The 57,671-nt window shown below is 37.1% G+C and carries 37 protein-coding genes, 14 tRNA genes and 8 rRNA genes (1 of these 59 running past the window's edge); 33 read left to right on the top strand and 26 right to left on the bottom strand.

Annotation, left to right across the window (positions count from 1 at the left end; genetic code table 11):
• From asnB to ACQY29_RS00255, 9 genes are all read left to right on the top strand, one after another.
• Positions 1–1,684, top strand: partial view of an asparagine synthase (glutamine-hydrolyzing) gene (gene asnB, locus ACQY29_RS00295; protein WP_428223297.1) — the 3' portion only. The gene continues 209 nt to the left of window position 1, outside the view; 1,684 of the gene's 1,893 nt are visible here — the last part of the coding sequence; its start codon lies beyond the left edge, outside the window; the stop codon is at positions 1,682–1,684.
• The gene (locus ACQY29_RS00290; protein ID WP_428223296.1) at positions 1,674–2,825 is read left to right on the top strand and encodes a hypothetical protein; all 1,152 of its coding nucleotides are present in this window, start codon (positions 1,674–1,676) and stop codon (positions 2,823–2,825) included. Before asnB ends, ACQY29_RS00290 begins: the two co-directional genes overlap by 11 nt.
• Positions 2,803–3,954: a glycosyltransferase family 4 protein gene (locus ACQY29_RS00285; RefSeq protein WP_428223295.1), complete on the top strand. Its 1,152-nt coding sequence runs from the start codon at positions 2,803–2,805 to the stop codon at positions 3,952–3,954. The genes ACQY29_RS00290 and ACQY29_RS00285 overlap by 23 nt, the downstream gene beginning before the upstream one ends.
• Positions 3,947–4,549, top strand: a complete 603-nt coding sequence (locus tag ACQY29_RS00280; RefSeq protein WP_428223294.1) for a sugar transferase — start codon at positions 3,947–3,949, stop codon at positions 4,547–4,549. The genes ACQY29_RS00285 and ACQY29_RS00280 overlap by 8 nt, the downstream gene beginning before the upstream one ends.
• A 15-nt stretch (positions 4,550–4,564) precedes the next feature.
• A complete protein-coding gene (locus ACQY29_RS00275) occupies positions 4,565–5,221 on the top strand; it encodes an acetyltransferase (RefSeq protein ID WP_428223293.1) in 657 nt (218 codons plus the stop codon).
• The gene (locus ACQY29_RS00270) at positions 5,208–6,332 is read left to right on the top strand and encodes a DegT/DnrJ/EryC1/StrS family aminotransferase (RefSeq protein WP_428223292.1); all 1,125 of its coding nucleotides are present in this window, start codon (positions 5,208–5,210) and stop codon (positions 6,330–6,332) included. The genes ACQY29_RS00275 and ACQY29_RS00270 overlap by 14 nt, the downstream gene beginning before the upstream one ends.
• Positions 6,333–6,405: 73 nt before the next feature.
• On the top strand, positions 6,406–8,373 hold the full coding sequence (locus ACQY29_RS00265) for a polysaccharide biosynthesis protein (protein WP_428223291.1): 1,968 nt from the start codon (positions 6,406–6,408) through the stop codon (positions 8,371–8,373).
• On the top strand, positions 8,373–9,149 hold the full coding sequence (locus ACQY29_RS00260) for a polysaccharide biosynthesis/export family protein (protein ID WP_428223290.1): 777 nt from the start codon (positions 8,373–8,375) through the stop codon (positions 9,147–9,149). The genes ACQY29_RS00265 and ACQY29_RS00260 overlap by 1 nt, the downstream gene beginning before the upstream one ends.
• Before the next feature lie 6 nt (positions 9,150–9,155).
• Positions 9,156–11,531 carry a GumC family protein gene (locus ACQY29_RS00255; protein WP_428223289.1) on the top strand — a complete coding sequence of 792 codons (2,376 nt, stop codon included), beginning with the start codon at positions 9,156–9,158 and terminating at the stop codon, positions 11,529–11,531.
• Positions 11,532–12,451: 920 nt separating this feature from the next.
• On the opposite strand, the gene ACQY29_RS00250 is transcribed toward ACQY29_RS00255, so the two are convergent.
• The 8 genes from ACQY29_RS00250 to ACQY29_RS00215 all read right to left on the bottom strand — a co-directional run bounded on the left by ACQY29_RS00250 (position 12,452) and on the right by ACQY29_RS00215 (position 13,218).
• Positions 12,452–12,525, bottom strand: a tRNA-Met gene (locus ACQY29_RS00250).
• Between the two features lie 10 nt (positions 12,526–12,535).
• Positions 12,536–12,608 (bottom strand) — tRNA-Lys (locus ACQY29_RS00245).
• Positions 12,609–12,628: 20 nt separating this feature from the next.
• Positions 12,629–12,710, bottom strand: a tRNA-Leu gene (locus tag ACQY29_RS00240).
• A gap of 29 nt (positions 12,711–12,739) precedes the next feature.
• Positions 12,740–12,812, bottom strand: a tRNA-Lys gene (locus ACQY29_RS00235).
• 28 nt (positions 12,813–12,840) lie between these two features.
• A tRNA-Lys gene (locus tag ACQY29_RS00230) sits at positions 12,841–12,913 on the bottom strand.
• A gap of 29 nt (positions 12,914–12,942) precedes the next feature.
• Positions 12,943–13,015: transfer RNA gene (locus tag ACQY29_RS00225), tRNA-Lys, on the bottom strand.
• A 29-nt stretch (positions 13,016–13,044) separates the two neighbouring features.
• Positions 13,045–13,117 (bottom strand) — tRNA-Lys (locus ACQY29_RS00220).
• Positions 13,118–13,145: 28 nt separating this feature from the next.
• Positions 13,146–13,218: transfer RNA gene (locus ACQY29_RS00215), tRNA-Lys, on the bottom strand.
• A 124-nt stretch (positions 13,219–13,342) separates the two neighbouring features.
• Here ACQY29_RS00215 and ACQY29_RS00210 point away from each other — a divergent pair.
• A complete protein-coding gene (locus ACQY29_RS00210; RefSeq protein WP_428223288.1) occupies positions 13,343–13,864 on the top strand; it encodes a shikimate kinase in 522 nt (173 codons plus the stop codon).
• On the opposite strand, the gene ACQY29_RS00205 is transcribed toward ACQY29_RS00210, so the two are convergent.
• Genes ACQY29_RS00205 through ACQY29_RS00195 form a run of 3 tightly spaced genes read right to left on the bottom strand, consistent with a single transcriptional unit; the run spans position 13,852 to position 15,319 of the window.
• Positions 13,852–14,349, bottom strand: a complete 498-nt coding sequence (locus ACQY29_RS00205) for a phosphoribosyltransferase domain-containing protein (protein ID WP_428223287.1) — start codon at positions 14,347–14,349, stop codon at positions 13,852–13,854. The genes ACQY29_RS00210 and ACQY29_RS00205 overlap by 13 nt on opposite strands.
• A 6-nt stretch (positions 14,350–14,355) precedes the next feature.
• Positions 14,356–14,937, bottom strand: coding sequence for a methyltransferase domain-containing protein (locus ACQY29_RS00200; protein ID WP_428223286.1), 582 nt, complete (start codon positions 14,935–14,937; stop codon positions 14,356–14,358).
• Positions 14,924–15,319, bottom strand: coding sequence for an RNA-binding S4 domain-containing protein (locus ACQY29_RS00195; RefSeq protein ID WP_428225852.1), 396 nt, complete (start codon positions 15,317–15,319; stop codon positions 14,924–14,926). Before ACQY29_RS00195 ends, ACQY29_RS00200 begins: the two co-directional genes overlap by 14 nt.
• Positions 15,320–15,395: 76 nt before the next feature.
• Between ACQY29_RS00195 and ACQY29_RS00190 the strand changes: the two genes are divergently transcribed.
• Positions 15,396–16,370: an FKBP-type peptidyl-prolyl cis-trans isomerase gene (locus ACQY29_RS00190; RefSeq protein WP_428223285.1), complete on the top strand. Its 975-nt coding sequence runs from the start codon at positions 15,396–15,398 to the stop codon at positions 16,368–16,370.
• Between the two features lie 70 nt (positions 16,371–16,440).
• Here the strand turns inward: ACQY29_RS00190 and ACQY29_RS00185 are convergent, their stop codons facing one another.
• Complete coding sequence (locus tag ACQY29_RS00185; RefSeq protein WP_428223284.1) at positions 16,441–17,394, bottom strand: transketolase family protein; 954 nt, start codon at positions 17,392–17,394, stop codon at positions 16,441–16,443.
• A 110-nt stretch (positions 17,395–17,504) separates the two neighbouring features.
• On the bottom strand, positions 17,505–18,350 hold the full coding sequence (locus ACQY29_RS00180; RefSeq protein ID WP_428223283.1) for a transketolase: 846 nt from the start codon (positions 18,348–18,350) through the stop codon (positions 17,505–17,507).
• A gap of 211 nt (positions 18,351–18,561) precedes the next feature.
• Here ACQY29_RS00180 and tgt point away from each other — a divergent pair, with 211 nt between their 5' ends.
• The 7 genes from tgt to dnaB all read left to right on the top strand — a co-directional run bounded on the left by tgt (position 18,562) and on the right by dnaB (position 26,635).
• Entirely contained in the window at positions 18,562–19,692 is a 1,131-nt protein-coding gene (gene tgt, locus ACQY29_RS00175; protein ID WP_428223282.1) for a tRNA guanosine(34) transglycosylase Tgt, read from the top strand.
• Positions 19,693–19,694: 2 nt separating this feature from the next.
• Positions 19,695–20,801, top strand: a complete 1,107-nt coding sequence (locus ACQY29_RS00170) for an LptF/LptG family permease (protein WP_428223281.1) — start codon at positions 19,695–19,697, stop codon at positions 20,799–20,801.
• On the top strand, positions 20,788–21,675 hold the full coding sequence (locus ACQY29_RS00165; protein ID WP_428223280.1) for a DMT family transporter: 888 nt from the start codon (positions 20,788–20,790) through the stop codon (positions 21,673–21,675). Before ACQY29_RS00170 ends, ACQY29_RS00165 begins: the two co-directional genes overlap by 14 nt.
• A 111-nt stretch (positions 21,676–21,786) precedes the next feature.
• Complete coding sequence (locus tag ACQY29_RS00160) at positions 21,787–22,740, top strand: acetyl-CoA carboxylase carboxyltransferase subunit alpha (RefSeq protein ID WP_428223279.1); 954 nt, start codon at positions 21,787–21,789, stop codon at positions 22,738–22,740.
• A 91-nt stretch (positions 22,741–22,831) separates the two neighbouring features.
• Positions 22,832–23,089: a hypothetical protein gene (locus ACQY29_RS00155; RefSeq protein WP_428223278.1), complete on the top strand. Its 258-nt coding sequence runs from the start codon at positions 22,832–22,834 to the stop codon at positions 23,087–23,089.
• Positions 23,090–23,098: 9 nt separating this feature from the next.
• The gene (locus ACQY29_RS00150) at positions 23,099–23,890 is read left to right on the top strand and encodes a DUF3667 domain-containing protein (RefSeq protein WP_428223277.1); all 792 of its coding nucleotides are present in this window, start codon (positions 23,099–23,101) and stop codon (positions 23,888–23,890) included.
• A gap of 165 nt (positions 23,891–24,055) precedes the next feature.
• Positions 24,056–26,635: a replicative DNA helicase gene (dnaB, locus tag ACQY29_RS00145; RefSeq protein ID WP_428223276.1), complete on the top strand. Its 2,580-nt coding sequence runs from the start codon at positions 24,056–24,058 to the stop codon at positions 26,633–26,635.
• A gap of 78 nt (positions 26,636–26,713) precedes the next feature.
• Here the strand turns inward: dnaB and ACQY29_RS00140 are convergent, their stop codons facing one another.
• The 8 genes from ACQY29_RS00140 to ACQY29_RS00105 all read right to left on the bottom strand — a co-directional run bounded on the left by ACQY29_RS00140 (position 26,714) and on the right by ACQY29_RS00105 (position 35,074).
• A complete protein-coding gene (locus ACQY29_RS00140) occupies positions 26,714–27,691 on the bottom strand; it encodes a T9SS type A sorting domain-containing protein (protein ID WP_428223275.1) in 978 nt (325 codons plus the stop codon).
• 65 nt (positions 27,692–27,756) lie between these two features.
• The gene (locus ACQY29_RS00135; RefSeq protein ID WP_428223274.1) at positions 27,757–28,266 is read right to left on the bottom strand and encodes a hypothetical protein; all 510 of its coding nucleotides are present in this window, start codon (positions 28,264–28,266) and stop codon (positions 27,757–27,759) included.
• A 77-nt stretch (positions 28,267–28,343) separates the two neighbouring features.
• Positions 28,344–30,227: a T9SS type A sorting domain-containing protein gene (locus tag ACQY29_RS00130; protein WP_428223273.1), complete on the bottom strand. Its 1,884-nt coding sequence runs from the start codon at positions 30,225–30,227 to the stop codon at positions 28,344–28,346.
• 24 nt (positions 30,228–30,251) lie between these two features.
• On the bottom strand, positions 30,252–31,193 hold the full coding sequence (locus ACQY29_RS00125) for a methionyl-tRNA formyltransferase (RefSeq protein ID WP_428223272.1): 942 nt from the start codon (positions 31,191–31,193) through the stop codon (positions 30,252–30,254).
• 1 nt (position 31,194) lies between these two features.
• Positions 31,195–32,346, bottom strand: a complete 1,152-nt coding sequence (locus ACQY29_RS00120) for an ABC transporter substrate-binding protein (protein WP_428223271.1) — start codon at positions 32,344–32,346, stop codon at positions 31,195–31,197.
• A gap of 51 nt (positions 32,347–32,397) precedes the next feature.
• A complete protein-coding gene (locus ACQY29_RS00115) occupies positions 32,398–32,949 on the bottom strand; it encodes a phage tail protein (protein WP_428223270.1) in 552 nt (183 codons plus the stop codon).
• 26 nt (positions 32,950–32,975) lie between these two features.
• The gene (locus ACQY29_RS00110; protein WP_428223269.1) at positions 32,976–33,527 is read right to left on the bottom strand and encodes a phage tail protein; all 552 of its coding nucleotides are present in this window, start codon (positions 33,525–33,527) and stop codon (positions 32,976–32,978) included.
• A gap of 95 nt (positions 33,528–33,622) precedes the next feature.
• Positions 33,623–35,074 carry a T9SS type A sorting domain-containing protein gene (locus ACQY29_RS00105; RefSeq protein WP_428223268.1) on the bottom strand — a complete coding sequence of 484 codons (1,452 nt, stop codon included), beginning with the start codon at positions 35,072–35,074 and terminating at the stop codon, positions 33,623–33,625.
• Positions 35,075–35,378: 304 nt separating this feature from the next.
• On the opposite strand from ACQY29_RS00105, the gene ACQY29_RS00100 reads away from it, so the two are divergent.
• Positions 35,379–36,641 (top strand): asparagine synthetase B, encoded by a 1,263-nt coding sequence (locus ACQY29_RS00100; protein WP_428223267.1) that lies wholly within the window; start codon positions 35,379–35,381, stop codon positions 36,639–36,641.
• A gap of 19 nt (positions 36,642–36,660) precedes the next feature.
• Here the strand turns inward: ACQY29_RS00100 and rlmF are convergent, their stop codons facing one another.
• From rlmF to thrS, 5 genes are all read right to left on the bottom strand, one after another.
• On the bottom strand, positions 36,661–37,560 hold the full coding sequence (gene rlmF, locus ACQY29_RS00095; protein WP_428223266.1) for a 23S rRNA (adenine(1618)-N(6))-methyltransferase RlmF: 900 nt from the start codon (positions 37,558–37,560) through the stop codon (positions 36,661–36,663).
• A gap of 97 nt (positions 37,561–37,657) precedes the next feature.
• Positions 37,658–38,002, bottom strand: coding sequence for a 50S ribosomal protein L20 (rplT, locus tag ACQY29_RS00090; protein ID WP_060382510.1), 345 nt, complete (start codon positions 38,000–38,002; stop codon positions 37,658–37,660).
• A 191-nt stretch (positions 38,003–38,193) separates the two neighbouring features.
• Entirely contained in the window at positions 38,194–38,391 is a 198-nt protein-coding gene (gene rpmI, locus ACQY29_RS00085; protein WP_428223265.1) for a 50S ribosomal protein L35, read from the bottom strand.
• Positions 38,392–38,482: 91 nt separating this feature from the next.
• Positions 38,483–39,040: a translation initiation factor IF-3 gene (gene infC / locus ACQY29_RS00080; protein WP_428225851.1), complete on the bottom strand. Its 558-nt coding sequence runs from the start codon at positions 39,038–39,040 to the stop codon at positions 38,483–38,485.
• Between the two features lie 17 nt (positions 39,041–39,057).
• Positions 39,058–41,004, bottom strand: a complete 1,947-nt coding sequence (gene thrS, locus ACQY29_RS00075) for a threonine--tRNA ligase (RefSeq protein ID WP_428223264.1) — start codon at positions 41,002–41,004, stop codon at positions 39,058–39,060.
• Positions 41,005–42,540: 1,536 nt separating this feature from the next.
• On the opposite strand from thrS, the gene ACQY29_RS00070 reads away from it, so the two are divergent.
• From ACQY29_RS00070 to ACQY29_RS00005, 14 genes are all read left to right on the top strand, one after another.
• Positions 42,541–44,056: ribosomal RNA gene (locus ACQY29_RS00070) — 16S ribosomal RNA — on the top strand.
• Between the two features lie 132 nt (positions 44,057–44,188).
• Positions 44,189–44,262, top strand: a tRNA-Ile gene (locus tag ACQY29_RS00065).
• 135 nt (positions 44,263–44,397) lie between these two features.
• Positions 44,398–44,474: transfer RNA gene (locus ACQY29_RS00060), tRNA-Ala, on the top strand.
• A 219-nt stretch (positions 44,475–44,693) separates the two neighbouring features.
• Positions 44,694–47,603, top strand: a 23S ribosomal RNA gene (locus tag ACQY29_RS00055).
• A 180-nt stretch (positions 47,604–47,783) separates the two neighbouring features.
• Positions 47,784–47,892, top strand: a 5S ribosomal RNA gene (rrf, locus tag ACQY29_RS00050).
• A 343-nt stretch (positions 47,893–48,235) separates the two neighbouring features.
• Positions 48,236–49,751, top strand: a 16S ribosomal RNA gene (locus ACQY29_RS00045).
• Between the two features lie 108 nt (positions 49,752–49,859).
• Positions 49,860–49,933 (top strand) — tRNA-Ile (locus ACQY29_RS00040).
• 133 nt (positions 49,934–50,066) lie between these two features.
• Positions 50,067–50,143, top strand: a tRNA-Ala gene (locus ACQY29_RS00035).
• A 219-nt stretch (positions 50,144–50,362) separates the two neighbouring features.
• A 23S ribosomal RNA gene (locus ACQY29_RS00030) occupies positions 50,363–53,272 on the top strand.
• Positions 53,273–53,452: 180 nt separating this feature from the next.
• Positions 53,453–53,561 (top strand): 5S ribosomal RNA (rrf, locus tag ACQY29_RS00025).
• 343 nt (positions 53,562–53,904) lie between these two features.
• Positions 53,905–55,420, top strand: a 16S ribosomal RNA gene (locus ACQY29_RS00020).
• A gap of 108 nt (positions 55,421–55,528) precedes the next feature.
• Positions 55,529–55,602 (top strand) — tRNA-Ile (locus ACQY29_RS00015).
• 133 nt (positions 55,603–55,735) lie between these two features.
• Positions 55,736–55,812 (top strand) — tRNA-Ala (locus tag ACQY29_RS00010).
• 220 nt (positions 55,813–56,032) lie between these two features.
• A 23S ribosomal RNA gene (locus ACQY29_RS00005) occupies positions 56,033–57,671 on the top strand; the annotation flags it as partial.

Genomic DNA, 57,671 nt, shown 5'->3' with positions numbered 1-57,671 from the left:
TGATGGTAATTATACCATTGTGTTTAATGGCGAAATTTATAATTATCGTGTACTTAAACAACAACTCTTAGATTTAGGCTATCAGTTTCAAACCAAATCAGATACCGAAGTTATTTTGAATCTCTATATTCACTACGGTGTAGATGCTTTCAGTATGCTAGATGGTATGTTTGCTTTTAGTATTTACGATAAAATCAGAAATAAAGTATTTATAGCTAGAGATTATTTTGGGGAGAAACCATTATATTATTCACAAACAGATGAAGGTGTGTATTGGGGGAGTGAATTGAAGTCAATAGTCAATCGGTTATCTCGTAAACCTGAAATTTCAAAGCAAGGATTGAATCTTTATTTTCAACTGACTTATATACCAGCTCCTTTTACTATTTATGAAGGGATTTCTAAATTAGAAGCCAATAATTATTTGGAAATTAATTTGGGTAATATAAGTTTATCTATTCACACGATCAAAGAGTCAGTGCATGAGGACTATAGTCAATTATCAAAGGCCGATGCAGTTAAGGTAAATCACGATTTGGTTCAAGAATCCGTTTTAAGTCGTTCTGAGTCTGAAGTTCCTTTGGGGACATTTTTGTCCGGAGGAGTTGATTCTTCAATTGTTTCTTTATGTTTAGCGCAACAGACCAATAAAAAAATTGATACATTCTCAATAGGTTTTGATAAAAAAGAATTTGATGAATCTGAAAAAGCAACTACGGTTGCTAATTTAATAGGTAGTAACCACCATAAATTTATTATTTCAGAAAAAGACTTGATGCAAGATGTAGACCGAATTCTTTTGAATTTTGATGAGCCTTTTGCGGATTCTTCAGCTTTGCCAACTTTTTTAGTTGCACTTAAAACTCGTCAAAAAGTGACTGTTGCCTTAACTGGCGATGGCGGTGACGAAGTATATGGGGGATATAATAAATATTATATGGGGAAATTAAACCAAAAGTATACTTCAATAGTGCCTGAGAGTGTAAATAACTGGATTAAAACAGGAGTGTCAAAATTTGTGGTTAATAAAGATGATCAGCGTGGATTTGCATTTAAGTTAAATAGGCTTATGAATGCGATGAATTATGAGGGGGATTACTATTATAATATCATTTCTTTAGCATTTCAAAAAAATGAATTAGAGAGTTTATTACATTCTAAATTTCAATACACAGATGCTTTAAATTATTATAAGGCTAAAATTAATAAAGAAAATTTAGGACTCACAGAATTTAGAAACATTGATAGAATGTTGAGCTTGGAAGGTGATATGCTAGTGAAAGTGGATCGAACAACTATGCTATCGTCTTTAGAATCTCGTGCTCCATTTTTGAATAAAAAACTGTGGGACTTTACCTCGCAGTTATCAGAGAATTACCTTTTGAAAGGATTTGACAAAAAGCATCTTTTGAAAGAATCATTCAAACAGTATTTTCCTGAGAAATTTCTAGACAAATCTAAAAAAGGCTTTGGAGTGCCAGTTGGGGATTGGTTAAGAGGTTTTTTAAAACCAGAGCTTTTGCGTTATGTTGAAACTGATTTTCTTTTGAAGCAAGATTTGTTTAACGTAACATATATACAGGATTTAGTATCGAATCATCTAAGTGGGAAAAGAGATAATACTTTTAGAGCATGGACTTTTTATTGTTTCCAAAAATGGTATTACGAAACATATGATAACTAGCTTATTTATTGGTTGTTTTGCAGTTTTGCAAATAGTATGGTTTGGTTTTTTTTTGAAGAAATATACTAGTGGTATATCTAATAAAAAGCAGTTATTTTTTGTTATACTACTTTTAGTAGAACACTTTTTTTTTGGTTATGTAGCCTATAAATTTACGCTTCAGAATCCTATATCAGATGTAAAAAATTACTTAAAGTACGCATTAAATCCTGTCACCTCAGAACAATTTTACTTTGTAGGGCATGATTTTTTTATACTGATGTATCGTTTACTTTTTAGAATTGGTTTTAATTTCCAATTATTGTTTTTGTCCTCGGTATTAGTAAGCAGTATTCCATTTGTCTTATTGTTTAAGAGATATCTTGAATTGGGTTCGGGAAAAATACATTGGTTGCAATATACTTTGCTATTGCCTTCATTTCATTTTTGGAGTGTTTTGCCTGGTAAAGATTGTTTGGTATTTGTAATGTTAGTATTTATTCTTTACAAATTAAAAGAGGTGCAATTTAGTTGGAGTATTTTGGTGGCATTACTCTTCTTATTTCTAGTGCGACCTTATGTTGGAGTAATTGTTTTACTTTTTTTAGCGGTTGTATTATTTGAAAACTATAAAAATAAAATAAGGAAAGAGTTTTGGATTCCAATAGTACTACTTTCTTTTTTTGGAGTAGTCTTTTTTTTAACGCAATTTGTAAAATTGGAAACTCTTAGTATTGAATCGGTACTATTGAAATTTAAAACGTATCAAAATTATGTCGAAAAACACGCTACTCCAAACTATTTAATAGATATGGGGTATATGGGGCAGGTTTTGATGTTGTTGTGTATGCCATTGTTTTATAAAGTTGAAAATTCTTTTCAATTCGTTAGTTCAATTGAAAATGTAGTACTCTTGTCCTTTATTATCTATTTCTTTTTCAAAAAATTCTACAATCATGCTAGGAATTGGTTAGAATTAGATGTTAAATTTGCACTTTATACATCAATTTCTATATTTCTGTTTTTAAGTACTTATATTTATAATTTAGGGTTAGCTTCCAGAATGCGATTGATGTTTTATCCTCTTTTCTTTTATGTGATGGCGCAGAGTCTAAAAAAAGATAAACTAAATAAACTGAATGAAAAAGACAAAAATAGTTAGGATCACTACTGTTCCTATCTCACTTGAAAAACTTTTAACTGGACAATTGACATATATGAGTCAGTTTTACGAAGTTATAGCTATTTCCTCTGAGAAAGAAAACTTAGACAAATTTGGAGAGTCAAATGAAATACCTACTTTTTATTTGAATTTAACCCGTAAAATAACTCCTTTTCATGACTTGTACGCTATTTTTCGGTTAGTTGTTTTCTTGAGAAAAATAAAACCTGAAATAGTCCATACCCATACCCCTAAGGCAGGTATGGTAGGGATGATAGCCTCTAAATTAGCAGGAGTACCCCATAGATTACACACCGTAGCAGGACTCCCGTTGATGGAAACAGTTGGTGTAAAAAGGAAAATTCTAAATCTAGTAGAAAAATTAACTTACGTTTGTGCTACTAAAGTCTATCCAAATTCGAAAGGACTTGAAAAATTTATTTTGGAAAATGATTTTGCATCTAAAGGGAAAATTAAAATTATAGGAAATGGGAGTTCAAATGGAATTGATACCACTTTTTTTGCACCTGAACAAATTTCTGAAGAAGAAACCTTAAAGTTAAAAGCACGTTTACATATTGCAAAAGATGATTTTGTTTTTATTTTTGTGGGGAGGTTAGTAAAAGATAAAGGAATTAATGAATTGATTACTGCCTTTACCAATTTGAATTTAAGTAAAACAAAGTTATTGTTAGTAGGTCCTTTAGAATCTGATTTAGATCCTCTATTGCCTGAAACTTTAACCGAAATTGAAGAAAATATAAATATTATAAGTGTAGGATACCAATCTGATGTAAGATCTTATTTTAAGCTTGCAAATGTATTGGTTTTTCCTAGTTATCGCGAAGGTTTTCCGAATGTAGTGATGCAAGCTGGAGCCATGGAATTGCCCGCTATTGTCTCAAATATTAATGGTTGCAATGAAATTATAGAAGGAGGGAAAAATGGTTTGATTATTCCAGTGAAGAATAGTAAAGCCGTTGAAGAAGCGATGAGAAAAGTATACCAAGAAAAAAGTTTGCTTGATCAACTTAAATCAAATGCTCGTCAGATGATAGTTTCAAGATACGAACAAAAAATAATTTGGGAGGCGATACGTAATGAATATGAAAATTTAGAAGATGTATAGATTTTTTTTAAAACGATTACTTGACTTTTTAGCGGCACTAATTGGTATTGCTATGCTAAGCCCCTTTTTTATACTTGTATTTGTAGGCTTGTTTATAGCTAATAAAGGAAGTGTCTTTTTTGTTCAACCTCGACCAGGGAAAAATGGAAAAGTTTTTAAGATATATAAATTTAAAACCATGACCGATGAACGTGATGCGAATGGTGTACTTCTTCCAGATGCTGATCGTTTGACAACTATGGGTAAAATAGTAAGAAAAACGTCTTTAGATGAAATACCGCAATTGTTTAATGTCGTAAAAGGCGACATGAGTGTGGTAGGGCCCAGGCCTTTATTAGTGGGGTATTTGCATAAATATAACGATTTTCAAAAACGCCGACACGAGGTGAGACCAGGAATCACAGGTTGGGCTCAAGTAAATGGGCGTAATGCGATTACTTGGGATCAGAAATTTGAATATGATGTGTGGTATGTTGAAAATTATAGTTTTTTAGTAGATTCAAAAATTTTCTTGATGACACTTTTTAAATGGGCTAATAAAGAAGGAATTAATGCAGGAGACAATACGACAATGGAGCCTTTTAGTGGGGAATAACTTAAAATGAATCAAATGAAAAAAATTGCTGTTTTTGGGGCAGGAGGTTTTGGAAGAGAAGTAAAGACTATTATCGATGCTATAAATCTCGGAAATGGAAAATATCAATTTATTGGTTATTTTGATGATGGTATTGAAAAAGGGAAATCAGTTAATGGATTTCCTGTTTTGGGCGGAATAAATGAGATCAATGACTTTGAAGATGATTTAGAATTGGTTCTTGCAATCGGTGATCCTAAAATAAAAAAAATAGTTCAAAAGAAAATAAGTAATAAAAAAATCAATTTTCCTGTCTTGATACACCCGTCTGTATTAATTTCAAATGATGATGTGGTTATTGAAGAAGGCTGTATTATTTGTGCAGGGACAATAATTACTTGTAATATCAAAATTGAAAAATTTACTATTTTAAATTTAGCCTGTACAGTGGGGCACGATACCGTGATAGGCGCATATAGTTCCTTTATGCCTTCTGTTAATATTTCTGGAGAGGTAAATGTAAAAGAAGGGGTGTATGTGGGGACAGGAGCAAAAATTATAAATCTTTTAGAAATTGGAGAAAATACAATTGTTGGAGCAGGGGCAGTGGTCTCTAAAAGTTTACCTGCTAATTGTACAGCGGTAGGGATACCCGCTAAACCTATTAAATATCATACTAATGAGTCAATCTAAAATATGGCTTTCCTCTCCACATATGGGAGGAAACGAACAAAAATATGTGCAAGAAGCTTTCGATACGAATTGGGTAGCTCCTTTAGGTCCCAATGTGAATGGCTTTGAATTGGATTTAGAAAAATATTTGGGTCAGGATGTGTCGGTTGCGGCTTTAAGTTCAGGCACAGCAGCTTTACATTTAGCCTTAATAATGTTAGGTGTAACAGCTGGAGATGAAGTTATTTGTCAGAGTATGACATTTTCAGCTTCTGCTAACCCTATTGTTTATCAGGGAGCAACTCCTGTTTTTGTGGATAGTGAGTCAGAAACTTGGAATATTTGTCCCGTTGCTTTAGAAAGTGCTATTGTAGATCGAATGGCTAAGGGAAAAAAGCCTAAAGCAATTATAGCAGTACATTTGTATGGTATGCCGTATAAACATACTCAAATAATGGCTGTGGCATCTAAATATGGAATTCCGGTTGTTGAAGATAGCGCTGAAGCGTTAGGAAGTTCATATAATGGTTTGAAATGTGGTACTTTAGGTGATATTAGTATATTGTCCTTTAACGGGAATAAAATAATTACTACTTCAGGTGGCGGAGCTTTGGTTACTAAAAATAAAGATATTAAAGAAAAAGCTGTTTTTCTTTCTACACAAGCACGTGATAATGCACCTCACTATCAGCATAGTGTTGTGGGATATAATTATCGTATGAGTAATATTTGTGCAGGAATTGGAAGAGGACAAATGGAAGTTTTAGAGACTCACGTAGCTAACCGCCGCGCTGTGAATCAGTTGTATTATGAGTTTTTTAAAGATAAAGAAATAGTTTTACTTCGAGAAAATTCTACAACTTTAATTTCAAATCATTGGCTTTCTGCAGTAGTTTTGCAGAATTATGAGCAAAGAGAAGCTTTACGTCTTGCTTTTGAAAAAGAAAACATAGAAACCAGGCCTTTATGGAAACCGATGCATATGCAACCTATTTTTGAAAAATCACCTTATTATGGTGGAAAAATAGCAGAAACTTTATTTGATAAAGGATTGTGTTTGCCTTCAGGATCAAATATGTCAGAACAAGATATGCAAAGAATTTTGAATGTCTTAGAAGATTTTTTTAAATAAATTAGTTTGTAATTTTAAAAATTGCAATTCACTTATGTACATTTGTGAATAGTTTTAAATTAAATTAACGCTATTGAGTACTGAAAAAAGAAATATAAATAAATTAATTTTAGAATTGCTTACTGCTCGCAGTCAAACAGTATTCAAGATAAATAACTTAGGTTATTTGCCTAGGTGGGTTGTCTTGTTATTAGATGTAGTGGTTATTAGCTTTTCTTTTTTATGTACTTTTTATTTATTCAATGGATTAAGTAGACATTATTTTGAAACTGAAAATTGGACTATAGTAGCGTCTATATATTTCGGTTTTAGTCTTATATATTTCTGGTGGTTTAAAACCTATGCAGGAATTATAAGGCATTCCTCATTTATTGATGCAATCAAAATTTTTATTGCTCAAGGATTTATTTTTCTGAGTGTATTTGTTGTTAATATTTTTTCCCTTTTTGTTTTCAAGAAGCAATTGTTGCTAAATAGTGCTTTATTAATTAATACGGTTTTAGCGTATCTCTTTCTTTTTTTCTATAGAGTTTTAGTGAAGCAGATTTTTGAAATGTTTATGCGTGAAACAACAGGTGAAAAGTTAATTAATGCTTTAGTCTATGGTGCCGATGCGAATGCTATTTCTGTAACCAATGCACTTATTTCTGAAACCCCTTCTCGATTTAAAATTAGAGGTTTTATAGATAAATATAATACGAATGACTCAAAAAGAATTTTAAATCTACCTATTTTAAGTCAACGCAAAAAAGTTTCCGTTTTAATGCGAAACATGAAAGTTGATGCGTTAATAATAGCTGATAAAGGACTTTCGAATGAGGAAAAAATCTCCATTGTAGACGATTGTTTAGAACATAATTATAAAGTGTACACAGTTCCAATCATATCGGACTGGGAGAATGAAGTGGAGATTTCTAAAAAAATTAAAACATTTCAAATCGAAGATTTGTTAGATAGAAAACCAATTGTTCTCGATAAGCAAATTATTTCAGATCAGTTGAAAAATAATACAGTTTTAGTTACTGGTGCAGCGGGTTCTATTGGTAGTGAAATAGTTAGACAAATTGTTGGTTTTGGTCCAAAACGCATACTTTTATTAGATCAAGCAGAGACTCCTTTACATGATTTGATGTTGCAATTGCAAAACTATCATGAGCAAATCGAGGTAATACCTTTAATTGCTGATGTGCGTGATATGGTATCATTGGAAAATATTTTCGAAAATTACCATCCTAATTTAGTTTATCATGCTGCGGCTTATAAACACGTTCCTCTAATGGAAGAAAATCCTTCGCAAGCTATTTTTGTAAATGTTTGTGGTACTAAAAATTTGGCCGATCTTTCTGTTAAATATGGAGTGGAACGTTTTGTAATGGTTTCTACAGATAAAGCGGTTAATCCAAGTAATGTAATGGGGGCAAGTAAGCGCATCGCTGAAAAATATGTGCAGTCTTTTTATTTTAACGAATTGACCAATTCTAAAAATACAACAAAATTTATTACTACTCGTTTCGGAAATGTGTTAGGTTCCAATGGTTCTGTTGTTCCCTTGTTTACAAAGCAAATTAATGAAGGTGGTCCAGTGACCATTACACATAAAGATATTATTAGATACTTTATGACGATTCCTGAGGCTTGTCAATTAGTGTTGGAAGCTGGAGCCATGGGTAATGGGGGCGAGATTTATATTTTTGATATGGGTAAACCTGTAAAAATATATGATTTAGCTATTAAAATGATACGTTTAGCAGGGTTTGTTCCTGAAGTAGATATTAAAGTTAAAGAGGTTGGGTTGCGACCAGGTGAAAAGTTGTATGAAGAACTGTTAAACGATTCCTCTAAAACTTTGCCTACCCATCATGAGAAAATTATGATTGCTCAAGAAATTATAGAAGATTATGCAGATGTAAATGCTGCGATCGGTAAAATTAGTAGAATCGCTTCGGAATATAAATACCATGCATTGGTTCAGGAAATGAAAATACTTGTTCCAGAATTTAAAAGCCTTAACTCTATTTTTGAAATTTTAGATAAACAATAATGATTAAATTTTTAAAACTATTTTGTTACTCAGCTTTGGTAGCTCTTACAATGGGTTGTAGTCAACAAAAGAAAATTGCCTATTATCAAAATATTGATTCAGTTGCAAGCTTGGGAAATCAAAGTTTTGAATCAAAAATTCAGCCAGATGATCTTTTAATGATTGTGGTTTCTGCACCTGATCCTGAAACAGCTATACCTTTTAATTTAAATTCAGAAAGTGTTGCTACTCCTAATTTACAATCGATGACTATGGGACAGAGACAACATATGTTGTATTTAGTCGATAAAAGTGGGAATATTGAATTTCCCGTACTTGGAACAATAAATTTAACTGGAAAATTGAAAGGAGAAGTAGTTGAACTATTGAAGGGTAAATTACAGCAATATATTAAAAAACCGATAGTAAACCTTAGAGTAATGAATTATAAAATTGCTGTGCAAGGCGAAGTTACTCGACCAGGAGTTTATCCAATATCTAGTGAAAGAATTACTTTGTTAGAAGCTATAGCGCTTGCAGGAGATTTGACTATATACGGGAAAAGAAATAATGTTCTTGTTATTCGTGAGGTTGATGGTAAAAAAAATATAGCTAGGGTAGATTTGACTAAAGCTGATTTTATTAATTCTCCTTATTACTATTTGTTACAGAATGATGTGGTGTATGTTGAGCCTAATGGTGCAAAATCAAATTCATCTACTTTCAATCAAAATATTCCTGTTTGGATTTCGTTGAGCTCTGTTTTACTTTCTTTAATTGTACTTTTTAAAAAATAATTTATAATGCAAAATAATAACTTAGAACATAATACTGAGGAGAAATTTGACTTAAAGCAAATTTTAAGTACTTATGTTAGAGCATGGAAATGGTTTGTTTTAAGCGTTATAATTTGTTTTGTATTAGCTAAGGTTTATTTACGTTATACAGTACCTGTTTATAAAGCATCTGCGACAATTTTAATTAAAGATGAAGATTCAGGGGGCTTAGCTTCAGAATTGTCTGTGTTCAAAGAATTAGATGTAATGGGTTCGGGTTCTCGTAATATAGATGACGAGATAGAGATTTTACGTTCGAGATCTCTTGCAGAAAAAACAATAAAAAAGGGTGGGTTTAATGTTAGTTACTTTACAGAAGGACGTATAAAATCAGTTGATTCCTATGGAGAAAATTTGATAAATCTTAAATTTACTGCTAAGGATTCTTTGTTGTGGGATCGTGATACTATAATGGCTGTTCAAATTCTATCCAGTTCAAAATATGAATTATTTGATGCTAAAAGTAATTCATTAGGTGAATTTGCTTTTGGACAAGTGATTAAATCCAAGGACTTAGGAGGTTTTAGTATCGAAAAAAATAGACCTATTGGTAAACGTGGTCAATTAATCCCTTTTTCAAATGTTTTTTATAAAATTCAAATTCAAAATATAAGCAAATTAACAGAAAAAATGGCAAAGGATTTAAAAGTAGAACCTTTGACAAAGAAAACTAATGTGTTGGAATTAACTTTGAATGATCAAGTAGCTAAGAGAGCGGAGGATTATTTGAATACTTTAATTTCTATTTATAATTTCGAAGCTGTTAAGGATAAAAATACGATTAGTCAGAAAACAGCTGATTTTATTAATGATCGTTTAGAAATTATTACCTCTGAATTAGACGGTGTTGAAAAGCAGGTTGAGTCATTTAAATCGAACAAGCATATAGTGGATATCCCTACAGAAGCTGAACTAAATTTGAGAACCAACCAAGAAGTTAAGTTAAATGAAATTTCTTCAAGTGCGAAGCTTCAAGTCGTGGACATGATGTTGCTTCATTTACGCCAAAGTCAGTCGTATGATGCTATGCCTATTAATATTATTCCAGGTGAAGCTTCAGCTACAAATTTAATAGGTGAATTTAATAATCTAATTGTTGAGCGAAATAGACTTTTGCAAAGCTCAACGGAAAATAACCCTACAGTTTTAAGGTTAAATGACAAAATTATTTCCTTGAAAGAAAGTATTAAGGAGAGTTTAAAAAGACTTAGAGGGAGTTTACAAGTTGAAACATCTAAGCAAAAAGGATATGGAGATGGCTTAGATAAGAAAATAAATGCTTTGCCTAAAATCGAAAGAGAATTTAGAAATATATTTCGTCAGCAGCAGATAAAAGAAGAACTTTATTTATACCTGTTTAAGAAAAGAGAAGAAACTGCAATTACCTTGGCAGGTACTGCTCCAATTTCGAAAGTGGTTGATAAAGGTTTTTCAAATGATCTGCCTATTTCACCTAAGAGACAAATTGTGTATGTTTTTGCACTCTTGTTAGGAATTTTTATTCCTTTTGCGGTTATTTATATAGTGAATTTACTGGATACTAAAGTTAAACGCAAAGAAGATTTAGATAAATTAGGAATACCTTTCTTGGGTGATGTACCTCATTCAGATTCAAATGAACAAGTAATTCAGTCGAATAGTCGTACAAGTTCTGCGGAAGCTATTCGAATAGTTCGTACAAATCTTGAATTTGTGCTAAGTGGAATCGATTCACATTTGGCTAAAACCATTTTTGTAACGTCTACTGTCCCTGGTGAGGGGAAAAGTTTTATGGCGGCTAATTTAGCTTCAACCATTGCAATTTCTGGAAAACGTGTCTTGTTGATAGGTTTAGATATTCGTAATCCTAAAATTGATGAGTATTTTAACGTGCCGCATCGTGGTGTGACTAATTTCTTGATGAATTCGAAAGATGAAATTGAGAAGTATCTTTTGCAGCAATCGGGTTATGAACATTTTGATATTTTGCCTTCAGGGGTTATTCCGCCAAATCCTGCTGAGTTGTTGATGAATATGCGTTTGGATCTTATGTTTGATGAATTAAAAGCAAAATATGATTATATAGTGGTTGACACAGCTCCAGTGAGTCTTGTTACAGATACATTATTGATTTCTAAAAATGCTAATGCTTTTGTTTATGTAGTACGTTCTAACTATTTAGATAAAGAAATGCTTAAAATTCCTTCTACCTTGTATCAGGAGAATAAATTGCCTAATATGGCTGTAGTGCTTAATGATACTGATGTTGAAAAAGGCTACGGGTATGGGTATGGCTATGGACAAGAAGTGAAGAAAAAAAGTATTCTAGAACGAATAAAAGAGTTTATTATGTTTAAAAAATAAATGACCTTGTAATATTTATAAAAGACTACCTTGATTAGGTGGTCTTTTTTTATTTAAATCTTTAAAGAGCTCTAGTTTCTAGAATGCAATAGCGTTATTATAATTCGTATTTTATGGTTTTTAAGTAAGATTGTACTCTAGTAATCTGATGTTGAAATGATAACATTTATATTTTGAATTTTATTCTAAAAAGTAGGTTGCAAAGTAATTTAAATTTGTATATGTTTCTATGTGCTTAGCGTTATCAATGGCTTTTTTAATGAATGTCTAAAAATCTCATTAGTAGTATTTTTTGGAATGAAATACAAAATTATAGAGTACTTATGGCTTTTTATAGCATGACTTTTTAATCCAGTATTTTTTAAGTTTAAAGGATATAATTTGTAATCTAAAAAATCACTTAATTTATATCTTTCGTGAAGTAAGGTTGCGACTTAAGCTTTTTTGTAATGAGTGTCTGGTAGGTTGTTTGTTCTTTTACTGCTGTTTTTAGGTGATTGTAGAAGTATATGTTGTTTTGAGTTTTAAATGAAATTACGGGTGTTTAAAATAGCAATTCTTCCAAAATTTAGCAATTCCTAAGTTGTACTTTGTTTTTAGGATTAGGTTTGGATACTTAGAATTTGAAAGTCCTTGTGTTTAATTTTCGGATTATTGATAATTGTGATCTTTAAGTACGAAAAATCAATTGTTAACTACAAAGCAATATGGAATTACTGTGATTTACAGAAGTGTAAAAACGGCTGCAGAAAATGCTAAAAGAAATGCTTTTATAAGTGAATTTAGAGGCGTGATAATATAGATTTCTTCTTGGTTAGATTTGTAAATTTATATGTCTAATTTATCAAATCCACAGGTTTTTGATTGAAAAAAGTGTGTAATAAAAAAGGCTTGATTTTAAATAAATCAAGCCTTTTTAGTAGCGAAGACGGGAGTTGAACCCGTGACCTCAGGGTTATGAATCCTGCGCTCTAACCAACTGAGCTACCTCGCCATTATGTTTGTGACCCCGCTGGGATTCGAACCCAGGACCCCATCATTAAAAGTGATGTGCTCTACCAGCTGAGCTACGGAGTCTAAATTTTACAGTATTTCAGTGACCAAAATGGGACTCGAACCCATACGTCTTGCGACACCACCCCCTCAAGATGGCGAGTCTACCAATTCCTCCACTTGGCCTTTTTAAGAACCAAATACTGTTGGTTTTGTGACCCCGCTGGGATTCGAACCCAGGACCCCATCATTAAAAGTGATGTGCTCTACCAGCTGAGCTACGGAGTCTAAATTATAATTTCAGTATTTCAATAAGTGACCCCGCTGGGATTCGAACCCAGGACCCCATCATTAAAAGTGATGTGCTCTACCAGCTGAGCTACGGAGTCTAAATTATAATTTTCAGTATTTCAATAAGTGACCCCGCTGGGATTCGAACCCAGGACCCCATCATTAAAAGTGATGTGCTCTACCAGCTGAGCTACGGAGTCTAAAATTATAATTTGAGTGTTTAAACTAGTGACCCCGCTGGGATTCGAACCCAGGACCCCATCATTAAAAGTGATGTGCTCTACCAGCTGAGCTACGGAGTCTAAATTATAATTTCAGTATTTCAATAAGTGACCCCGCTGGGATTCGAACCCAGGACCCCATCATTAAAAGTGATGTGCTCTACCAGCTGAGCTACGGAGTCTGAAACATTATCTGTTTGCGGGTGCAAATATATTACCTTATTTTTGATTTTTCAAAGAAATACGGTTTTTATTTTTGTAATAATTTATGTATTTTTTAATTGTTTGATTTTTAGTTGTATAGAAATGGGTAAGATCGTGTTAGTAGGTTATATGGGTGCTGGTAAATCGCATGTAGGGGCATTGTTGTCTGAAAAAATGAATCTAAAATTTTTAGATTTAGACGATTTAATTGAGAAAAGTGAAGGAAAAAGTATAAAAAATATCTTTTCTGAACATGGAGAAATTTATTTTAGGAAGGTTGAAAGTAAAATTTTTAATACAGTTTTAGCTTCTAATGATGATTTTGTGTTAAGTGTAGGGGGTGGGACACCTTGTTATGCTAATAATCATCTTTTATTAAATAGTGAAAATGTTTTTTCAGTGTATTTAAAGGCGTCTGTAACTACTTTAAAAGATAGATTGATAAAGGGTAAGACGAAGCGTCCTTTAATTGCCGATTTGGATGAAATAGAGTTGGAGGAATATATTGCGAAGCATTTATTCGACAGAAATTATTATTATCACCAATGTACTAAAATAATTTCTGTCGATGCTAAAACTCCAGCGGAGATTGCTCAAGAAATTATGACTGTTTATTCTAAATAAGCGTGATTGTTATTTTCTTCAAAAATCACTTGCACGTGTTCTAAAATAGAAGTTGATAGTGAGATGCCCTTGAAATCTGCTTTGATAGGGTATTTCTTATGGTTACGATCAACTAATACAGCAGTTTTGAATTTCTTTAAAGGAACATTCAAAAAATGTTTCACTCCGTAAATCAATGTTGTTCCTGTGTTGAGTACATCATCTACTAAAATCAAACCTTTATTAGTGTATTCTTCTTCAGATAATGATGTTTTTATGTCGGCTTTTGGGTTTTTCTTGTCAATGACCACTTCGCAAAAGTGTATCGATAAGGTGCTTATTTCTTTTAAAGTTTCTGATAATTTTTGTGCTAATACACTCCCATTGCCTTGAATGCCTGCGATGATGATTTCGTTTTCATCTATGAAAGTTTCATAAATTTGATAGGCAATGCGTTTTATCTTGAATTCAATTTCCTGATGATTCAGTATGATATTTTGATTCATGTGTTGTTATTTTTTGGTAAATATAAAAAAGAGTTCGTTTTCTTGTCTTGGTTTTATTGAATTATAAGCGGTTTCCAATTTTCTAATTTGAAAAAGAGGGGAGAATAATTCAATGTATGATTCTTTTGATCCTCCAAATGGTGGTCCAGATTCAGTTAGCGGGAATTGGAATAATAGTCCAGCAATTTTACCCTTAGGTTTTAAAAGCGAATACATTTTTTGAGCATAATTTTTCCTAAGTTCTGGGTCTAAAGCGCAAAAAAAGGTTTGCTCGATAATTAGGTCATAGGTTTCGTGATGATCAAAAAAATCGCCAAGAATTAATTGGTCTTTTGGGTAGTTAGGAATTCTTTTTTTTAGATTTTCTAATGGTGTTTCAGCATAATCCAAAACATGCGTATTTTGAAAACCCTTTTGAATCAAATATTCAAATTCATAAGAATTACCACAGCCAGGAATTAGAATTTTGATGTTTTTATCTTCAAGTTGGTCGATATATGCTTTAATGGGTGTGGTTATTTGCCCCGCATCCCAGCCGGTTTGAAGGTTTTGATATCTATTTTCCCAATACTCGCTATTCAGTTTCATCAGCAAAATCGTTTTCTATGTCTAATTCATAATCATCTAAATCCCTACGGTCTTTTTTTGTAGGTCTTCCTTCTCCGAATTTTCGATAATGTGCCTTAGATAATTTTAATAATTCTAAATGTGCAAAAGCTTCTTCGGGGGTCTCGTCTCTTCTGTAAACATCTACAAGTTTTGCACCTACACGACTTTGGGGTATGTCAAGCACACTGATAATGTAAGTGATTTGGTCTTTGCGAAAAGTTACTTTGTCTCCTGGGAAAACTTCCTTAGAAGGTTTGGCTACATTGCCATTTACAGTTACTTGATTTTTTTTACAGGCTTCAGTTACCATATTTCGTGTTTTGTAGTAGCGAACGCACCATAAGTATTTGTCTACACGCATAAAGTCAAAAATCTTAGTTAAAATCCAATACAAAAATAAATCAAAATTGTATCTTGCGTCCAAATTTTTAAAAAGAATGAAGAAACTAATAAAAAACATAGTTTTGTTTTTGGTCGCAACAGGTTTTGTGGCTTGTAATAAAAGTGATGATTCAGGGCAAGTGTTTACTGCTAAGCCTTATAGTGAGGTGACTCCAGGGGAGGTGGCTCAAATTGAAAAATTCTTTGAAGACTTTCATATGGATATAGATGCTGATAAAAATATCAGCTTTACAGAGCGAACGGCGAATAGTAGTTTAGCTTCGATTAAGGATGAATTTAAACCACAATTTAAAACTATTAATTATGATGGTTATGATTTTAAAGTTTATTATATCCCTACGCAAACAGGTGTTAACAATGATTTAAGACCATGTCCTCTTGATTCAGTGTTTGTTTCTTATCATGGCTTGTTGTTGAATAAAAAAGCTCAATATGACGTTAAAAATACTTTTAATGAAAACCAAACTTTTGATCAGAGGAGAAGTCCGGTTTGGTTTAATTTAAATAATCAAGATTTAAGAGTAGGATTTAAAAAGATGATGAGTTTTTTATTGCCAGGAAATAGCATGGTTGATTCATCGAATAATGTTCTGAGTTTTCAAAATTTTGGTTCACAGGTTATTTTCTTGCCTTCAGGTTTAGCGTATTATGGTTCTGGGAATGGTTTAATTTCGTCATATGCACCTCTGATTTTTAATATTAAGTTGATGAAGATTAGGCGAGTGGATAATGATAGAGATAAGGTGGAGTCTGTTTTTGAAGAATTTGAAATTGAAAGTGATCCTGTAAAATTTGTAAATAATCCTTGGATAAGTAAAAATCAAGATACTGATGGTGATAAATTCCCTGATTATTTTGATCAAGATGATGATAATGATGGTGTGTTAACCTTTGATGAAGTGGTTAAGACTAAAAATAGTGATGGGACTTATGTTTTTTGGGATTATGCTAATATTCCAACTTGTGAAGACAATGTGAAACGACATTTATCTAAAAAATGTAGTAAATAATCTTAAGAGTTTTATGATACAAAAAAATCCGAGTTTTAGCTCGGATTTTTTTATAGGGTATTTTTTTTGGCTATTTTCTCTTTAGAACCGCTTCAACAGCTTCTATAATTGCAGGAGCATTTAATTTGTATTTCTCCATCAATTGTTCTGGAGTTCCAGATTCTCCAAATGAATCTTTAACAGCTACAAATTCCTGTGGTTTTGGGTTGTTCAACGCTAAAACTCTAGAAACACTTTCACCTAAACCGCCTAACATATTGTGTTCCTCCGCAGTTACCACACAACCTGTTTTAGCTACCGATTTTAAAATAGCTTCCTCATCTAAAGGTTTAATAGTGTGGATGTTGATTACTTCTGCAGAGATTCCTTTAGCTTCTAATTGTTCAGCAGCTTGTAAGGCTTCCCAAACTAAATGACCTGTAGCGACGATAGTTACATCAGTCCCCTCGTTTAATAATACTGCTTTACCAATTACAAAAGGTTCATCAGCAGGAGTGAAGTTAGGAACTACAGGACGACCAAAACGTAAATAAGCAGGACCATGATGGTCGGCTAAAGCAATAGTTGCAGCTTTTGTTTGGTTGTAATCACACGTATTGATTACCGTCATACCGGGTAACATTTTCATTAATCCAATATCTTCCAAGATTTGGTGTGTAGCACCATCTTCTCCTAAAGTTAAACCTGCGTGTGAAGCACAAATTTTCACGTTTTTATCAGAATAAGCAACCGATTGACGGATTTGGTCATACACGCGACCTGTTGAGAAATTAGCAAAAGTTCCCGTAAAAGGAATTTTACCTCCAATTGTTAAACCTGCAGCTATCCCTATCATATTGGCTTCTGCAATTCCTATTTGGAAGAAACGCTCAGGGTGATTTTTTTTAAAATCATCAAATTTTAACGAGCCAATTAAGTCTGCACATAAGGCTACTACATTTTCGTTTTTTTGCCCTAATTCGGTCATACCTGCACCAAAACCAGAACGTGTATCTTTACTACCTTGATTTGTATATTTTTTCATATGCCTCCCCTAATCCCTCCAAAAGAGGGGAATTCCTATTAGGGGTAAATAGGATTTATAATTATAATGTGTGTTTACTAAGCTTTAATTTTTCCATTGGAGAATGGGGCTTAATAATCACCTAATGTTTCTGCATTTTGAGCTAAACCTGTAGCTAATTGCTCATCGTTAGGCGCTTTTCCGTGCCATGCGTGGGTATGCATCATAAAATCAACACCATTACCCATTACGGTATGTAATAAAACGCAAATAGGTTTACCTTTACCCGTTAAAGCTTTAGCTTCTTCCATACCAGCGATAACCGCTTCTATGTTGTTTCCGTCTTTAATTTCAAGAACTTGCCAGTCAAAAGCTTCAAATTTAGCTTTTAAGTTACCTAAAGATAAAACATCATCCGTAGAACCGTCAATTTGCTGACCGTTATAATCTATCGTAGCAATCAAGTTGTCTACTTTTTTAGCAGAAGCATACATGATAGCTTCCCAGTTTTGACCTTCTTGCAATTCTCCGTCACCACATAAAGTATACACTAAGTGGTTGTCGTTGTTCAACTTTTTGGCTTGCGCAGCACCAATGGCTACAGATAAACCTTGTCCTAAAGAACCAGATGCCATACGCACTCCAGGTAATCCCTCGTGTGTAGTTGGGTGACCTTGTAAACGAGAGTTTAATTTTCTAAAAGTTGCCAATTCAGACACAGGAAAATAGCCACTTCTTGCTAAAACACTGTAAAAAACAGGTGAAATATGACCGTTTGATAAGAAGAATACATCTTCTTCTATACCGTCCATGTCAAATCCTGGTTTTCTATTCATTAAGTGTTGGTAAAGTACTGTGAAAAATTCAGCACAGCCTAAAGAACCACCTGGGTGTCCAGAGTTTACAGCATGTACCATGCGAAGAATATCCCTTCTAACTTGTGTTGTAAAATTGTTTAGTTGTTGAATGTCAGACATTTTAAACGGGTTTTTATTAAACGGGGTCAAAATTACTTTATATTTTTTCGAATGCCAAGTTTAAAGAATTAAAAATTACCCTCTAAAAGTTAAAAATGGAATGATATTATTTTTTTTCGTTAAAAGAATTCTAAATTCTAAAATCTAAATTCTAATATCTGAATGCAATCGGTTATCTTTGCCTTTTTAAATTTTTGGAAGAAAAGTTATTATGAAGTTTGATTTATTACATACCGACCCACAAACACAGGCAAGAGCGGGTAAAATTACAACTGACCACGGGGTGATTGAGACGCCTATTTTTATGCCAGTAGGAACTGTTGCTTCTGTAAAAGGAGTGCACCAACGCGAGTTGAAAAACGATATTAATCCAGATATTATTTTAGGTAACACCTATCATTTGTACTTACGTCCACAAACACCTATTTTAGAACAAGCAGGTGGTTTGCATAAGTTTATGAATTGGGACAGAAACATTTTAACCGATTCTGGTGGATATCAGGTGTATTCTTTATCTTCAAATAGAAAGATTAAAGAAGAAGGGGTGAAGTTTAAATCGCATATTGATGGTTCTTATCATTTCTTTTCACCAGAAAGTGTTATGGAAATTCAACGTACTATTGGTGCGGATATCATCATGGCATTTGACGAATGTACTCCTTATCCATGCGATTATCGTTATGCAAAACGCAGTATGCACATGACCCACCGTTGGTTAGACAGATGTATTACACATTTAGAAAAAGTACCATTCAAATACGATTATTCACAAGCATTTTTCCCAATTGTACAAGGAAGTGTCTATAAAGATTTGCGTGCGCAATCAGCGGAGTATATTGCTAATGCAGGTGCTGTAGGTAATGCCATCGGAGGTTTATCAGTTGGCGAGCCTGCGGAAGAAATGTATGCAATGACTGAAGTGGTAACCGCTATTTTGCCAAAAGATAAACCTAGGTATTTAATGGGAGTAGGTACTCCTGTAAATATTTTAGAGAATATTGCTTTAGGTATTGATATGTTTGACTGTGTAATGCCTACGCGTAATGCACGTAACGGAATGCTGTTTACGGCTAACGGAGTTATCAATATCAAAAACAGAAAATGGGCGGATGATTTTTCTCCTATTGATGAAATGGGACATACTTTTGTCGATACAGAATATACTAAAGCCTATTTGCGTCACTTATTTGCTGCCGATGAATATTTAGGAAAGCAAATTGCTACAATTCATAACTTAGGATTTTATATGTGGTTGGTGCGTGAAGCTCGAACAAGGATCCTTGCAGGTGATTTCCGCGAGTGGAAAGAAAGAATGGTTAAACAAATGAGCCAACGTTTATAAAAATGTTCAAACAATTTTCGTCTAAACTAACGTTAATAGATAAATACATACTAAAAAGGTATATGGTAACCTTTTTTAGTATGTTATTACTTTTTATTCCTATTGGAATTACAATTGATGTTTCGGAAAAAATTAATAAAATTTTAGAAAACAAAGTGCCTTTTTCAAAGGTGTTTTTTTATTATATCGATTTTGTAATTTATTTTGCGAATCTTTTGTTTCCAATTTTTCTATTTTTATCAATTATCTGGTTTACTTCCAAATTAGCTAATAATACTGAGATCGTTGCTATTTTGAGTTCTGGTATTTCATTTCAGCGTTTTTTACGTCCATATATAGTTGGGGCAACTTTGGTGTGTTTATTTGCTATGGTAATGGGATTTTATTTAGTGCCAAAATCAAGCGACGGTTTTAGGAGTTTTAGGTATTTGTATCTAATTGGAGGGGGAAGAGAAGAAATGCGTCAAACCAATGATGTGTATAGACAAATCAGTGAAAAAGAATTTGTTTATGTGAGTAATCTTAATGTGGAGGCACAATCAGCTTATAACTTTGTTTACGAAAAATTTGAAAAGGATAGTTTGGTTTCAAAAATCACAGCAAGTTCAATTACTTATAATGAGAAGACTAAAGATTATACATTGTCTAATTATAATAAGCGAGAAATTGGTGTTTTGAATGATAAAATTGAATCTGATATTTCAAAAAGAATGAAATTTAACTTTGAAATTGAAGAACTTACTCCTGTTGTTTATATTGCGGAAACATTACTACCTGGTGAACTTAATGCGTTTATTGAAAAAGAAATGCTTAGAGGTTCATCAAATATAAATACGTATTTGGTTGTTAAATACAAAAAATGGAGTGTACCCGTTTCGGCTTTTATATTGACTATTATTGCAGTTGCAGTGTCATCTATGAAAAGAAGAGGTGGTATGGGGGTTAATTTAGCTATAGGTATAGGAGTGGCTTTTAGTTATGTTTTTTTAGACAAAATCTTTGGAACTTTGGCCGAAAAATCAACTTTTTCGCCTTTGTTAGCGGTTTGGATTCCTAATATAGTTTTTGGAATTTTAGCCTACTATTTATTACAAAATGCTAAACGATAAAAATATAAGTAGTTATCTACATTTACACCTCATTGTTTTTATTTGGGGGTTTACCGCTGTATTGGGCGCATTGATTTCTTTAGATGCCCTTCCGTTAGTATGGTATCGTATGGCCATGGCTACCGTTTTTATAGGAGGTTATATTTACATAGCTAAAATTGACGTAAAAGTACCACCGCTAGTTTTAGTTAAGTTTTTAGTAGCTGGATTGATTATCGCTTTACATTGGTACACTTTTTTTGAAGCTATAAAAGTATCCAATGTTTCGGTTACGTTAGCCTGTTTGTCTACTGGTGCTTTTTTTACCTCAATTTTAGAACCTATTTTTTTTAAAAGAAGAGTCATTCCGTATGAAGTAATACTAGGAATAGTAGTAATTGCAGGTTTGTACATGATATTCAAAATAGATGTAAAATATGTACACGGAATTATATTAGCACTCACTTCTGCTTTTCTTTCGGCTTCTTTTTCAATTATTAATGGTAAACTAGCTAAAGAGCATAACTCTTCGGTGATATCTTTTTATGAATTAATTGGAGGCGTGTTATTCTTTTCCATTTTTATGGCATTTAAAGGGACTTTTACAACAGATTTTTTCAAATTATCTTGGAACGATTTACTTTGGATGAGTTTACTAAGTTCCATTTGTACAGCCTATGCATTTATTGCTTCGGTACAAGTCATGAAATACATAAGTCCGTACACTGTTATGCTCACTATTAACCTAGAACCTATTTATGGAATTATATTAGCCTTATTGGTTTTTGGTGAAAAAGAAAAGATGGATGGGCAATTTTATATAGGCGCTTTAGTGATTTTAGGAACCGTAATTGCTAATGTTTTACTGAAAAATAAATTCAAAACAAAAGAATAAGTGTTTAGTTTTTAACGAAATAAGCTTTAAGAAGAACTTTAAGTTAAATATTGCTTTAAAACTCCATTGAAAATTTTATCTTTGTTCGCACAAATTAGAAAATAAAATCTTATGGAATATTTAGATTTTGAATTGCCAATTAAGGAATTAGAAGAGCAAATTGAAAAATGTCAAGTAATAGGCGAAGATACACAAGTTGATGTATCGGCAACTTGCGAGCAATTGACTCAAAAATTAGAAGAAACTAAAAAACATATATACGAGAATTTAACGGCATGGCAACGTGTACAAATGTCTCGTCATCCAAATCGTCCGTATACCTTAGAGCATATCGAAAATTTAACGGAAGGAACTTTTTTAGAACTTTTTGGTGATCGTGGTTTTAAAGATGATAAAGCGATGGTTGGTGGTTTAGGAAAAATCAACGGACAATCGTTTATGATAATCGGTCAGCAAAAAGGGATTAATACAAAAATGCGTCAGTTACGTAATTTTGGTATGGCTAATCCAGAAGGTTACCGTAAAGCTTTACGTTTAATGCGTATGGCTGAAAAATTCAACATTCCTGTACTAACTCTAGTAGATACTCCGGGTGCCTACCCAGGTTTAGAAGCGGAAGAAAGAGGTCAAGGAGAGGCGATTGCAAGAAATATTTTCGAAATGATTCGTTTGAAAGTACCTATCATCACCGTAATTATTGGTGAAGGTGCTTCAGGAGGTGCATTAGGAATAGGTGTTGGTAACAAAGTGTATATGATGGAAAACACTTGGTACTCTGTTATTTCACCTGAATCTTGCTCGTCAATTTTATGGAGAAGCTGGGAGCACAAAGAAAAAGCGGCTGAAGCGTTGAAACTAACAGCGAAGGATATGAAGGAAAACGAATTAATCGACGAAATCATTCCAGAACCACTAGGAGGTGCACATAGAGATAAACCTACAGCGTTCCAAAATGTAAAAGACTATGTTATGAAAGCCTTCAATGAATTAAAAGGGTTAACGTCTGAACAATTAATAGAGCAACGTATGGATAAATACAGCAAAATGGGACACTACCAGGAATAGGGCTAACCAAAATATAATATTTAAAATCCGAAGTTTTTTTAGCTTCGGATTTTTTTTATTTTTACGAAAAATTTTACATCTAAATAAACAAATGGAAAAGGAAAATTTACAATCGCTTTCGATTACCGAATTAGAAAAAAAGAAAAAAACAATCGGAGTTGTTAGTGCAATCTTAATAGGAATGTTATTAACATTGCTTGGATTAGATATATTATTAATTATTAAAAAAGGTTTTTCAGGACTTTCAGTAGCTTTATGCACAGTTCCTTTTACATTATTACCTATCTTGTTAATTATGTTTAGTCAAAAAGCTGCCATTGAAAAAGAATTAAAATCACGTGCTAATTAATTTTTAAAAATGGAAAATTGTCAAAATTGCAATGATGCGATTGCAGTGAATTTCTGTGCTAGTTGCGGTCAAAAAAAAATCAAACGCATTGATAAAAAATATATTTGGGATGAACTCCAATATACTTTTATTCATACCAATAAAGGTTTTTTGTATTCCATTAAAAACATTCTAAGAAATCCTGGAAAAACCGCCAGAGAATTCATAGATGGTAATCGGGTAAATCATTATAAACCTATTAATTTATTATTCCTTTTAGTGGCTTTTGGTACATTTATCTCAACTAAGCTTATTGGATTTGATAAAATCATGAAAAAAAATTATACCGAAATGGGTATAAATACCAAAGTTCAGGAAGGGATTATGACTTATATCATGTCCTACCCTCAAATCATGATGGTTTTAATGATACCCTTTTGCGCTTTATTAACACGAATTGTTTTTAGGAAGTGGGGGAATAATTTTTATGAACATGTGGTTATCAACACATTCATGCTTAATTTTTATTCTCTAATCAACCTAATTCTGCTTTATCCCATTTTATATTTGTTACGCAACGATGCGCCAAGTACTGTATTTGGAATAATGAATTTGACCTATCTTTTTCTTCCTTTTATGTTTTATTTCTTTTTTAAAGAGTTTTATCCAAATGAAACAAGAAAGCGAATTATTATAAAAGTGAGTCAGTTAATTCTATTATCAATTGTAAGTTTCTTTTTACTTATCATTTTATTAGTCTTTTTAGGATTATTTATAGCCATGCTATGGAAACCTGAAGTAATTCAAGCCATAAAAAAATAAGATATAACAAAAAAATAAACCTACTAAAGCAATATAATTCATAAGTTGATTTAGTAGGTTTTTTTTGCGTTATTAACAATCAATGACTTTTTTTCAACAAAAGTTTTTGAAAGTTTGACTCTTGTTTGTGTCGTGTTTTTCTGTTTTTCGATTTACCTTTGCCCTATGGAGAATTTGAAAAATATCAACCCGGTAAAAGTAGATAAAACTACGATTATAAACCTTGAAAAAGGAAAGCTTCCGCCACAAGCACTCGATTTAGAAGAGGCTGTTTTAGGAGCGATGATGATTGATAAAAAGGGGGTTGACGAGGTTATTGACATTCTGCAACCTGATGCTTTTTACAAAGATGCGCACAAATATATTTTTGATGCCATCGTGACACTTTTCAACGATTCACAGCCCATAGACTTATTAACTGTTTCAGCCCAATTGAAAAAAATGGGAAAACTGGATGTTTCTGGTGGTGATTTTTACTTAATTCAGTTGACCCAAAAAGTGTCCTCTTCGGCACATATTGAGTTTCACTCGCGTATTATTTTACAGAAATTTATTCAACGTAGTTTGATTAAAATTTCTTCTGAAATCATTGAAGAAGCGTATGATGAAACGACGGATGTTTTTGAATTATTAGATAGTTCCGAAGCAAAATTTTACGAAGTAACCCAAGGAAATATTAAAAGAAGTTCCGAAACAGCGCAAAGTTTAGTTATCCAAGCAAAAAAACGTATCGAACAAATTGCGGGTAAAGAAGGATTGAGTGGTATTCCTACAGGATTTCATGCCTTAGATAAGGTAACCTCAGGATGGCAACCTTCCGATTTAATCATTATTGCAGCTCGTCCGGGTATGGGGAAATGCCTTGGCAAAGGAACTAAGGTTTTGATGTTTGATGGGACTTTGAAAAAAGTAGAAGATGTTGTTACTGGTGATTTGCTCATGGGTGATGATTCTACTGCCAGAAAAGTACTTTCAATTGCGCGAGGTCAAGAAAAAATGTATTGGATTCATCAGAATAAAGCAAATTCTTACAGAGTAAATGAAAGTCATATTCTTTCTTTGAAAAGAAGTAGAAATGAAGGAAACCATAAAAAAGGTGATGTTCTAAATATAACCGTCAAAGATTATCTAGAAAAATCAGATAAATTCAAATCCAATTATAAGGGATATAAAGTTGATGTTGAATTTGAAGAAAAAAATCTTGCTTTAGAACCATATTATTTGGGGCTTTGGTTAGGTGATGGACATTCATATAGTCAAAGAATTACTAATACAGATGTTGAAGTAATTGCTTATTTAGAAGATTATGCCTCACACCTTCATAGTGAGTTAGTAGTGTATGAACAAGCAGAACGAACCAATAATTACAGTATTGTTAAAAGAGATAAAGCATGTTTAGAAGAATTTGAGATTAATGTCCAAACGGAATTGAGAAAACTCAATCTTTTGAAAAATAAGCATATTCCTACGGATTATTTAATCAATTCTAAGGCTAATAGATTACAACTTTTAGCAGGACTTATTGATGCGGATGGTTATTATGCATCTGAATACAATTGTTTTGAAATTGTTCAAAAAGACCAAGAATTAATAAAACAAATTAAGTTTTTATGTGATACACTAGGTTTTAGAACCTCTTTAAAATCTAAAAAGGCAACGATAAAAACTTCAGGTTTTGAAAGCATTGTATATCGATTGCGAATTTTTGGTAATTTAGATAGTATTCCAACTAAGATTGAACGAAAACAAGCTCGACCTTGGAGCTCAACTATTGATTGGAAAGTCACAGGTATTAAGGTTGAGTTCGATAAAGTAGATGATTATTTTGGTTTTGAAATTGACGGAAATCGTTTGTTTTTATTGGAGGATTGTACCGTGACACATAATACTGCATTCGTATTATCCATGGCACGTAACATGGCCATTCAGTTCAACAGTGGTGTAGCGGTATTCTCGTTGGAGATGTCCTCAGTACAGTTGATTACCCGTTTGATTTCGTCTGAAACAGGATTGTCTTCAGAGAAGTTGCGTACTGGTAAACTAGAAAAACACGAATGGGAACAGCTATCGGTGAAAGTGAAAGATTTAGAAAAAGCTCCACTTTTTATTGACGATACCCCTTCCTTGTCGATTTTTGACTTGCGTGCTAAAGCGCGTCGTTTGAAATCGCAATATGATATTAAAATTATAGTTATTGACTATCTTCAGTTGATGACCGCGGGAGGAAATGCTAAAGGCGGTGGTGGTAACCGTGAGCAGGAAATTTCAACCATTTCACGTAACTTAAAAGCGTTGGCAAAAGAATTAGATGTACCCGTTATTGCGCTTTCGCAGTTATCCCGTGCGGTGGAAACTCGTGGTTCTAGTAAGCGTCCGCTATTATCTGACCTTCGTGAATCGGGTGCGATTGAGCAGGATGCGGATATTGTATCGTTTATTTACCGTCCGGAATATTACAAAATTGAAGAGTGGGATGATGATGAACGTTCACCTACACAAGGACAAGGGGAATTTATTATTGCAAAACACCGTAATGGTAGCTTAGAAAACATTCGATTGAAATTCTTAGGACATTTAGGTAAGTTTGATAACTTGGATGAATTCACTAGCGAATTTGACGATTTGCCTTCTAAAATGAATTTAGATGACACGAATCCATTCATGACACCGAATCTACCTACACCTAATGAAGCTTTTGGTAGCAATATGAATAGTTATGATGATGATAGTGATGTCCCTTTTTAATGAAAATAGGGTTTAAATAAAAAAGCAACTTTCCTATTTTTAGGGAAGTTGCTTTTTTTTAGTTCTAACTATTGAAAATTAATTTTCAATTACAATTTTCTTGGTATTGATAGTTGTTCCATTATCACCTTTAATAAAGTAAATGCCTTTAGTTAAATTAGAAACATCGATGGTGTTTTCCAAGTTGGCTTCAGTATGGAAGGATTTAACCGTTTGACCTAATTGATTTACGATGTTAAAATCACCTGCTATTTCTGTTTGAATTTTAAAAGAATTTTCAGCAGGATTTGGGTAAACAGAAATTTGTTTTGCACTTTCAAATGTTTCGTCGCTTAAATAATTTTCAAATAAACGGAAATTATCAACTGCCCATTCCTCATTACCCGCATTAGAATAAACTCTCAATCGTAAATCAAGTGTGTTTCCAGATCCAGGTATAATTTTTTCAAATGATGTTAAAGTTGTATTTAAAACAGTCCCTTCACCTATATTATCACCACTAGTTTCAAGGGCTAAAGATTTGTTGTTATTGCCTGGTGTTCCATTTCCGTTATTGGCAAAAAAGCGTAGTAATTCAGTATAAGCTCCAGTTCCATTAAAACGATATTCGACAATAATATAATCATTATGTGAAAAAGTAAATGCAGTAGATTCAAAAGCGGCATTGGTATTATTAGCAGCAAAAAGTCCTCTGAATCCTAAATTGATTTTACCACTAACATTAATTCCAGTCCAATCAATTTGTTGTTCTTCTGTACCTGCAGCAGTTGCGCCAGTAAGTCCATCATGATCTTCGCCAGCCCAAAATTTTGCTCCTTCTACACCAACATAACCTGCACCCGAAAAAATCGTTTGAATGCCTGCATTGTTGGTTCTAACAAAATAAGCCGTCATAGGATTTCCCGTACCACCGTTGTTTTCCGCTACACGCGTGCCTGCTGACGGTGCGTTAGTATCCTCAAACGTGTCGCTCCAAATAACCGTATTGCTTTGTGCTTGGGTTTGAAAATAATTTAGGGCTAATACTAGTAAAGTGTATGTAATTTTTCTTTTCATAATGTATTTGGTTAATTAGTTTATATTTAAATTTACGAATAGATAATCCATTGGTATAGTAAGAATTATCGAATTAATCTGAAATCGAAATTAGATAGGATTTCCTGATTCTCGGTATTATTTTGTGGACAATGCATTGGGTTGAAATTTTTGTTATAATTCCATTCCTCACTGTGTAAATGACATCCTGTAGTAGATAAATTTATAAAACTCGAATAAGTTTTGTATCCAGGTGCTTCTATAGTCACTTCTAACATTTTACTTAATTTTCGGCTTGTAGAAAATCCAGTAATTATGCTATAAACTCCTGCAGGGGTTGCTATTTCTCGAGTAGTTTTAAATAATCGGTTAGTTTTAGCTTTAACAGTCATTTTACAGCCGTTTATAGGGAGTAAAGTGGTAGCGTCAATGATATTTCCTGCTAGAGTAATTTTTTTGTCAATAGGATTAATTGGCGTTAAATCAATAACTGTAGTGTCTTCTGTTGTATTTTTTGCCCAAAGGGAACTTCCTGAAAAAGCCATTAATCCCATCGAAAAAATACTCGTGTTCTTAACAAATAGTCTTCTGCTCATCTTTTTTTGTTTTTTAGAATTGACAGTTTTTAGATTCACATCGGACTAAAAACTGTCAATTGAGAGATTAATCAAAATTATTTTTTTATAACAAGTTTTTGAGTGATCAACTGGGTATCTTTAGTTCCCTTTACAAAGTAAAGTCCCTCTGCTAAAAAGGTTAAATTGATACTTTGTAAATCATTTGCAGTCACTTTAAATGTCTTTACGGTTTGCCCCAATTGGTTGATTACTTCTAAATCGCCATCAAAATTAGATTGGATCATAAGTTCTCCATTGTTAGGATTTGGATACATTGTAAACGAACGATTTGTGTCAAATGCAGCATTGCTTAAGGTCGCATCTAACAAACGTATATTGTCCATTGCCCATTCCTCGTTGTTTGCATTGGTGTGTGCCCTTACTCTCAAGTCCAAAGTGTTTCCAGTAGAAGGAATACTTTTTTCAAAATCTTGAAAAGTTGTATTTAGGATAGTGCCATTACCTATATTATCATTATCAGTGTCTAAGGCTAATGATCTGTTATTAATGCCTGATGTAATACCATTGTTACTGTAAAAACTTAATAAAGGGAGATAACTACCGCCGTCAATTCTATATTCAAATAGGATATAATCGGTATGAGTACTACCAAAATTTATATTGTCAAAAGCAGCGGATGTATTATTGGCTGCAAAATGCCCTTTGAATGTTAAGCCCGTTTTACCAGCAATATTGATGCCTGTCCAGTCTATTTGCTGTTCTTCAGTACCTGCTAATGGAGCTCCTGTTAAGTCATCATGGTTTTCGCCTGCCCAAAATTTATTTCCTTGAGGTAATAAAAAACCACCACTTGCAGAAGAAACGATATCGATTCCAGCATTATCTGTTCTTACAAAAAAGGAAGTATAGGGTGAGCCTGTCCCGCTATTATTTTCAGCCAGTCGTATACCTGCTGATGGAGATCCAGTATCCTCAAAAGTATCATTCCAAAAAGAGGGTGTTGGAGTAGGAACATAAGTAACTACAGCATTTCCAGTCATCATGGCCTTACATTGTCCTGCTGCTCTAATACCTTCTACAGTATAGGTTCCAGCAACTGACAAATTCCCAAATGAAATTGCTGCTCCTGTTCCAGCAATTGGTAACCCAATATTAGTAGTACCATTTTTAAGTTGATAATTTACTCCTACTTCAGAGTTCGCTAAGCCTACAGCTACAGCAGCACCGCTCCCTCCGCCTGTAACAGTATAGGCAATTGGAGAAGTACAGCTTAAGCCTTCTTGTAGTCTGAAATTATCAATTGCCCATTCTTCACTGCCACCGTTTGAGTATACTCGGATTCTTAGGGCTAAAGTAGACCCTGTTGTAGGGATTGCTTTTTCAAAAGCTTGAAATGTTCTGTTCAGAATAGTTCCGTCTCCTATGTTGTCATTATTAGTATCTAGGGCTAACGATTTATTGTTATCTCCTAAATTAATTAAATTGTTTGAATAAAACTTTAATAACGGGGTATAAGCTCCTCCGTCAATGCTGTATTCTATAATCAAATAATCTGTGTGTGAGGATCCTAATAAGGTATTCTCAAAAGCTGCCGTAGTATTGTTTGCTGCAAAAAGCCCAATAAATGAAAGATTAGTTTTGCCAGCTATATTGATTCCTGTCCAATCAATCTGTTGTTCTTCTGCACCTGCAACTATAGCCCCAGTTATTTCATCGTGATTTTCCCCAGCCCAGAATTTTGAACCTTCTCCAGCTAAAAAACCTCCAGTTAAAGAGTTTACAGTGCTAATGCCTGTATTGTTTATTCTAGCAAAGTAGGAAGTATACGGTGTACCAGTGCCTGTGTTGTTCTCCGGTGTGCGTACGCCACTCGTAGGAGCATTACTATCTTCAAAAGTATCGCTCCAAAAAACTTGTGCTTGCCCTGTGAAAATACTTAGGACAAGGAAGAAAAAGGATAATGTAATTTTCTTTCTCATTTTTTAGTTTTTTAAGATTAGTATTTATAAACTAGCACAAATTAGTGTGTCTAGTTTTTTCAATTTAATATAGTTTTCAGCTGTCATAATACCTTCACTACAACTGAGAATTTTGACAGCGATGATTTCATTGTCTGCACAACTTATTTTAATCAAATTGTGTTCAGAAATTGGTAATATAGTGCCTTCATTTAGCTCATTGTGTAATTCTTCAATTTTTTCAGCAGCAATGATTTTAATCTGTTCTCCTAATACAATTGCTTCAGCACCAGTATTCCATGGGTTACAAGCATTAATGAGAGCAATAATTTCAGAGGCATTCATGGTATTCCAGTGAATAAAGGTGTCGCTTAAAGTGGGTTTTTCGTAATAACAAGCTTCTGTCTCATCTTGTACTGTGCTGGGTATTTTAGAAGCATAATCCAGCATATGAGCAACATTAATTACTATTTGCCCCATGCGATTGTTCATTTTGGTTGCTAAACTTCCGAAAGTTTCATTTTTAGCAATCTGAATTTGGTCATTAAAAATAACATTACCTTGGTCAAATGCTTGATTCATAAAATGAGCACAAATCGCTGTATTTTTTTCTTGGTTTTTTAATACTTCAAAAATAGGCATTGCCCCGCGATACCTCGGTAATGGACCTGTGTGGAAATTGATGAATTTTTCAGTTCCATAATTTAAAACTTCTTGAGGAATTAAATAAGGGAAGGCAATCGAAAAAATATGATCTGGTTGCACTTCATTTAGCCATTCCAGCATTCTTTTGACCGAAGTTTTAGTAGGGAAAGATTTGAACGGAATTTCATTATTAATGCATTCTTTTTCTAAGCCTTCTACATAAAAGGGATCACCTTTACCGATACCGATACCACATAAGTATTTTTCATATCCCAATGCATGTATGGATTTGAAAGCAAATTCGCCTCCACAAAGGACTAATATTTTCTTTTTTGTTTCCATACTATATGCATACATAACTGTTATACCAAGCTGAAGTGACTCCTTCTAATTCCTGTTGATGCATTTTCTCGAATTCAGTTAGTGTTGCTTCTATTGCAGATTGTATTTGAAGTGCACATCTTTCATTTTCATCAGCTATTATAGTTACTTCATAAAGCGGAGCTAAAGTATAATTGTACTGGTCATAAAAGGTGATTTTACCTCTTGGACTATCAAATTCAAAATGGTTTAATGCGCTTATAACTTGTTGGATGTTATCAGAATGTGTTTCTAAAAGGTTAATGATTTGATTTAGTAAAACAGTAACTTCCCATCCTAAAAGTGAAAATAAATTAGGTTTTTTTCCTGTTTGGTTTAAGGCATCTTTAAACGCCTTGTTTTCTTCGTTATCTAATAGATGCGACCAAGAAGCAATACCGTAAATGTTTTTACTAGGACAAATGGTTTCGTGCAGCATGGTTTCTTCTAATCCAAAAGGAGTAAGAAATATAGGAAGGTTTTTATTAGGAAAGAGTTGATTGATTTTTTCAAAATACCACTGCACATAATCACCACTAAACAAAGAGAGTAATGCTACATTAGGGTGGTTGATTAAGTGTTCTTTCAATGGTTCCATGGAAAAATCTTCCTGCTTGTATCCAGTAGCATGATTAAAACTTATAGTACCTCCAGAATTTGTAAAACTTTTAGATAAACTATAGGTTTGAAGATAGCCACCATCATAGTATCCCGTAATCATAGCTCCCGTATGATACCCTTTTTTTGTAGCTAGTTGTGCAGCTAAGCTTGCACCCAAAGCATTGTGAAGTGAGTGATAGATGATATTTGGACAAATCGGCCATTCCTGAGGAAGATTAGCACCCGCATCTAAAACAATCAAAATTTTATTTGTTGCTAATAATAATGGGCGAAGTAATTCGGCAGTGCGGTGCCCTATATAAGCTACTAGAATATCTACTTCTTCATCCAATATTAATTTTTCAGCAGCTCTATAGGATTGTTGTTTATCAGCACCAAAACCAATGTTCTCAGTAATGATTTTTAAGTTTTCTAGATCTAATCGTTTTAAATTAGATTTCAAACCTTGAAAAATATCATAACCAATTCCAAAATAATAAGTGGATTTAGGGAGTAATAGTCCTACTTTTTTCATTTTTATCTAAAAATTTATAGGCAACTTTTAGAAGAAGTTGCCTATATAGGGTTAATTGCGTGAGGGGAAAATCCCTTCAGTGGCAATTGAATAATTGATAACTAAATACGGGTTTTGAACTGAAAACGGTTGGTTACCACCTGCTAGAGCAGTACTTCCTGAAACTACGGGGGCACCTAAAGATGCAGTAGCTGAAGCTTGTGGGCCAAAAGTATCCGAAGTGTCATTACCTATATAAGAGTTTGTAGCATTCGAATCTTCACTTTTTGCTGTAACAGGAATTCTAACGTTGATACCCGTTGCAGCGTGATTGTGTATGGGTAAATTGGGTAATGTTAAGGTTGCAGTAGTCGAACCACCCATTTGACCAAAATCAAAAAAAGTTAATCCTGCACCTTGACCTTGTCCAATTGGCACACGTCCTCTAAGGTCAGGGATTCCAAAAGTGACTTGACCATCACCACCATACATAGTGCCTAATAAGGCAAAAAGGGCTGAATTTTCAGCAATTGACATAAGCTGTCCTTGACAAAGCACATAGCCAATCGGAGCAAAATTGAATCCTAATATTTTTACTTCTCCAAGAAAAGGTGTTGTTGACATAGTTTTTAGATTAAAAAATGGAACAATTAGTTTCTTGAAGGGAAAATACCTACTAAAGCAATCGAATAATTCATCGCTAAATACGGATTTTGAACTGAAAAAGGTTGACTTCCACCAGCAGGGGCCGTTGCTCCTGATACAACTGGCGATCCTAAAGAAGCCGTTTGCGAAGGTGATGGACCAAAGGTGTCTGAAGTAGCATTACCAATGTAATTGTTGGTCGCATTAGATTCTTCACTAGCTGCAGTAACAGGAATACGTACATTGATACCAGTTGCAGCGTGATTGTGAGCAGGCATGTTTGGTGTTGTTAAGGTTACGTTCGGAAAGCCGCTTTTTTCACCCATCGTGAAGTTATTTAACCCTGGGCCTTGACCTTGACCTATTGGCATACGACCTTGTAAATCTGGCAATGCAAAGGTGGTTTGTCCATTGCCTCCATACATTGTACCTAATAAGGAAAATAATGCTGTGTTTTGAGCGATAGACATGATTTGCCCTTGGCAAAATGCATATCCTCTAGGTGCAAAATTAAATCCTAAAATTTTAATTTCACCAATAAATGGTTCTGTTGACATGATGTTTTGTTTTAGTTGAGAGGTCTAAGGTATCTATTTTTTTTGTTAAAAAGGGTGCTTTTTTTAAAAAAATGTAGAAAAAATTCTACAAAAAATTAATATGTAATCATCAATTTTCTTGAAAATTGTTTGTCGTCATCAGTTGTTAAATGAATAAAATATACACCCCTGTTAAGGTTGTCTAATTTTAGTTCAGTCGTTTTATCTTTTTCTATAGTAAAAGTAGCAATTGTTTGCCCAATACTATTTATTAAACAGCCTTTGGTATTTAATGGACTTTCGATTTTAATAAAATTTTCTGCTGGATTTGGATATATGTTGATGAACTTAGCATTGTCAAAATCGGTATTTGATAAAGTAATGCTTTTGCATTCCGAATCAATTTCACAAGGTCCTTTGGTTATTCTTACTTTGTATTGTCCTAAGAGATCGGTTGGAGTATAACTTTGACTGTTTGCTCCTGAAATTAAAGTCTCTACGCCGTCACATCTAAACCATTGATAATTAGCGTTTGATTCAACGGCTGTAAACGTATTGCCATTTAAATCGACAGTATTGTCAGGAGTAGGATTAACAGTGATGTAGATATTTTGAATATCTTTAATGCCATTTACATCAAAACTAGTAACGGTATAGGTTGTAATTTCGTCTGCATTGGTATTGTTAGTTAAGCTACCAGAAATAGGAAAAGGGATGCTGCCTGATATTTGATCTCCAGCATTTGTTGAACCTGTTATATTTGAAACATTGTTTCGGCTCCAGTATCCATATGTTCCTGTATTATAAAGGACTTTTCCAAAAAAACCTCTTAATTGATTGTCAGTTTGGAACAGTCCTGTCGCACGAACTCTATGTGTTACCGTAATATCCGCATTAGAAATGGGGGTAGCTGAATTAGCGGCTGATCTATATGCTAAACGAAATCCATTAGCATCTGTATTATTACAGGATATATAAAAACCAACAGATCCTCCTGCAGGTATCGTAAAACCATTGTCGTTAAAAAAGGTTTCCAAAACATATGCCGCTGATGCCGCACTTGCGGGTAAGTCAAAATTATAAGTACCAATCAAGCTCCATGCAGCACTATTCGTATAATTACCTACAGCTGTATTTGCGCTTGTCGTTTTATAGAATGCAAAAGGGACAATTGTGTTGGTGGCAGTAATTATATTTGTGACTGTTGCAAATTGCATTCCGTTTATTCTAAGCGGTACAGTTCCGGAATTGGTTATATCAAAAAAAATACCATTATTGATGACGTTTGCAAAAGCACCTCCAACCCCACTTATGCAATCTAGTTTACTAGTATCATTAATGTTAGGGTTCGCTGTAATGTTAGTGATTGCTTGACCAGTACATATAGTTTGTGTACTGGGAGTTAAAGTAGGTGCTTTTTTTGAAAGCGTGTTTAAGATTTTTGTGTTAGCATCATAAATAGTAATTGGTTTGATGTTATTGCCTAGGTTTACACGGTATTCTACTTGAGCTTGCATTATCCAATTAGTAATGACGATCAATATCAGGGTGATTTTTTTGGTGTTCATAGGACTATCTTTTTGGTATTCAGTAGTTAATTTACAGTAATTCTTATTATTCTTGCAATTTAATCGATGACCTACTTTTTTATTTGATGAAATGTTTATTAAGTATGAAGGATATAACTTAAATTTGGTATATAATTTGTCTGTGGATAATGAAAAAAGTTTTTAGTTTGCAGTGTATAAAAAACTTTTGGTTAAGATTATTAATAATTAAGAATGTTTTAAAAACCTTCAAATTGTTTCAAAGTTTTTTTGATTTAGAAATAGCTACTTATTCTTGTTCGTTACGAATTAAAAGATTGCATTTATGAAATTTTTATATATAATAATATTCTTATTGTTTGTGATTCCAATTTTTGGAAATTCGATTTTGTTGCCTATGGACGAAGCTTCCCAAAAAAATCATTTAAAAGCGTATGGGGTAACCTATTGGGCATTGGATAAAGGGTATAAGGGGAATTGGTTGTTAAATTATAGAGGCGGTTCTTTCTTGTTGCCTGATGTGTCTGAAATACGTAAAGAATGTCAAATTCGAGGGGTAAGTTTTGAAGTGCTTTCTGATGTTGAAACACAACAAATTCTAGCTGAAATTGCTGCTCCTTCTCAAAATATGGAGTCGGTTAGTTTAGAGAAAGCGCCAAAAGTAGCGGTATATTCGCCCCCTGGTAAACAACCTTGGGATGATGCGGTTACGATGGTATTAACGTATGCCGAAATTCCATTTAAAGTAGTGTATGATGAAGAGGTGTTGTCAGACCAATTAGTGCTTTATGATTGGCTGCATTTGCATCACGAAGATTTTACAGGGCAATATGGCAAATTTTACGGTGCGTATCGCGCTATGCCTTGGTATATTGAGCAGAAAAAAGATGCAGAAAACTTAGCATCCAAATTAGGTTTTGATAAAGTTTCTAAAGAAAAATTAGCGGTCGCGCAGAAAATAAGAGATTTTGTGATAGGCGGCGGTTTTATGTTTGCAATGTGCTCGGCTACTGATAGTTTTGATATTGCTTTGTCCGCTGAAGGGGTAGATATTTGCGAAGCCATGTTTGACGGGGATCCTAGCGAGGCGAATTATCAATCACGTGTTGATTATTCGAAAACCTTCGCATTCAAAGATTATATTTTAGAGCGTCGTCCAGAGAAATATGAATTTTCTACTATTGATATGACGGAGAAAAGAAATGGGATGATTCCTTTTGAAAAGGATTATTTCACCTTGGCAGAGTATTCGGCAAAATGGGATGTGATTCCAAGTATGCTTTGTCAAAATCATACCAGTTTGGTAAAAGGCTTTATGGGGCAAACCACCGCCTTTGACAGAAGTTTGATTAAATCAAATGTATTGGTTATGGGTGAATGTCAATTGAATGGTGAAGCACGTTATATACATGCTCAAAAAGGAAAAGGGTTCTTTACTTTTTATGGAGGACATGACCCAGAAGATTACCAGCATAGAGTGGGAGATGAGCATACAGATTTGAATCTACATCCCAATTCCCCTGGCTATCGATTGATTTTGAATAATATTTTATTTCCTGCGGCTAAAAAGAAGCACCAGAAGACGTAAAGAGGTTCGATTTTTAAGTTTATAAAAACCTCCAAACCAATATTCGACTCACTTTATTACCTTGTTCCATTTCAACAAGTTCATAATTGGCTTGTACTTTTTTCAAAACGGTAAACAGCGGTTTCAGGTTTTCTTTTTTAGAAACCAAGGTAGTGAAATATTTGACTTGTGTTCTAAAATGAACACTTTCGTAAATCATATTGGTGATAAAGGTTTTTTCGCCACCTTCGCACCATAATTCATTATTCTGTCCACCAAAGTTTAAAACTGGTTTACCTTCAATGGTTTTGCCTAAATTTTTCAATTTACGAGTGGTTCCTTTGGTAGCTTCTTCTCTTGAATTATGAAAAGGAGGGTTGCACAACACAGCATCAAATTTCTCATTCGGTTGCATGATGTTTCTGAAAATATTACGTTTACTTTCTTGTAAACGAATACTGATGGCATTGGTCAGCTTGTTTTCTTGAATGATTTTTTCCGCAGTAACTTTGGCTGGTTTGTCAATTTCAGTTCCTACAAATGTCCAACCATAGATTTGATGCCCTAATATCGGATAGATGCAATTTGCACCAGTTCCGATATCTAAGATTTTAATCCCGCTTCCCGTAGGCAAAGTGCCGTTAATTCCTTTAGCGATGATGTCTGCTAAGTGATGGATATAATCAGCTCGTCCTGGAATAGGTGGACATAAATTGGTTTTAGGTAATTCGTAATAATCAATTTGGTAAAAATGTTTGAGTAAAGCTTTGTTTAAAGCCCTTACGGCATCTGGATGTGCAAAGTCAATACTTTGATTGCCAAATTTATTGATTCCTACATATTTTTCTAACTCAGGAGCAACAGTTATTAAAGCATTGAAATCATAGTTCTGATTGTGCTTGTTGCGAGGGTGTAAACTTTTTTTCTGTTGGTTTTCCATTGGATATAGCTAAATAATGAAGGGTAAGGAATTAAAAAAATCCCGATTTTTTAGAATCGGGATTTTAATAAAGTAAGTTAAATATTGTTAAACGTTATTATTTTACTTTGTTAAGAATAGCTTTGAAAGCTTCTGGGTGATTCATCGCTAAGTCAGCTAAAACCTTACGGTTTAACTCGATGTTGTTAGCTTTTACTTTACCCATGAACTGAGAGTAAGACATTCCTTCTAATCTTGCACCAGCGTTGATACGCATAATCCATAAAGAACGGAAGTTTCTCTTTTTAGCTTTACGGTCTCTGTAAGCATATAACATTGCTTTTTCAACCGCATTCTTAGCAACTGTCCAAACGTTTTTTCTTCTACCAAAGAAACCTTTGGCTTGCTTCATTATTTTTTTTCTTCTTGCTCTTTTAGCAACTGAATTTACTGATCTAGGCATAATTTTTAATTTTTTGAAGTAAGGCGGCTTTCGCTCTTTTGAATATTCAGAATTCTAATTTCAAAATTCTAACTTTAATTCGCCCACCCCAGGGTTATTTTAATTGTTTTAACCTGTTAATCTAGGCAAAAATCTAAGGCAATGGACTTAAGTTGTAAAACTAATGACTATTGCTTTCGACTAATGTCGTATTAGATTAATCTTAATTGTTCTTTAACACTTTTCTCATCCGCTTTGTGTACTAAAGCAGAGTGAGTTAACGCTAATTTACGTTTTTTAGACTTTTTAGTCAAAATGTGACTTTTAAAAGCGTGTTTTCTCTTAATTTTTCCAGAGCCAGTAACTTTGAAACGTTTCTTAGCGCTAGATTTAGTTTTCATTTTAGGCATAATTTCCCAAATTTATTTAGATTTAACTTACTTTTATTTTAATAATAGATTATGACTAATGACTATTTACGGGTCACTTATCACTTGGTATCTATTTTGCTTTCTTTTTTGGAGAAATAAACATAATCATACGTTTACCTTCCAATACTGGCATTGCTTCAACTTTTCCTACTTCTTCTAAGTCCTGAGCTAATCTTAATAATAAGATTTGACCTTGTTCTTTATAGATGATAGAACGACCTTTGAAGAATACGAATGCTTTTAATTTTGAGCCTTCTTTAAGGAATTTTTCAGCATTTTTCTTTTTAAATTCGTAATCATGCTCATCAGTTTGAGGACCAAAACGAATTTCTTTTATAGTAATTTGAGTCGATTTTGCTTTTAGCTCTTTCTCACGTCTTTTTTGTTCGTATAAGAACTTTTTATAGTCCATAATCTTACAAACGGGAGGTTCAGCATTTGGTGAAATCTCTACTAAATCCAATTCAAATTCGTCAGCCATGCGTAAAGCCTCTGAAGTTTTATATACTCCAGGTTCTACATTTTCGCCTACTAGACGAACTTCGGGCACACGAATGTTGTTGTTAATTCTGTGTGCGTCTTTCTTTTCTACGCGAGGTTGATAACCTCTGTTGTTTCTGATTGCGATAACCTTAATTTTTTTAGTTAAACAACAAATGGTTTTAATGATTGTGAAACTTCATCATTCACCATTTTTATAAATTCTTCTATACTTACAGTAATATTTCCTTTTCCTTCCTGTCCGTGTCTACGTACAGATACTGTTCCGTTTTTCTCTTCTTCTTCGCCTACAATCAACATGAACGGGAACTTCTTAACTTCTGCTTCACGAATTTTCTTACCTATAGTCTCGTTTCGGTTGTCAATTAGGGCGCGAATTTCGTGATTTTCTAGCAATTCTGAAACTTTTTTCGCATAATTTTCATATTTCTCACTCAAACTTAGGATAATAGCCTGTTCTGGCATTAGCCATAGTGGGAAATTTCCTGCCGTATGCTCTAGTAAAATAGCAATAAAGCGCTCCATAGAACCAAATGGTGCTCTGTGAATCATTACAGGTCTATGTAGTTCGTTGTCAGAACCTTTGTAAGTCAAATCAAAACGCTCTGGTAAGTTGTAATCCACCTGAATAGTTCCTAATTGCCAACTTCTTCCTAAGGCATCCTTAACCATAAAGTCAAGTTTAGGTCCGTAGAAAGCAGCTTCACCATATTCAACCACGGTGTTTAAGCCTTTTTCTTTTGCTGCATTGATAATGGCGCTTTCAGCTTTCTCCCAGTTTTCATCTGAACCAATGTATTTTTCTGGTTTTTCAGGGTCTCTTAATGAAATTTGAGCCGTAAAGTTCTCAAAGCCTAACGAACCAAATACATATAATACTAGGTCGATTACGTTTTTAAACTCTTGGTCTAATTGGTCTGGAGTACAGAATAAGTGTGCATCATCTTGAGTAAATCCTCTCACACGGGTTAAACCGTGTAATTCGCCTGATTGTTCGTAACGATATACAGTACCAAATTCAGCGTAACGTTTTGGTAAATCTTTGTATGACCAAGGTTTTGCGTTGTAAATTTCACAGTGGTGCGGACAGTTCATTGGTTTTAATAAAAACTCTTCGCCTTCTGCAGGTGTATGTATCGGTTGAAAACTGTCTGCTCCGTATTTCGCATAGTGACCAGAAGTAACATACAATTCTTTCTGTCCAATATGAGGTGAAACTACTTGTTCGTAACCAGCTTTCTTTTGAGCTTTCTTTAAAAATTGCTCTAAACGGTCACGTAAGGCAGCTCCTTTTGGTAACCATAAAGGTAAACCTTGGCCTACACGTTGTGAAAAATGGAACAATTCTAATTCTTTCCCTAGTTTTCTGTGGTCACGGCGCTTAGCTTCTTCTAATAAAGCTAAATAATCAGTCAAGTCTTTTTGTTTAGGGAACGAAATACCGTAAACACGAGTTAACTGTTTGTTTTTTTCGTCACCTCTCCAGTAAGCACCAGCTACCGAAAGAATTTTCATAGCTTTAATGATTCCTGTGTTCGGAATATGTCCCCCACGACATAAATCGGTAAAAGTCGCGTGGTCACAAAAAGTGATAGTACCATCTTCAAGATTTTCAATCAATTCAGTTTTGAATTCATTGTCTTTATATAATGCTAAAGCTTCAGCTTTAGTAACACTACGCATTTTAAATTCGTGCTTCTCTCGTGAGATTTCTAACACACGGTCTTCAATTTTTTTGAAATCAGCGTCGGTAATTTTATGTTCACCAAAATCAACGTCGTAATAGAACCCCTTCTCTATGGCAGGGCCTATAGTTAATTTGATACCTGGGTAAAGCTCCTCTAAAGCCTGAGCCATCACGTGTGAAGTCGAATGCCAAAAAGCTTTTTTTCCTTCCACGTTATCCCAAGTAAATAAAGTTAAGTTACCGTCGGTAGTCAATTCGGTAACCGTCTCAACGGTCGTCCCGTTAAAGCTTGCCGAAATAACATTGCGCGCCAAACCTTCACTAATCGATTTAGCCACGTCCATAGGAGTCATGCCACTTACGTACTCTCTAATCGAACCGTCTGGTAAAGTAATCTTAATCATATTAAAAATTTAAGACCGCAAATATATAAGTTTAAAAAAACACATACAATATATATAGGTGTAAAATGCTTAAGTTCTTTTTCTTTATCTTGTATTGCATCTTTTAGGTTTGATTTTATTTGTTCTTGTGAAGACGTTTCGTGGTTGTTAGGTAGTATTGTCTACTGCGACTACTCACTGCTCACTGATAACTGAACACTGAATACTGACCATTAATTATAGCGTTCCTCCGCAAGCTCCGGTCGGGCTGTCCGCTGTATCTGCCGTCTGGCTATATAAGATTTCGGTTTCAAAAGAACCTTCTCAGCCATCCGTCAGGATGCCGCTTCCATCCCTAACGCAAGTATTCGTTGGTTGAAAGTACCCCGTTCTATTACATATATTATATATAGGAGCGTTTTTTTTAAAATTTGTGTTCCTATGTGTTTAATATACGTTTTCAAATTCGTGCTCCTTCGTGTCATTCGTGTTTATATAGGTAAAGTTAATCTGTGTCCTCTGTGTCCTCTGTGTTTGATACTCGGTTTTCAAATTCGTGTTCCTTCGTGTCATTCGTGTTTATAAAGGTAAAGTTAATCTGTGTCCTCTGTGTCCTCTGTGTTTGATACTCGGTTTTCAAATTCGTGTTCCTTCGTGTCATTCGTGTTTATATAGGTAAAGTTAATCTGTGTCCTCTGTGCTTATCTGTGTTTTATATGTGGTTTTCAAATTCGCACTCCTTCGTGTTATTCGTGTTTATATAGGTAAAGTTAATCTGTGTCCTCTGTGCTTCTCTGTGTTTAATATTCGGTTTTCAAATTCGTGTCACTTCGTGTCATTCGTGTTTATATAGGTAAAGTTAATCTGTGTCCTCTGTGCTTATCTGTGTTTTATATGCGGTTTTCAAATTCGTGCTCCTTCGTGTCATTCGTGTTTATGTAGGTAAAGTTAATCTGTGTCCTCTGTGCTTATCTGTGTTTTATATGCGGTTTTCAAATTCGTGCTCCTTCGTGTCATTCGTGTTTATATAGGTAAAGTTAATCTGTGTTCTCTGTGCTTATCTGTGTTTTATATGCGGTTTTCAAATTCGTGCTCCTTCGTGTCATTCGTGTTTATATAGGTAAAGTTAATCTGTGTCCTCTGTGCTCCTTTGTGTTTAATATTCGGTTTTCAATGAAATTTTACAGTTAACTCTTTGGTTTTAAAAGGATAGCAAAAAACTTTTAAAAAAGGCCTTCAAAAGTTTTGGAAAAAAGAAAAAAACGGACGTATCTTTGCACCCGCAACAGCGAAGTTCTTTAAGATAATGTTAAGATGTTTTTAGAAGCTTACTTCAAAAAAAGTTTTCAAAAAAGTCTTGCAAATTAAAAAAGAAGTTTTACCTTTGCACCCGCTAAGACGATAAGTCAAAAGCGAAAAAAGTAAATAAAAAGTTCATAGACATATTGGATTGACAGCACGTTTTAATAGCAATATTAAAACAAATAAAATTTAAGAGAGTAAGAAAACCTAGCCTTCTTTGTCAATAACATTTAGTTGAAAAGCTATAAAAAACATACGATGAAGAGTTTGATCCTGGCTCAGGATGAACGCTAGCGGCAGGCTTAACACATGCAAGTCGAGGGGTAGAAGGAGCTTGCTCCTTTGAGACCGGCGCACGGGTGCGTAACGCGTATGCAATCTACCTTGTACAGGGGGATAGCCCAGAGAAATTTGGATTAATACCCCATAGTATCTTCGGAAGGCATCTTCTGATTATTAAAGTTCCAACGGTACAAGATGAGCATGCGTCCCATTAGCTAGTTGGTGTGGTAACGGCACACCAAGGCAACGATGGGTAGGGGTCCTGAGAGGGAGATCCCCCACACTGGTACTGAGACACGGACCAGACTCCTACGGGAGGCAGCAGTGAGGAATATTGGTCAATGGACGCAAGTCTGAACCAGCCATGCCGCGTGCAGGATGACGGTCCTATGGATTGTAAACTGCTTTTGTACAGGAAGAAACACTCCCTCGTGAGGGAGCTTGACGGTACTGTAAGAATAAGGATCGGCTAACTCCGTGCCAGCAGCCGCGGTAATACGGAGGATCCAAGCGTTATCCGGAATCATTGGGTTTAAAGGGTCCGTAGGCGGTTTTATAAGTCAGTGGTGAAATCTGGTCGCTCAACGATCAAACGGCCATTGATACTGTAAGACTTGAATTACTTGGAAGTAACTAGAATATGTAGTGTAGCGGTGAAATGCTTAGAGATTACATGGAATACCAATTGCGAAGGCAGGTTACTACGAGTATATTGACGCTGATGGACGAAAGCGTGGGGAGCGAACAGGATTAGATACCCTGGTAGTCCACGCCGTAAACGATGGATACTAGCTGTTTGGAGCAATCTGAGTGGCTAAGCGAAAGTGATAAGTATCCCACCTGGGGAGTACGCTCGCAAGAGTGAAACTCAAAGGAATTGACGGGGGCCCGCACAAGCGGAGGAGCATGTGGTTTAATTCGATGATACGCGAGGAACCTTACCAAGGCTTAAATGGGAAACGACAGATTTGGAAACAGATCTTTCTTCGGACGTTTTTCAAGGTGCTGCATGGTTGTCGTCAGCTCGTGCCGTGAGGTGTCAGGTTAAGTCCTATAACGAGCGCAACCCCTGTTGCTAGTTGCCAGCGAGTCATGTCGGGAACTCTAGCAAGACTGCCGGTGCAAACCGTGAGGAAGGTGGGGATGACGTCAAATCATCACGGCCCTTACGCCTTGGGCTACACACGTGCTACAATGGACGGTACAGAGAGCAGCCACTACGCAAGTAGGAGCGAATCTATAAAACCGTTCTCAGTTCGGATCGGAGTCTGCAACTCGACTCCGTGAAGCTGGATTCGCTAGTAATCGCAGATCAGCCATGCTGCGGTGAATACGTTCCCGGGCCTTGTACACACCGCCCGTCAAGCCATGGAAGCTGGGGGTACCTGAAGTCGGTGACCGCAAGGAGCTGCCTAGGGTAAAACTGGTAACTAGGGCTAAGTCGTAACAAGGTAGCCGTACCGGAAGGTGCGGCTGGAACACCTCCTTTCTAGAGACAAAAAAAGAAGCTGATTTTAATTAAAAATTAAAGATTCGAAATTAAATTTAATTTTTAATTCCAATTTTTTAATTAAATCTTACTCTCGCTGTTAGTTCAAAACAAAAAAAGCTTAAAATACAGAGTCTCGTAGCTCAGCTGGTTAGAGTACTACACTGATAATGTAGGGGTCGGCAGTTCGAGTCTGCCCGGGACTACTTTTTAAGAGTTATGAGTTATAAATTATAAGTTATAAGTTGAAAAAAAGAGAAAATTTTAAGTTTAAAAGGAAATTCTAGAAGTTGAAAATTCAAAAGTTCTGAATTCTAATTTCTAAATTCTAAATTAAGAATGGGGGATTAGCTCAGCTGGCTAGAGCGCCTGCCTTGCACGCAGGAGGTCATCGGTTCGACTCCGATATTCTCCACCAAATTGATTTGAAAATGAATTGATTTAAAAATTTGAAAATGATTATCATTTTCAAATTAACGAATCTTAAAATCTTCAAATTGAGTAAAGTTCATTGACATATTGAGATAAACATACAAACAAGTAGAAAGAACACTTTAGTAATTAGTAAAGAGTGAATAGTAATTAGTCTTAGGACTAGTCACTAATTACTTAGAGCTAATCACTAAAAAAAAGAAAACAATAAGCAAAATAAGGGCGTATGGGGGATGCCTAGGCTCTCAGAGGCGAAGAAGGACGTGATAAGCTGCGAAAAGCTGCGGGGATTGGCACATACAAGATGATCCGCAGATATCCGAATGGGGCAACCCACTATGTTGAAGACATAGTATCCGATAGGAGGCGAACCCGCTGAACTGAAACATCTAAGTAGGCGGAGGAGAAGAAAACAAAAGTGATTGCGTGAGTAGTGGCGAGCGAAAGCGCAGTAGCCCAAACCAGTGTTGTTACGGCAATGCTGGGGTTGTAGGACCACGATATTTCTTGTAAACTGAATTAGAATAACCTGGAAAGGTTGACCAAAGAGGGTGATAGTCCTGTATAAGTAAGGAATATAAAGAATAGTGGTATCCTGAGTAGGGCGGGGCACGTGAAACCCTGTCTGAATCTGGCGGGACCATCCGCTAAGGCTAAATACTCCTGAGAGACCGATAGTGAACCAGTACTGTGAAGGAAAGGTGAAAAGAACCGTGAATAACGGAGTGAAATAGAACCTGAAACCATACGCCTACAAGCGGTCGGAGCAGCATAAGCTGTGACGGCGTGCCTTTTGCATAATGAGCCTACGAGTTACCGTTGCTGGCAAGGTTAAGTGATTAAGTCACGGATCCGTAGCGAAAGCGAGTCTGAATAGGGCGAGATTCAATCCTCGGGATTGAAAGCGTATTTATACGCTGAGTCAGTAGTGGTAGACGCGAAACCGTGTGATCTACCCATGGACAGGATGAAGCTGTGGTAACACATAGTGGAGGTCCGAACCCGTTGACGTTGAAAAGTCTTGGGATGATCTGTGGGTAGGGGTGAAAGGCCAATCAAACTCGGAAATAGCTCGTACTCCCCGAAATGCATTTAGGTGCAGCGCTGTGGTCTAGTTATATAGAGGTAGAGCTACTGATTGGATGCGGGGGCTTCACCGCCTACCAATTCCTGACAAACTCCGAATGCTATATAATATACACAGCAGTGAGGGCTTGGGTGCTAAGGTCCAAGTCCGAGAGGGAAAGAACCCAGACCATCAGCTAAGGTCCCCAAATGTATGCTAAGTTGATCAAACGCGGTTTGATTGCATCGACAGCTAGGATGTTGGCTTGGAAGCAGCCATTCATTTAAAGAGTGCGTAACAGCTCACTAGTCGAGCGATCGAGCATGGATAATAATCGGGCATAAGCATACTACCGAAGCTATGGATTTGTACACTGTACAAGTGGTAGGGGAGCATTCTAACATCGCTGAAGGTGTCTCGTGAGGGATGCTGGAGAGGTTAGAAAAGAAAATGTAGGCATAAGTAACGATAAGGGGTGCGAGAAACACCCCCGCCGCAAAACTAAGGTTTCCGCAGCTATGCTAATCAGCTGCGGGTTAGTCGGGTCCTAAGGCGAATCCGAAAGGAACAGTCGATGGCCAACGGGTTAATATTCCCGTACTACTTATAATTGTGATGGAGTGACGCAGTGGTGAAAGTACCGCGAACTGACGGAATAGTTCGTTAAAGCACATAGCTATAGGCCCGGTAGGCAAATCCGCTGGGACTGGTGAAATGCGATAGTACTCGGAGTCTTCGGACAATGGGATAGTGTACCTAAAGGCTGCCAAGAAAACCTTCTAAACTTAGATTATAAGTACCCGTACCGTAAACCGACACAGGTAGTTGAGGAGAGTATCCTAAGGCGCTCGAGAGATTCATGGCTAAGGAATTAGGCAAAATAGACCTGTAACTTCGGGAGAAAGGTCGCCAGCGCAAGCTGGCCGCAGTGAAAAGGTCCAGGCGACTGTTTATCAAAAACACAGGGCTCTGCAAAATCGTAAGATGAAGTATAGGGCCTGACACCTGCCCGGTGCTGGAAGGTTAAGAGGAGATGTTATCTTCGGAGAAGCATTGAATTGAAGCCCCAGTAAACGGCGGCCGTAACTATAACGGTCCTAAGGTAGCGAAATTCCTTGTCGGGTAAGTTCCGACCTGCACGAATGGTGTAACGATCTGGACACTGTCTCAGCCATGAGCTCGGTGAAATTGTAGTATCGGTGAAGATGCCGATTACCCGCAGTGGGACGAAAAGACCCTGTGCACCTTTACTATAGCTTAGTATTGGTCTTGGATAAGTGATGTGTAGGATAGGTGGGAGACTATGAAATGGCGTCGCCAGGCGTTGTGGAGTCATTGTTGAAATACCACCCTTTGCTTATCTGAGATCTAACCCGCCCCTGGCGGGGACATTGCTTGGTGGGTAGTTTGACTGGGGTGGTCGCCTCCAAAAGAGTAACGGAGGCTTCTAAAGGTTCCCTCAGCACGCTTGGTAACCGTGCGTAGAGTGCAATGGCATAAGGGAGCTTGACTGAGAGACATACAGGTCGATCAGGTACGAAAGTAGAGCATAGTGATCCGGTGGTTCCGCATGGAAGGGCCATCGCTCAAAGGATAAAAGGTACGCCGGGGATAACAGGCTGATCTCCCCCAAGAGCTCATATCGACGGGGGGGTTTGGCACCTCGATGTCGGCTCGTCACATCCTGGGGCTGGAGAAGGTCCCAAGGGTTGGGCTGTTCGCCCATTAAAGTGGCACGCGAGCTGGGTTCAGAACGTCGTGAGACAGTTCGGTCTCTATCTACTGTGGGCGTTAGAAATTTGAGTGGATCTGACTCTAGTACGAGAGGACCGAGTTGGACCAACCGCTGGTGTATCTGTTGTTCCGCCAGGAGCACCGCAGAGTAGCTACGTTGGGAAGGGATAAGCGCTGAAAGCATATAAGCGCGAAACCCACCACAAGATGAGATTTCTTTTAAGGGTCGTGGAAGATGACCACGTTGATAGGCTATAGATGTAAAGGCAGTAATGTCACAGTCAAGTAGTACTAATAACCCGTAAGCTTATTGTAAGAGCCCCCTAACCCCGCCGAGGCGGGGAACCTCAGGGGGCTCGTAAAATTCTTTCCAAATTGAATATTTATCTCAATATGTTAAAATATAGCAGCAAAGCTGCGTTTGAAGTTCCAAGTTTAAAGTTCCAAGTTGTCTAACTTGAAACAAATAAAACTTGAAACCCCAAACCAAAACCTTAAGGTGGTTATTGCGGCGGGGCTCACCTCTTCCCATTTCGAACAGAGAAGTTAAGCCCGCCTGCGCCGATGGTACTGCATCCTGTGGGAGAGTAGGTCGCTGCCTTTCTTTATTCCAAAAATATATTGGAATCTAACATAAAATTCCCCTGCAACTCAGGGGATTTTTTATCTCAGCAAAGCAAGTACGTTCCTTTTACTATTGAAATCCAGAGTTTTTAAATTTTTGAAAAAAAAAGTAAAAAAACACTTGGAAATGCTAAAAGAAACACTACCTTTGCGCCCGCTAAGACGATAAGTCAAAAGCGAAAAAAAAGTAAATAAAAAGTTCATAGACATATTGGATTGACAGCACGTTTTAATAGGAATATTAAAACAAATAAAATTTAAGAGAGTAAGAAAACCTAGCCTTCTTTGTCCACAACATTTAGCTGAAAAGCTATAAAAAACATACGATGAAGAGTTTGATCCTGGCTCAGGATGAACGCTAGCGGCAGGCTTAACACATGCAAGTCGAGGGGTAGAAGGAGCTTGCTCCTTTGAGACCGGCGCACGGGTGCGTAACGCGTATGCAATCTACCTTGTACAGGGGGATAGCCCAGAGAAATTTGGATTAATACCCCATAGTATCTTCGGAAGGCATCTTCTGATTATTAAAGTTCCAACGGTACAAGATGAGCATGCGTCCCATTAGCTAGTTGGTGTGGTAACGGCACACCAAGGCAACGATGGGTAGGGGTCCTGAGAGGGAGATCCCCCACACTGGTACTGAGACACGGACCAGACTCCTACGGGAGGCAGCAGTGAGGAATATTGGTCAATGGACGCAAGTCTGAACCAGCCATGCCGCGTGCAGGATGACGGTCCTATGGATTGTAAACTGCTTTTGTACAGGAAGAAACACTCCCTCGTGAGGGAGCTTGACGGTACTGTAAGAATAAGGATCGGCTAACTCCGTGCCAGCAGCCGCGGTAATACGGAGGATCCAAGCGTTATCCGGAATCATTGGGTTTAAAGGGTCCGTAGGCGGTTTTATAAGTCAGTGGTGAAATCTGGTCGCTCAACGATCAAACGGCCATTGATACTGTAAGACTTGAATTACTTGGAAGTAACTAGAATATGTAGTGTAGCGGTGAAATGCTTAGAGATTACATGGAATACCAATTGCGAAGGCAGGTTACTACGAGTATATTGACGCTGATGGACGAAAGCGTGGGGAGCGAACAGGATTAGATACCCTGGTAGTCCACGCCGTAAACGATGGATACTAGCTGTTTGGAGCAATCTGAGTGGCTAAGCGAAAGTGATAAGTATCCCACCTGGGGAGTACGCTCGCAAGAGTGAAACTCAAAGGAATTGACGGGGGCCCGCACAAGCGGAGGAGCATGTGGTTTAATTCGATGATACGCGAGGAACCTTACCAAGGCTTAAATGGGAAACGACAGATTTGGAAACAGATCTTTCTTCGGACGTTTTTCAAGGTGCTGCATGGTTGTCGTCAGCTCGTGCCGTGAGGTGTCAGGTTAAGTCCTATAACGAGCGCAACCCCTGTTGCTAGTTGCCAGCGAGTCATGTCGGGAACTCTAGCAAGACTGCCGGTGCAAACCGTGAGGAAGGTGGGGATGACGTCAAATCATCACGGCCCTTACGCCTTGGGCTACACACGTGCTACAATGGACGGTACAGAGAGCAGCCACTACGCAAGTAGGAGCGAATCTATAAAACCGTTCTCAGTTCGGATCGGAGTCTGCAACTCGACTCCGTGAAGCTGGATTCGCTAGTAATCGCAGATCAGCCATGCTGCGGTGAATACGTTCCCGGGCCTTGTACACACCGCCCGTCAAGCCATGGAAGCTGGGGGTACCTGAAGTCGGTGACCGCAAGGAGCTGCCTAGGGTAAAACTGGTAACTAGGGCTAAGTCGTAACAAGGTAGCCGTACCGGAAGGTGCGGCTGGAACACCTCCTTTCTAGAGACAAAAAAAGAAACTAGACTATTCTAAAATCTGAATTCTAAATTCTGAAATTAGAATCTTACTCTCGCTGTTAGTTCAAAACAAAAAAAGCTTAAAATACAGAGTCTCGTAGCTCAGCTGGTTAGAGTACTACACTGATAATGTAGGGGTCGGCAGTTCGAGTCTGCCCGGGACTACTTTTTAAATGATTTCAGATTTAAGATATTAGATTTGAGATTTAAGAAGTAAAAATTTTAAGATAAAAGGAAATTCTAGAAGTTGAAAATTCAAAAGTTCTGAATTCTAATTTCTAAATTCTAAATTAAGAATGGGGGATTAGCTCAGCTGGCTAGAGCGCCTGCCTTGCACGCAGGAGGTCATCGGTTCGACTCCGATATTCTCCACCAAATTGATTTGAAAATGAATTGATTTGAAAATTTGAAAATGATTATCATTTTCAAATTAACGAATCTTAAAATCTTCAAATTGAGTAAAGTTCATTGACATATTGAGATAAACATACAAACAAGTAGAAAGAACACTTTAGTAATTAGTAAAGAGTGAATAGTAATTAGTCTTAGGACTAGTCACTAATTACTTAGAGCTAATCACTAAAAAAAAGAAAACAATAAGCAAAATAAGGGCGTATGGGGGATGCCTAGGCTCTCAGAGGCGAAGAAGGACGTGATAAGCTGCGAAAAGCTGCGGGGATTGGCACATACAAGATGATCCGCAGATATCCGAATGGGGCAACCCACTATGTTGAAGACATAGTATCCGATAGGAGGCGAACCCGCTGAACTGAAACATCTAAGTAGGCGGAGGAGAAGAAAACAAAAGTGATTGCGTGAGTAGTGGCGAGCGAAAGCGCAGTAGCCCAAACCAGTGTTGTTACGGCAATGCTGGGGTTGTAGGACCACGATATTTCTTGTAAACTGAATTAGAATAACCTGGAAAGGTTGACCAAAGAGGGTGATAGTCCCGTATAAGTAAGGAATATAAAGAATAGTGGTATCCTGAGTAGGGCGGGGCACGTGAAACCCTGTCTGAATCTGGCGGGACCATCCGCTAAGGCTAAATACTCCTGAGAGACCGATAGTGAACCAGTACTGTGAAGGAAAGGTGAAAAGAACCGTGAATAACGGAGTGAAATAGAACCTGAAACCATACGCCTACAAGCGGTCGGAGCAGCATAAGCTGTGACGGCGTGCCTTTTGCATAATGAGCCTACGAGTTACCGTTGCTGGCAAGGTTAAGTGATTAAGTCACGGATCCGTAGCGAAAGCGAGTCTGAATAGGGCGAGATTCAATCCTCGGGATTGAAAGCGTATTTATACGCTGAGTCAGTAGTGGTAGACGCGAAACCGTGTGATCTACCCATGGACAGGATGAAGCTGTGGTAACACATAGTGGAGGTCCGAACCCGTTGACGTTGAAAAGTCTTGGGATGATCTGTGGGTAGGGGTGAAAGGCCAATCAAACTCGGAAATAGCTCGTACTCCCCGAAATGCATTTAGGTGCAGCGCTGTGGTCTAGTTATATAGAGGTAGAGCTACTGATTGGATGCGGGGGCTTCACCGCCTACCAATTCCTGACAAACTCCGAATGCTATATAATATACACAGCAGTGAGGGCTTGGGTGCTAAGGTCCAAGTCCGAGAGGGAAAGAACCCAGACCATCAGCTAAGGTCCCCAAATGTATGCTAAGTTGATCAAACGCGGTTTGATTGCATCGACAGCTAGGATGTTGGCTTGGAAGCAGCCATTCATTTAAAGAGTGCGTAACAGCTCACTAGTCGAGCGATCGAGCATGGATAATAATCGGGCATAAGCATACTACCGAAGCTATGGATTTGTACACTGTACAAGTGGTAGGGGAGCATTCTAACATCGCTGAAGGTGTCTCGTGAGGGATGCTGGAGAGGTTAGAAAAGAAAATGTAGGCATAAGTAACGATAAGGGGTGCGAGAAACACCCCCGCCGCAAAACTAAGGTTTCCGCAGCTATGCTAATCAGCTGCGGGTTAGTCGGGTCCTAAGGCGAATCCGAAAGGAACAGTCGATGGCCAACGGGTTAATATTCCCGTACTACTTATAATTGTGATGGAGTGACGCAGTGGTGAAAGTACCGCGAACTGACGGAATAGTTCGTTAAAGCACATAGCTATAGGCCCGGTAGGCAAATCCGCTGGGACTGGTGAAATGCGATAGTACTCGGAGTCTTCGGACAATGGGATAGTGTACCTAAAGGCTGCCAAGAAAACCTTCTAAACTTAGATTATAAGTACCCGTACCGTAAACCGACACAGGTAGTTGAGGAGAGTATCCTAAGGCGCTCGAGAGATTCATGGCTAAGGAATTAGGCAAAATAGACCTGTAACTTCGGGAGAAAGGTCGCCAGCGCAAGCTGGCCGCAGTGAAAAGGTCCAGGCGACTGTTTATCAAAAACACAGGGCTCTGCAAAATCGTAAGATGAAGTATAGGGCCTGACACCTGCCCGGTGCTGGAAGGTTAAGAGGAGATGTTATCTTCGGAGAAGCATTGAATTGAAGCCCCAGTAAACGGCGGCCGTAACTATAACGGTCCTAAGGTAGCGAAATTCCTTGTCGGGTAAGTTCCGACCTGCACGAATGGTGTAACGATCTGGACACTGTCTCAGCCATGAGCTCGGTGAAATTGTAGTATCGGTGAAGATGCCGATTACCCGCAGTGGGACGAAAAGACCCTGTGCACCTTTACTATAGCTTAGTATTGGTCTTGGATAAGTGATGTGTAGGATAGGTGGGAGACTATGAAATGGCGTCGCCAGGCGTTGTGGAGTCATTGTTGAAATACCACCCTTTGCTTATCTGAGATCTAACCCGCCCCTGGCGGGGACATTGCTTGGTGGGTAGTTTGACTGGGGTGGTCGCCTCCAAAAGAGTAACGGAGGCTTCTAAAGGTTCCCTCAGCACGCTTGGTAACCGTGCGTAGAGTGCAATGGCATAAGGGAGCTTGACTGAGAGACATACAGGTCGATCAGGTACGAAAGTAGAGCATAGTGATCCGGTGGTTCCGCATGGAAGGGCCATCGCTCAAAGGATAAAAGGTACGCCGGGGATAACAGGCTGATCTCCCCCAAGAGCTCATATCGACGGGGGGGTTTGGCACCTCGATGTCGGCTCGTCACATCCTGGGGCTGGAGAAGGTCCCAAGGGTTGGGCTGTTCGCCCATTAAAGTGGCACGCGAGCTGGGTTCAGAACGTCGTGAGACAGTTCGGTCTCTATCTACTGTGGGCGTTAGAAATTTGAGTGGATCTGACTCTAGTACGAGAGGACCGAGTTGGACCAACCGCTGGTGTATCTGTTGTTCCGCCAGGAGCACCGCAGAGTAGCTACGTTGGGAAGGGATAAGCGCTGAAAGCATATAAGCGCGAAACCCACCACAAGATGAGATTTCTTTTAAGGGTCGTGGAAGATGACCACGTTGATAGGCTATAGATGTAAAGGCAGTAATGTCACAGTCAAGTAGTACTAATAACCCGTAAGCTTATTGTAAGAGCCCCCTAACCCCGCCGAGGCGGGGAACCTCAGGGGGCTCGTAAAATTCTTTCCAAATTGAATATTTATCTCAATATGTTAAAATATAGCAGCAAAGCTGCGTTTGAAGTTCCAAGTTTAAAGTTCCAAGTTGTCTAACTTGAAACAAATAAAACTTGAAACCCCAAACCAAAACCTTAAGGTGGTTATTGCGGCGGGGCTCACCTCTTCCCATTTCGAACAGAGAAGTTAAGCCCGCCTGCGCCGATGGTACTGCATCCTGTGGGAGAGTAGGTCGCTGCCTTTCTTTATTCCAAAAATATATTGGAATCTAACATAAAATTCCCCTGCAACTCAGGGGATTTTTTATCTCAGCAAAGCAAGTACGTTCCTTTTACTATTGAAATCCAGAGTTTTTAAATTTTTGAAAAAAAAAGTAAAAAAACACTTGGAAATGCTAAAAGAAACACTACCTTTGCGCCCGCTAAGACGATAAGTCAAAAGCGAAAAAAAAGTAAATAAAAAGTTCATAGACATATTGGATTGACAGCACGTTTTAATAGGAATATTAAAACAAATAAAATTTAAGAGAGTAAGAAAACCTAGCCTTCTTTGTCCACAACATTTAGCTGAAAAGCTATAAAAAACATACGATGAAGAGTTTGATCCTGGCTCAGGATGAACGCTAGCGGCAGGCTTAACACATGCAAGTCGAGGGGTAGAAGGAGCTTGCTCCTTTGAGACCGGCGCACGGGTGCGTAACGCGTATGCAATCTACCTTGTACAGGGGGATAGCCCAGAGAAATTTGGATTAATACCCCATAGTATCTTCGGAAGGCATCTTCTGATTATTAAAGTTCCAACGGTACAAGATGAGCATGCGTCCCATTAGCTAGTTGGTGTGGTAACGGCACACCAAGGCAACGATGGGTAGGGGTCCTGAGAGGGAGATCCCCCACACTGGTACTGAGACACGGACCAGACTCCTACGGGAGGCAGCAGTGAGGAATATTGGTCAATGGACGCAAGTCTGAACCAGCCATGCCGCGTGCAGGATGACGGTCCTATGGATTGTAAACTGCTTTTGTACAGGAAGAAACACTCCCTCGTGAGGGAGCTTGACGGTACTGTAAGAATAAGGATCGGCTAACTCCGTGCCAGCAGCCGCGGTAATACGGAGGATCCAAGCGTTATCCGGAATCATTGGGTTTAAAGGGTCCGTAGGCGGTTTTATAAGTCAGTGGTGAAATCTGGTCGCTCAACGATCAAACGGCCATTGATACTGTAAGACTTGAATTACTTGGAAGTAACTAGAATATGTAGTGTAGCGGTGAAATGCTTAGAGATTACATGGAATACCAATTGCGAAGGCAGGTTACTACGAGTATATTGACGCTGATGGACGAAAGCGTGGGGAGCGAACAGGATTAGATACCCTGGTAGTCCACGCCGTAAACGATGGATACTAGCTGTTTGGAGCAATCTGAGTGGCTAAGCGAAAGTGATAAGTATCCCACCTGGGGAGTACGCTCGCAAGAGTGAAACTCAAAGGAATTGACGGGGGCCCGCACAAGCGGAGGAGCATGTGGTTTAATTCGATGATACGCGAGGAACCTTACCAAGGCTTAAATGGGAAACGACAGATTTGGAAACAGATCTTTCTTCGGACGTTTTTCAAGGTGCTGCATGGTTGTCGTCAGCTCGTGCCGTGAGGTGTCAGGTTAAGTCCTATAACGAGCGCAACCCCTGTTGCTAGTTGCCAGCGAGTCATGTCGGGAACTCTAGCAAGACTGCCGGTGCAAACCGTGAGGAAGGTGGGGATGACGTCAAATCATCACGGCCCTTACGCCTTGGGCTACACACGTGCTACAATGGACGGTACAGAGAGCAGCCACTACGCAAGTAGGAGCGAATCTATAAAACCGTTCTCAGTTCGGATCGGAGTCTGCAACTCGACTCCGTGAAGCTGGATTCGCTAGTAATCGCAGATCAGCCATGCTGCGGTGAATACGTTCCCGGGCCTTGTACACACCGCCCGTCAAGCCATGGAAGCTGGGGGTACCTGAAGTCGGTGACCGCAAGGAGCTGCCTAGGGTAAAACTGGTAACTAGGGCTAAGTCGTAACAAGGTAGCCGTACCGGAAGGTGCGGCTGGAACACCTCCTTTCTAGAGACAAAAAAAGAAACTAGACTATTCTAAAATCTGAATTCTAAATTCTGAAATTAGAATCTTACTCTCGCTGTTAGTTCAAAACAAAAAAAGCTTAAAATACAGAGTCTCGTAGCTCAGCTGGTTAGAGTACTACACTGATAATGTAGGGGTCGGCAGTTCGAGTCTGCCCGGGACTACTTTTTAAATGATTTCAGATTTAAGATATTAGATTTGAGATTTAAGAAGTAAAAATTTTAAGATAAAAGGAAATTCTAGAAGTTGAAAATTCAAAAGTTCTGAATTCTAATTTCTAAATTCTAAATTAAGAATGGGGGATTAGCTCAGCTGGCTAGAGCGCCTGCCTTGCACGCAGGAGGTCATCGGTTCGACTCCGATATTCTCCACCAAATTGATTTGAAAATGAATTGATTTAAAAATTTGAAAATGATTATCATTTTCAAATTAACGAATCTTAAAATCTTCAAATTGAGTAAAGTTCATTGACATATTGAGATAAACATACAAACAAGTAGAAAGAACACTTTAGTAATTAGTAAAGAGTGAATAGTAATTAGTCTTAGGACTAGTCACTAATTACTTAGAGCTAATCACTAAAAAAAAGAAAACAATAAGCAAAATAAGGGCGTATGGGGGATGCCTAGGCTCTCAGAGGCGAAGAAGGACGTGATAAGCTGCGAAAAGCTGCGGGGATTGGCACATACAAGATGATCCGCAGATATCCGAATGGGGCAACCCACTATGTTGAAGACATAGTATCCGATAGGAGGCGAACCCGCTGAACTGAAACATCTAAGTAGGCGGAGGAGAAGAAAACAAAAGTGATTGCGTGAGTAGTGGCGAGCGAAAGCGCAGTAGCCCAAACCAGTGTTGTTACGGCAATGCTGGGGTTGTAGGACCACAATATTTCTTGTAAACTGAATTAGAATAACCTGGAAAGGTTGACCAAAGAGGGTGATAGTCCCGTATAAGTAAGGAATATAAAGAATAGTGGTATCCTGAGTAGGGCGGGGCACGTGAAACCCTGTCTGAATCTGGCGGGACCATCCGCTAAGGCTAAATACTCCTGAGAGACCGATAGTGAACCAGTACTGTGAAGGAAAGGTGAAAAGAACCGTGAATAACGGAGTGAAATAGAACCTGAAACCATACGCCTACAAGCGGTCGGAGCAGCATAAGTTGTGACGGCGTGCCTTTTGCATAATGAGCCTACGAGTTACCGTTGCTGGCAAGGTTAAGTGATTAAGTCACGGATCCGTAGCGAAAGCGAGTCTGAATAGGGCGAGATTCAATCCTCGGGATTGAAAGCGTATTTATACGCTGAGTCAGTAGTGGTAGACGCGAAACCGTGTGATCTACCCATGGACAGGATGAAGCTGTGGTAACACATAGTGGAGGTCCGAACCCGTTGACGTTGAAAAGTCTTGGGATGATCTGTGGGTAGGGGTGAAAGGCCAATCAAACTCGGAAATAGCTCGTACTCCCCGAAATGCATTTAGGTGCAGCGCTGTGGTCTAGTTATATAGAGGTAGAGCTACTGATTGGATGCGGGGGCTTCACCGCCTACCAATTCCTGACAAACTCCGAATGCTATATAATATACACAGCAGTGAGGGCTTGGGTGCTAAGGTCCAAGTCCGAGAGGGAAAGAACCCAGACCATCAGCTAAGGTCCCCAAATGTATGCTAAGTTGATCAAACGCGGTTTGATTGCATCGACAGCTAGGATGTTGGCTTGGAAGCAGCCATTCATTTAAAGAGTGCGTAACAGCTCACTAGTCGAGCGATCGAGCATGGATAATAATCGGGCATAAGCATACTACCGAAGCTATGGATTTGTACACTGTACAAGTGGTAGGGGAGCATTCTAACATCGCTGAAGGTGTCTCGTGAGGGATGCTGGAGAGGTTAGAAAAGAAAATGTAGGCATAAGTAACGATAAGGGGTGCGAGAAACACCCCCGCCGCAAAACTAAGGTTTCCGCAGCTATGCTAATCAGCTGCGGGTTAGTCGGGTCCTAAGGCGAATCCGAAAGGAACAGTCGATGGCCAACGGGTTAATATTCCCGTACTACTTATAATTGTGATGGAGTGACGCAGTGGTGAAAGTACCGCGAACTGACGGAATAGTTCGTTAAAGCACATAGCTATAGGCCCGGTAGGCAAATCCGCTGGGACTGGTGAAATGCGATAGTACTCGGAGTCTTCGGACAATGGGATAGTGTACCTAAAGGCTGCCAAGAAAACCTT

Origin of the sequence: Flavobacterium sp., assembly GCF_965262375.1 — a bacterium.
In the GTDB taxonomy this organism is placed as follows: domain Bacteria; phylum Bacteroidota; class Bacteroidia; order Flavobacteriales; family Flavobacteriaceae; genus Flavobacterium.
The sequence above is the reverse complement of the archived record's forward strand: the minus strand, read 5'-3'. Positions and strand labels throughout refer to the sequence as shown.

Bases quoted from the DNA above. Each gene is read 5' to 3' on its own strand.
- ACQY29_RS00290 (WP_428223296.1), top strand. From the start codon at position 1,674: ATGATAACTAGCTTATTTATTGGTTGTTTTGCAGTTTTGCAAATAGTA.
- ACQY29_RS00285 (WP_428223295.1), top strand. From the start codon at position 2,803: ATGAAAAAGACAAAAATAGTTAGGATCACTACTGTTCCTATCTCACTT.
- ACQY29_RS00280 (WP_428223294.1), top strand. From the start codon at position 3,947: ATGTATAGATTTTTTTTAAAACGATTACTTGACTTTTTAGCGGCACTA.
- ACQY29_RS00275 (WP_428223293.1), top strand. From the start codon at position 4,565: ATGAAAAAAATTGCTGTTTTTGGGGCAGGAGGTTTTGGAAGAGAAGTA.
- ACQY29_RS00270 (WP_428223292.1), top strand. From the start codon at position 5,208: ATGAGTCAATCTAAAATATGGCTTTCCTCTCCACATATGGGAGGAAAC.
- ACQY29_RS00260 (WP_428223290.1), top strand. From the start codon at position 8,373: ATGATTAAATTTTTAAAACTATTTTGTTACTCAGCTTTGGTAGCTCTT.
- ACQY29_RS00255 (WP_428223289.1), top strand. From the start codon at position 9,156: ATGCAAAATAATAACTTAGAACATAATACTGAGGAGAAATTTGACTTA.
- ACQY29_RS00210 (WP_428223288.1), top strand. From the start codon at position 13,343: ATGGGTAAGATCGTGTTAGTAGGTTATATGGGTGCTGGTAAATCGCAT.
- ACQY29_RS00205 (WP_428223287.1), bottom strand. From the start codon at position 14,349: ATGAATCAAAATATCATACTGAATCATCAGGAAATTGAATTCAAGATA.
- ACQY29_RS00200 (WP_428223286.1), bottom strand. From the start codon at position 14,937: ATGAAACTGAATAGCGAGTATTGGGAAAATAGATATCAAAACCTTCAA.
- ACQY29_RS00195 (WP_428225852.1), bottom strand. From the start codon at position 15,319: ATGCGTGTAGACAAATACTTATGGTGCGTTCGCTACTACAAAACACGA.
- ACQY29_RS00190 (WP_428223285.1), top strand. From the start codon at position 15,396: ATGAAGAAACTAATAAAAAACATAGTTTTGTTTTTGGTCGCAACAGGT.
- ACQY29_RS00185 (WP_428223284.1), bottom strand. From the start codon at position 17,394: ATGAAAAAATATACAAATCAAGGTAGTAAAGATACACGTTCTGGTTTT.
- ACQY29_RS00180 (WP_428223283.1), bottom strand. From the start codon at position 18,350: ATGTCTGACATTCAACAACTAAACAATTTTACAACACAAGTTAGAAGG.
- tgt (WP_428223282.1), top strand. From the start codon at position 18,562: ATGAAGTTTGATTTATTACATACCGACCCACAAACACAGGCAAGAGCG.
- ACQY29_RS00170 (WP_428223281.1), top strand. From the start codon at position 19,695: ATGTTCAAACAATTTTCGTCTAAACTAACGTTAATAGATAAATACATA.
- ACQY29_RS00165 (WP_428223280.1), top strand. From the start codon at position 20,788: ATGCTAAACGATAAAAATATAAGTAGTTATCTACATTTACACCTCATT.
- ACQY29_RS00160 (WP_428223279.1), top strand. From the start codon at position 21,787: ATGGAATATTTAGATTTTGAATTGCCAATTAAGGAATTAGAAGAGCAA.
- ACQY29_RS00155 (WP_428223278.1), top strand. From the start codon at position 22,832: ATGGAAAAGGAAAATTTACAATCGCTTTCGATTACCGAATTAGAAAAA.
- ACQY29_RS00150 (WP_428223277.1), top strand. From the start codon at position 23,099: ATGGAAAATTGTCAAAATTGCAATGATGCGATTGCAGTGAATTTCTGT.
- dnaB (WP_428223276.1), top strand. From the start codon at position 24,056: ATGGAGAATTTGAAAAATATCAACCCGGTAAAAGTAGATAAAACTACG.
- ACQY29_RS00140 (WP_428223275.1), bottom strand. From the start codon at position 27,691: ATGAAAAGAAAAATTACATACACTTTACTAGTATTAGCCCTAAATTAT.
- ACQY29_RS00135 (WP_428223274.1), bottom strand. From the start codon at position 28,266: ATGAGCAGAAGACTATTTGTTAAGAACACGAGTATTTTTTCGATGGGA.
- ACQY29_RS00130 (WP_428223273.1), bottom strand. From the start codon at position 30,227: ATGAGAAAGAAAATTACATTATCCTTTTTCTTCCTTGTCCTAAGTATT.
- ACQY29_RS00125 (WP_428223272.1), bottom strand. From the start codon at position 31,193: ATGGAAACAAAAAAGAAAATATTAGTCCTTTGTGGAGGCGAATTTGCT.
- ACQY29_RS00120 (WP_428223271.1), bottom strand. From the start codon at position 32,346: ATGAAAAAAGTAGGACTATTACTCCCTAAATCCACTTATTATTTTGGA.
- ACQY29_RS00115 (WP_428223270.1), bottom strand. From the start codon at position 32,949: ATGTCAACAACACCTTTTCTTGGAGAAGTAAAAATATTAGGATTCAAT.
- ACQY29_RS00110 (WP_428223269.1), bottom strand. From the start codon at position 33,527: ATGTCAACAGAACCATTTATTGGTGAAATTAAAATTTTAGGATTTAAT.
- ACQY29_RS00105 (WP_428223268.1), bottom strand. From the start codon at position 35,074: ATGAACACCAAAAAAATCACCCTGATATTGATCGTCATTACTAATTGG.
- ACQY29_RS00100 (WP_428223267.1), top strand. From the start codon at position 35,379: ATGAAATTTTTATATATAATAATATTCTTATTGTTTGTGATTCCAATT.
- rlmF (WP_428223266.1), bottom strand. From the start codon at position 37,560: ATGGAAAACCAACAGAAAAAAAGTTTACACCCTCGCAACAAGCACAAT.
- rplT (WP_060382510.1), bottom strand. From the start codon at position 38,002: ATGCCTAGATCAGTAAATTCAGTTGCTAAAAGAGCAAGAAGAAAAAAA.
- rpmI (WP_428223265.1), bottom strand. From the start codon at position 38,391: ATGCCTAAAATGAAAACTAAATCTAGCGCTAAGAAACGTTTCAAAGTT.
- thrS (WP_428223264.1), bottom strand. From the start codon at position 41,004: ATGATTAAGATTACTTTACCAGACGGTTCGATTAGAGAGTACGTAAGT.